General features: G+C 59.9%; 46 protein-coding genes (2 of these 46 only partly in view). 14 read left to right on the forward strand and 32 right to left on the reverse strand.

Annotated elements, in window-relative coordinates; genetic code table 11:
• The 10 genes from ACQZ6F_RS05150 to ACQZ6F_RS05195 all read right to left on the reverse strand — a co-directional run.
• Positions 1–2,622, reverse strand: the 5' portion of a protein-coding gene (locus ACQZ6F_RS05150) for an ABC transporter transmembrane domain-containing protein (protein WP_449092914.1). The gene continues 93 nt to the left of window position 1, outside the view; the window shows 2,622 of its 2,715 coding nt (coding positions 1–2,622); its start codon is at positions 2,620–2,622; its stop codon lies off the left edge, out of view.
• Between the two features lie 224 nt (positions 2,623–2,846).
• Complete coding sequence (locus ACQZ6F_RS05155; protein WP_449092915.1) at positions 2,847–4,004, reverse strand: glycosyltransferase family protein; 1,158 nt, start codon at positions 4,002–4,004, stop codon at positions 2,847–2,849.
• Positions 4,001–5,260, reverse strand: a complete 1,260-nt coding sequence (locus ACQZ6F_RS05160) for a glycosyltransferase family 4 protein (RefSeq protein ID WP_449092916.1) — start codon at positions 5,258–5,260, stop codon at positions 4,001–4,003. Before ACQZ6F_RS05160 ends, ACQZ6F_RS05155 begins: the two co-directional genes overlap by 4 nt.
• A gap of 17 nt (positions 5,261–5,277) precedes the next feature.
• Entirely contained in the window at positions 5,278–6,492 is a 1,215-nt protein-coding gene (locus ACQZ6F_RS05165; RefSeq protein ID WP_449092917.1) for a glycosyltransferase family protein, read from the reverse strand.
• A 102-nt stretch (positions 6,493–6,594) separates the two neighbouring features.
• Positions 6,595–7,737 (reverse strand): ABC transporter permease, encoded by a 1,143-nt coding sequence (locus tag ACQZ6F_RS05170; protein ID WP_174074696.1) that lies wholly within the window; start codon positions 7,735–7,737, stop codon positions 6,595–6,597.
• A gap of 29 nt (positions 7,738–7,766) precedes the next feature.
• A complete protein-coding gene (locus tag ACQZ6F_RS05175; protein ID WP_077470230.1) occupies positions 7,767–8,765 on the reverse strand; it encodes an ABC transporter permease in 999 nt (332 codons plus the stop codon).
• Positions 8,758–10,674, reverse strand: coding sequence for an ABC transporter substrate-binding protein (locus ACQZ6F_RS05180; RefSeq protein ID WP_077470229.1), 1,917 nt, complete (start codon positions 10,672–10,674; stop codon positions 8,758–8,760). The genes ACQZ6F_RS05175 and ACQZ6F_RS05180 overlap by 8 nt, the downstream gene beginning before the upstream one ends.
• Positions 10,668–12,578 (reverse strand): ABC transporter ATP-binding protein, encoded by a 1,911-nt coding sequence (locus tag ACQZ6F_RS05185; protein WP_449092918.1) that lies wholly within the window; start codon positions 12,576–12,578, stop codon positions 10,668–10,670. The genes ACQZ6F_RS05180 and ACQZ6F_RS05185 overlap by 7 nt, the downstream gene beginning before the upstream one ends.
• A 160-nt stretch (positions 12,579–12,738) precedes the next feature.
• The gene (locus tag ACQZ6F_RS05190) at positions 12,739–14,076 is read right to left on the reverse strand and encodes an adenylate/guanylate cyclase domain-containing protein (protein WP_077470227.1); all 1,338 of its coding nucleotides are present in this window, start codon (positions 14,074–14,076) and stop codon (positions 12,739–12,741) included.
• A gap of 380 nt (positions 14,077–14,456) precedes the next feature.
• Positions 14,457–15,632, reverse strand: a complete 1,176-nt coding sequence (locus ACQZ6F_RS05195; protein WP_449092919.1) for a DUF3095 domain-containing protein — start codon at positions 15,630–15,632, stop codon at positions 14,457–14,459.
• Positions 15,633–15,778: 146 nt separating this feature from the next.
• On the opposite strand from ACQZ6F_RS05195, the gene ACQZ6F_RS05200 reads away from it, so the two are divergent.
• Positions 15,779–16,258, forward strand: a complete 480-nt coding sequence (locus ACQZ6F_RS05200; RefSeq protein WP_077470225.1) for a class I SAM-dependent methyltransferase — start codon at positions 15,779–15,781, stop codon at positions 16,256–16,258.
• Positions 16,259–16,260: 2 nt separating this feature from the next.
• Here ACQZ6F_RS05200 and ACQZ6F_RS05205 read toward each other — a convergent pair whose 3' ends face one another.
• Entirely contained in the window at positions 16,261–17,139 is an 879-nt protein-coding gene (locus tag ACQZ6F_RS05205) for an FkbM family methyltransferase (protein WP_449092920.1), read from the reverse strand.
• 71 nt (positions 17,140–17,210) lie between these two features.
• Positions 17,211–18,935, reverse strand: a complete 1,725-nt coding sequence (locus ACQZ6F_RS05210) for an adenylate/guanylate cyclase domain-containing protein (protein ID WP_449093136.1) — start codon at positions 18,933–18,935, stop codon at positions 17,211–17,213.
• A gap of 200 nt (positions 18,936–19,135) precedes the next feature.
• Here ACQZ6F_RS05210 and ACQZ6F_RS05215 point away from each other — a divergent pair, with 200 nt between their 5' ends.
• Positions 19,136–20,239: a glycosyltransferase family 4 protein gene (locus ACQZ6F_RS05215; protein ID WP_449092921.1), complete on the forward strand. Its 1,104-nt coding sequence runs from the start codon at positions 19,136–19,138 to the stop codon at positions 20,237–20,239.
• Positions 20,229–20,975, forward strand: coding sequence for a polysaccharide deacetylase family protein (locus ACQZ6F_RS05220; RefSeq protein WP_449092922.1), 747 nt, complete (start codon positions 20,229–20,231; stop codon positions 20,973–20,975). The genes ACQZ6F_RS05215 and ACQZ6F_RS05220 overlap by 11 nt, the downstream gene beginning before the upstream one ends.
• A 36-nt stretch (positions 20,976–21,011) precedes the next feature.
• Here ACQZ6F_RS05220 and ACQZ6F_RS05225 read toward each other — a convergent pair whose 3' ends face one another.
• The 14 genes from ACQZ6F_RS05225 to pcaD form a co-directional block, all read right to left on the reverse strand.
• Positions 21,012–21,842: an MBL fold metallo-hydrolase gene (locus ACQZ6F_RS05225; protein WP_068395434.1), complete on the reverse strand. Its 831-nt coding sequence runs from the start codon at positions 21,840–21,842 to the stop codon at positions 21,012–21,014.
• Between the two features lie 308 nt (positions 21,843–22,150).
• The gene (locus ACQZ6F_RS05230; RefSeq protein ID WP_449092923.1) at positions 22,151–22,678 is read right to left on the reverse strand and encodes a winged helix DNA-binding protein; all 528 of its coding nucleotides are present in this window, start codon (positions 22,676–22,678) and stop codon (positions 22,151–22,153) included.
• Between the two features lie 51 nt (positions 22,679–22,729).
• Positions 22,730–26,356 carry a hydantoinase B/oxoprolinase family protein gene (locus ACQZ6F_RS05235; RefSeq protein ID WP_449092924.1) on the reverse strand — a complete coding sequence of 1,209 codons (3,627 nt, stop codon included), beginning with the start codon at positions 26,354–26,356 and terminating at the stop codon, positions 22,730–22,732.
• Positions 26,357–26,493: 137 nt separating this feature from the next.
• Positions 26,494–26,886: a GFA family protein gene (locus tag ACQZ6F_RS05240; protein WP_449092925.1), complete on the reverse strand. Its 393-nt coding sequence runs from the start codon at positions 26,884–26,886 to the stop codon at positions 26,494–26,496.
• Positions 26,887–26,973: 87 nt separating this feature from the next.
• Entirely contained in the window at positions 26,974–27,690 is a 717-nt protein-coding gene (locus ACQZ6F_RS05245; protein ID WP_449092926.1) for an ABC transporter ATP-binding protein, read from the reverse strand.
• The gene (locus ACQZ6F_RS05250; protein ID WP_449092927.1) at positions 27,671–28,435 is read right to left on the reverse strand and encodes an ABC transporter ATP-binding protein; all 765 of its coding nucleotides are present in this window, start codon (positions 28,433–28,435) and stop codon (positions 27,671–27,673) included. The genes ACQZ6F_RS05245 and ACQZ6F_RS05250 overlap by 20 nt, the downstream gene beginning before the upstream one ends.
• Positions 28,432–29,439, reverse strand: coding sequence for a branched-chain amino acid ABC transporter permease (locus ACQZ6F_RS05255; protein WP_449092928.1), 1,008 nt, complete (start codon positions 29,437–29,439; stop codon positions 28,432–28,434). Before ACQZ6F_RS05255 ends, ACQZ6F_RS05250 begins: the two co-directional genes overlap by 4 nt.
• A gap of 1 nt (position 29,440) precedes the next feature.
• Positions 29,441–30,304, reverse strand: coding sequence for a branched-chain amino acid ABC transporter permease (locus ACQZ6F_RS05260; RefSeq protein ID WP_449092929.1), 864 nt, complete (start codon positions 30,302–30,304; stop codon positions 29,441–29,443).
• Positions 30,305–30,399: 95 nt separating this feature from the next.
• Entirely contained in the window at positions 30,400–31,572 is a 1,173-nt protein-coding gene (locus ACQZ6F_RS05265; protein WP_449092930.1) for an ABC transporter substrate-binding protein, read from the reverse strand.
• 150 nt (positions 31,573–31,722) lie between these two features.
• The gene (locus ACQZ6F_RS05270; RefSeq protein WP_449092931.1) at positions 31,723–32,772 is read right to left on the reverse strand and encodes a 3-carboxy-cis,cis-muconate cycloisomerase; all 1,050 of its coding nucleotides are present in this window, start codon (positions 32,770–32,772) and stop codon (positions 31,723–31,725) included.
• Positions 32,773–32,775: 3 nt separating this feature from the next.
• Positions 32,776–33,390 carry a protocatechuate 3,4-dioxygenase subunit alpha gene (gene pcaG / locus ACQZ6F_RS05275; protein WP_449092932.1) on the reverse strand — a complete coding sequence of 205 codons (615 nt, stop codon included), beginning with the start codon at positions 33,388–33,390 and terminating at the stop codon, positions 32,776–32,778.
• Positions 33,390–34,139, reverse strand: coding sequence for a protocatechuate 3,4-dioxygenase subunit beta (gene pcaH / locus ACQZ6F_RS05280; protein WP_449092933.1), 750 nt, complete (start codon positions 34,137–34,139; stop codon positions 33,390–33,392). The genes pcaG and pcaH overlap by 1 nt, the downstream gene beginning before the upstream one ends.
• Positions 34,140–34,151: 12 nt before the next feature.
• Positions 34,152–34,556 (reverse strand): 4-carboxymuconolactone decarboxylase, encoded by a 405-nt coding sequence (pcaC, locus tag ACQZ6F_RS05285; protein ID WP_068395455.1) that lies wholly within the window; start codon positions 34,554–34,556, stop codon positions 34,152–34,154.
• On the reverse strand, positions 34,553–35,362 hold the full coding sequence (pcaD, locus tag ACQZ6F_RS05290; protein ID WP_449092934.1) for a 3-oxoadipate enol-lactonase: 810 nt from the start codon (positions 35,360–35,362) through the stop codon (positions 34,553–34,555). Before pcaD ends, pcaC begins: the two co-directional genes overlap by 4 nt.
• 94 nt (positions 35,363–35,456) lie before the next feature.
• Here pcaD and pcaQ point away from each other — a divergent pair, with 94 nt between their 5' ends.
• Positions 35,457–36,383, forward strand: coding sequence for a pca operon transcription factor PcaQ (gene pcaQ / locus ACQZ6F_RS05295; RefSeq protein ID WP_068395459.1), 927 nt, complete (start codon positions 35,457–35,459; stop codon positions 36,381–36,383).
• A 7-nt stretch (positions 36,384–36,390) separates the two neighbouring features.
• Here pcaQ and pobA read toward each other — a convergent pair whose 3' ends face one another.
• Positions 36,391–37,563, reverse strand: coding sequence for a 4-hydroxybenzoate 3-monooxygenase (gene pobA, locus ACQZ6F_RS05300; RefSeq protein ID WP_449092935.1), 1,173 nt, complete (start codon positions 37,561–37,563; stop codon positions 36,391–36,393).
• Between the two features lie 112 nt (positions 37,564–37,675).
• Between pobA and ACQZ6F_RS05305 the strand changes: the two genes are divergently transcribed.
• A complete protein-coding gene (locus ACQZ6F_RS05305) occupies positions 37,676–38,563 on the forward strand; it encodes a helix-turn-helix domain-containing protein (protein WP_068395463.1) in 888 nt (295 codons plus the stop codon).
• A gap of 208 nt (positions 38,564–38,771) precedes the next feature.
• Here the strand turns inward: ACQZ6F_RS05305 and ACQZ6F_RS05310 are convergent, their stop codons facing one another.
• A complete protein-coding gene (locus tag ACQZ6F_RS05310; RefSeq protein ID WP_449092936.1) occupies positions 38,772–39,527 on the reverse strand; it encodes an IclR family transcriptional regulator in 756 nt (251 codons plus the stop codon).
• 133 nt (positions 39,528–39,660) lie between these two features.
• Between ACQZ6F_RS05310 and ACQZ6F_RS05315 the strand changes: the two genes are divergently transcribed.
• The 5 genes from ACQZ6F_RS05315 to ACQZ6F_RS05335 all read left to right on the forward strand — a co-directional run bounded on the left by ACQZ6F_RS05315 (position 39,661) and on the right by ACQZ6F_RS05335 (position 46,315).
• Positions 39,661–40,521 carry a CoA transferase subunit A gene (locus tag ACQZ6F_RS05315; RefSeq protein WP_449092937.1) on the forward strand — a complete coding sequence of 287 codons (861 nt, stop codon included), beginning with the start codon at positions 39,661–39,663 and terminating at the stop codon, positions 40,519–40,521.
• Between the two features lie 10 nt (positions 40,522–40,531).
• Positions 40,532–41,302: a CoA-transferase subunit beta gene (locus tag ACQZ6F_RS05320; protein ID WP_267549291.1), complete on the forward strand. Its 771-nt coding sequence runs from the start codon at positions 40,532–40,534 to the stop codon at positions 41,300–41,302.
• Complete coding sequence (gene pcaF / locus ACQZ6F_RS05325) at positions 41,302–42,507, forward strand: 3-oxoadipyl-CoA thiolase (protein ID WP_449092938.1); 1,206 nt, start codon at positions 41,302–41,304, stop codon at positions 42,505–42,507. The genes ACQZ6F_RS05320 and pcaF overlap by 1 nt, the downstream gene beginning before the upstream one ends.
• 157 nt (positions 42,508–42,664) lie before the next feature.
• The gene (locus ACQZ6F_RS05330) at positions 42,665–44,992 is read left to right on the forward strand and encodes a cation:proton antiporter domain-containing protein (RefSeq protein WP_449092939.1); all 2,328 of its coding nucleotides are present in this window, start codon (positions 42,665–42,667) and stop codon (positions 44,990–44,992) included.
• A gap of 120 nt (positions 44,993–45,112) precedes the next feature.
• The gene (locus ACQZ6F_RS05335; protein WP_449092940.1) at positions 45,113–46,315 is read left to right on the forward strand and encodes an MFS transporter; all 1,203 of its coding nucleotides are present in this window, start codon (positions 45,113–45,115) and stop codon (positions 46,313–46,315) included.
• A gap of 38 nt (positions 46,316–46,353) precedes the next feature.
• Here ACQZ6F_RS05335 and ACQZ6F_RS05340 read toward each other — a convergent pair whose 3' ends face one another.
• Together ACQZ6F_RS05340 and ACQZ6F_RS05345 are read right to left on the reverse strand one after the other, a co-directional pair.
• Complete coding sequence (locus tag ACQZ6F_RS05340; RefSeq protein WP_449092941.1) at positions 46,354–46,737, reverse strand: ester cyclase; 384 nt, start codon at positions 46,735–46,737, stop codon at positions 46,354–46,356.
• Between the two features lie 43 nt (positions 46,738–46,780).
• Entirely contained in the window at positions 46,781–48,781 is a 2,001-nt protein-coding gene (locus tag ACQZ6F_RS05345) for a putative bifunctional diguanylate cyclase/phosphodiesterase (protein WP_169055501.1), read from the reverse strand.
• 196 nt (positions 48,782–48,977) lie between these two features.
• On the opposite strand from ACQZ6F_RS05345, the gene ACQZ6F_RS05350 reads away from it, so the two are divergent.
• A complete protein-coding gene (locus ACQZ6F_RS05350; protein ID WP_449092942.1) occupies positions 48,978–50,009 on the forward strand; it encodes a class I SAM-dependent methyltransferase in 1,032 nt (343 codons plus the stop codon).
• A 404-nt stretch (positions 50,010–50,413) separates the two neighbouring features.
• Here the strand turns inward: ACQZ6F_RS05350 and ACQZ6F_RS05355 are convergent, their stop codons facing one another.
• Both ACQZ6F_RS05355 and ACQZ6F_RS05360 read right to left on the reverse strand, forming a co-directional pair.
• Positions 50,414–50,656 (reverse strand): DUF1127 domain-containing protein, encoded by a 243-nt coding sequence (locus ACQZ6F_RS05355; protein ID WP_077470197.1) that lies wholly within the window; start codon positions 50,654–50,656, stop codon positions 50,414–50,416.
• 466 nt (positions 50,657–51,122) lie between these two features.
• Positions 51,123–52,682: a B12-binding domain-containing radical SAM protein gene (locus ACQZ6F_RS05360; protein WP_077470196.1), complete on the reverse strand. Its 1,560-nt coding sequence runs from the start codon at positions 52,680–52,682 to the stop codon at positions 51,123–51,125.
• A 356-nt stretch (positions 52,683–53,038) separates the two neighbouring features.
• Here ACQZ6F_RS05360 and ACQZ6F_RS05365 point away from each other — a divergent pair, with 356 nt between their 5' ends.
• The 3 genes from ACQZ6F_RS05365 to ACQZ6F_RS05375 all read left to right on the forward strand — a co-directional run.
• Positions 53,039–54,238 (forward strand): MFS transporter, encoded by a 1,200-nt coding sequence (locus ACQZ6F_RS05365; protein ID WP_449092943.1) that lies wholly within the window; start codon positions 53,039–53,041, stop codon positions 54,236–54,238.
• A 262-nt stretch (positions 54,239–54,500) separates the two neighbouring features.
• Positions 54,501–56,384, forward strand: a complete 1,884-nt coding sequence (locus tag ACQZ6F_RS05370) for an MFS transporter (RefSeq protein WP_449092944.1) — start codon at positions 54,501–54,503, stop codon at positions 56,382–56,384.
• A 187-nt stretch (positions 56,385–56,571) separates the two neighbouring features.
• Positions 56,572–57,671, forward strand: partial view of a sugar ABC transporter ATP-binding protein gene (locus tag ACQZ6F_RS05375; RefSeq protein WP_449092945.1) — the 5' portion only. Its footprint extends 382 nt past the window's final position; the window shows 1,100 of its 1,482 coding nt (coding positions 1–1,100); the start codon lies at positions 56,572–56,574; its stop codon lies beyond the right edge, outside the window.

Below are 57,671 nucleotides of genomic sequence, written 5' to 3' on the forward strand. Positions count from 1 at the left end.
ACGATCGAACAATTCGGCAAAGCCTGGGTTGGACAAGACCCAGATGATCGCCGGAGCATAACCGTCGCTGCCGAGCTCACCCAAGACAGCACGAGCAATCTGATCCTGGACCCGGTGATCGAGCGCCGGCAGCGGACGATTGCAGATAATGTAATCCGCACGTTTCAAAAGCGCGCGGCTGAGATTGAGCTTCTGGCGCTGCACATTCGTCAGGCGCTTGCCGCCGGAGCCGACATCGAAATCCAAGCCGATCGACAAGACGCTGTCATGCATGCCGAGACGCTCGAAGACCTCGTACATGATCTGATGAACGCGCTCCGGTGCATTTGCCTGTTGATGGGCAATGCGACCGAACAGAACATTGTCCATCAACGTTGCAGAAGCCGTGAAGCGCTCGGGATCGTAACGTTCGATCACGCCGGCAAGATCGGCGGGAATGTTCTCATAGAACTTCGCCCGCGCCTGGACGATCTTCTCCATGAGCATCTGCGTCAAGAGACCGAAACGATGGCGTGGCTCGATGTAGGAGAAGCTCAGGCGGATGATCGCAGAGCGTTCATCGGCTGTCGCCGCCTCATAACCCTTGCCATTCAGCTTCTGCAGTAGCGCCTCGTAGGTTGGAATGTCTTCCGCCGTCATGAAGGTGAGCTGCTGGAAGAAGGGATGGTCAGGCGGCAGGTCGGTGAAGAGTTCGACGGCGTTTTCAGCAATCTCCAGGCCCATGTCGTAAAGGTCGGAAATCAAGCCGGTCTCTTCGAACAATTGCCGGAAATACGGATGTGCAGCAAGCTTACGGTTGGTCATCTGCGGCCGCTTCAACGTGCCGAACAACAGATTTTCACCGACAGTCGCCTGCAGGTTATAGGCATCGAACTGGAAAGGTACGACGAGCTCTTCGAGCTTCTCTTCCTGAAGCCTCAGCCGCAGGGCCTGCCGAAGTTCGACGATGCGCGACGTCAGATCCAGATGCGTCGCGGTGTCGACACTCGAACGGAGCGCCATGTCGAAGATGTCCTGTGACATGGCGACGGCATCAAGTACCGGGCGGATAACTGAATAGATATCGTCCGGCCCGGTCGCACCGGCTGCGGCATAATCCACCCAATCACCATCGAGATCCAGTTCGGGATTGGCGGCGCGGCGCGCCTCATTCATCCGCCATTTGGCCTTGGTCGCTTCCTCGTCGGTATAGACCGGCGGGATGAGCGGCGCGTGCTTCAGGGCATAGAGAAGATTGCTGCGCAAAGTACCGTGAAAGAAGAAGGTCTCGGAGGACGCATAGGCAATGCGCCGCCCGGTCAAGGATTCCGGCAATTCCAGCAGATCGCGGCCGTCAATGGAGACACGACCGCTGTCCGGCCAGACCAGCCGGCCGAAAGCCTCGGCGAGATATTCGCCACCTGCGCCGCTGTCGCCGACGATCGCGACCCGCTCTCCGGGGTGAATCTCGACTGAAACATGATCGAGCACACGGGCACCGCTGTCATCGAGAACCGTCAGGTTGGTCGCAACCAGAGCATGGGTGATGCGGCCCGCAGGTGCCGGCGACAGGACCTGGATTTTCGGATCGATCAGGTTCTCGACGCTGAACTGCTCGACGACCTGATTGTACTTCACCTGAACATCTTGGCGCGACTGGTCCCAGTCGATCAATTCCTTGAGGGGGCCAGGCAGATCCTTGTAGGCATTGATGACGGCGACCAGCTGACCGATGTCCAACCGGCCCTGAAGGGCGAGAAAGCCGCCAACCAGATAGAACAGAAAGGGCGTGACCTGCGCGAGGAAGTTGTTGATGAACTTTACCATGAACTTCCACTGGTAAAGATCATAGCGGATCGAGAAGATCAGGCCGAGCCGATGCGCGATATCGGCGCGCTCCAGATTGGTCGTGTCGTTGGCATGGATGGTGCCGATACCGTCAACGATTTCGCCGACACGGCCGGAAAGTTCGCGCGCAGTCAGCTGCCGCTGGCGGCCGAGTTCCAACAGCCGCTTCCGCATGCGTGGAATGACGATCGCCTGCACCGCGACGATACCCGCGGCGATCATGCCCAGCCAGAAATTCTGCATGATGATGAAGATGAGAGCGGTCACCGCCTGGCCACCCAACAGCGCCGGCTGCACGAACGCGTCGCCGGTGAAGCCGCCCATAGGCTCCACCTCATCCTTGATCATGGTCGCGATTTCGGCAGGCTTCACCCGCTTGAAATGGGAGGGCGGGAATCGCAGCACGCGATCGATCAGCTCGAAACGGATGCGGCGCAGCATGCGCTCGCCCAGCCGGCCCTTGTAGGTGTTGATATAGAGCTTGAAGAGACCGTTGAGCACGACGAGCGCCAGGAAGACCAGGCTCAGCGCGATCAGCATCCATATGCGGGTGAGCTGCACACCCTGAAACACCTCGATGTGGCCGATCAACGGCACGTCGAAGGCGATGTGCATGAAAGTCTGCGTGTCGCCCGGATGCTCGAAACCCTTACCCTGGATCGGTCCGTTGACGATCTGCTTGGGCAGATCGAACGACAGGAAGTAAGGGATCATCGAAGCAGCAACGACCAGCAGTATCCAAATCTGCTCCAGCCGGGTATTCGACCAAATATAACGCGCTAGGCTTTTTTCCATCGCTTATAGCAGGCTTTCAAATTCAAAGGCCCAGCGCCGGCCTAATGCCGGCACTGCTGTTGCAGAAATGCGGGATTGTTTGTTGCGGATGCGTGGCCCCATTGTGAAAAGAGACGCCGCCCGGTCTTTCGTCCACGCTCCCCCCGATTCATCATTTCTTCATTTATATCACAAGATTGCAGGAATCTAGGAGCATAAAACGACAGGATAACCCGACCGTCGCGTCACGTCATCTTTCGGCAGGCTTCGCCAATGACGGCCGAAGTTCTGGCTGCACCATCAAGGTCGATATCGGGGTTGTATGGCTTGGGCCGTGACAATGCCGTCTCCACGGCGGCAACAAGCAGATCCGTCGTCAATCCCGCTTCGGGCAGGGTGAGCGCCAAGCCCAACTTTTCCAGCCGCTCGGCCCGAACCGACTGTTCCGTCTCGCCGCCGGCCGTGAAGGGCACCAGAATGGCGCGGCAGCCGGTGACGAGGAGATCGCCGACGGTGTTGTAGCCGGCTTGGGAAATCGACAGGTCCGCTCCCCTCAGCAAAGACGGAAAATCCTTGCGAAAACGGACGAGCTCGACATTCCCAGGCGCATCCTTGGCAAGATCGGCGAAATCCTGCTCCGGCAGGTTCGGCCCGGTCACCAATAGCCAGCGGCGGTCGACCGCCACGCGGCTTGCTGCCTCAAGCGAGGTGCGAATAAGGTCACGTCCGACAGCCCCGCCGCCAGCCGAAACGATAATGTCGAAGCTCTCGTCAGGCTCCGGCGGCAGGCTCGGAGCAACGAGGCCGGTGTAGACGATCTTGTCGGCAATGGCTTCGGTCAAAGGAAAGGTCTCTTCCAGCCGAACGAAATGGGGGTCTCCATGAACGAGAACGCCATCGAAATGATCGCGAAGCAGCCCGACTGTCTCTTCATCGCGCCCCGGTTTCTTCTGCTGCTGCAGAATATCGCGCACCGAGCTGTAGAGCCTTGGCTTCGGATCAGCCTTGGCGATGGCATCGAGCAGTGGCAGCAGCTCGAAGCGCATCTGTCGCCGCCCGAAGGGAAACGCTTCGATGATAACGACATCAGGCGCCGCGTGCCGAAATGCCTCTAGTAAAAGGGCAGAACGATGCGCGAGAAATGCCTCATCGACCGGGTTTCCCGATTGATCGGCAAGCCCGGAGAAGCCGGCGCTGCTGGCAACGACCGGCGGCAGCGTGATCGAGGTCACGTCATTACCGGGAAAGCCGTTCACCGGAAGGCCGCCGGTGACAACAGTCACCTGGCCGCCGTCCCTGGCAATGGCACTGGCGATACGGCTGGCTCGGGCCAGATGACCAATGCCGAGCAGATGCTGGACATAGAAGAAAACGCGCAAGGAAGGCGACTTTGCCTCTGTCATGCGGATTTCCGCCATTGATCTTCCTTCTGCCACTGCTCCTCGAACAGGCCCGTCAACTGCCGAATGCTGGCATGGTAGTCGAAATGCTCGCGCACCCGCCTTTCGGCTGCCTCTCCCAGCCTGTGGCGCAGCGCCGGATTGCGGATGGCGAGTTCCAATGCAGCGGCGAGAGCCTGCGGATCTTCCGATGGAACGACGAACCCATTCTCACCGTCTTCCAGCAATTCGGGAACACCGGAGATATTGGTGGAGACGCAGACGAGGCGCTGGCTCGATGCTTCCACAAGCACATTCGGCAGACCATCGCGATCGCCATCGGCGGCGACGCGGCATGCCAGTGCGAAGATATCCGACTGCCGATAGTGCGCAAGCACGTCTTCCTGTGCCAACGCCCCCTTCCAGGTGATGCGATCGGTAATCCCGAGCGTTTCGGCGAGTGCCTTGAGCTTGGTCAGTCCATCGCCACCGCCGATATGGGTGAAGCGCCAGTTGAGATCACCGGGCAATAGCGCCAACGCCCTCAGCAGCACGTCATAGCCCTTTTTCTCCACCGCGCGACCGACGCTGAGGATAAGTGCGGGATCGGAGATCTCCGAACCATTTCGCGCGGAATGCTCACCCGCAAAGGAGCCAAAACGATCGAGATCGAGGCCGTGATAGCTCAGATGCACGTTATCGCGCATCTCAGTCAGGTCACGCATATGATCGAAACCGGTGCGCGTGCAGGTCACTGTCCAGCGGGCTCGGTCAAGCTTTTCGGAAAGCTCCCAGTCCGGCGAAGTCCAGATATCCTTGGCGTGGGCCGAACAGGTCCATGGAATGCCCGTCATGATGCTGGCATAGGCGGTGACGGAAGCCGGCGTGTGGATGAAATGCGCATGCAGCCACTCGCCATTGTCTGGCCATTCATGTGCCAGCACCAATGCCTGACCGAAACGACGCACGCGGTTCGGCGTTAGGTCCCGTTTCAGATCGGCCCAGAATTGCTTGAACAGCGGTTTGAAGCCGGGCTTGCCGATGCCGGCAAGGAAAGCGCGCAGCACCCTCAACGGCTCATCGTGCAGATATTCCGGCAGATAGACCACGCGCGCCTTGATCTCGTCGTGAACCGGATGGCGCTTCTTGTCCGTCGGCTTGCGCATCGAAATCAAGGTCAGGTCAAAGCCGGCTTTTTCCAGCCCGAGCAATTCCTGCGCGATGAAGGTTTCCGACAGGCGGGGATAGCCCTTGAGGACCACCAGTATTTTCTTTCGCATCAATACGTTCCGATAACCTATTCGGCAACGATCGATAGCGGCGGATAGCGCTCACGATCATCAAACCACTCGCCGATCGTGTGCGAAATATGCACCAACCCTTCGAGGCGCATGTTGCTGCTGCTTGCCGAGGGTGGCGCGCGGGTTGGCAGGCGTTTCAGGGCAGCCGCAAGCTGCTTCGGATCCGCGGATTCTTCCGGCAACAGCATATCGACCAGACCCAGTTCGCTTGCCCGCTGCGCACGGATCAACTGCTCTTCGCGCGGCCGCGTACGCGGGATGATCAAGGCAGGCTTGTCGAAGGACAGGATCTCGCAATAGGTATTGTAGCCACCCATGGCGACGACGGCCTTGGCGCCGGCGATCAGCTCTTCCATCTTGTTGTCGAACTCGATCACCTGAAGACAGGCAATCTTGCCGGCGCGCTCCAGCAGCTGATTGCGCTCCCTGGCCGGCATGTAAGGCCCGAGGACAATCAGCGTCCTGTGCGTGAGCGAACTGTCCTGCTCGAAAGCGCTGATGACGTCATCGACCAGATCGGCACCATCGCCGCCACCGCCGGTCGTCACCAGAATGTAGTCCTCGTCGGGCACATGCTCCGACTTCGTTCCCAGCGAGGAAACGCTACGCTGCAGAAAGCCGACGAACTCCATCTTCCGACGGACGCCGGGTGGCACGTCGAGACCGACAAGCGGATCGTGAAAATCCGGTGGGCCGTAAACCCATACACGATCGTAGTACTGATCGATCTTCTGCAGGACGTTGTTCTTCTTCCACTCTGCCTCAAGCAGGTGCGGCGCGTCCATGACATCGCGCATGCCCAGGACCAGCGTCGTGCCGCGCGACTTCAAATAGGTCAGCGTTTCCTCGACCTCGCCCTTGAGCCCCAGGGGTTCCTTGTCGACGATGAATACGTCGGGCTGAAACGTTTCCGCCGTATGACGGATGATCGACTGCCGCATCTTCAGCGTTTCCTGAAGGGCGACATGGCTTGCCATCGACGTATATTCGCCGTCGCGCAGCTTGATGACGCTCGGCACTTTGACGAAATCAACGCGCGACCGGTAGTCGAAGGCGCCGGCGATGGTTGCGCCGGAGATAATCAGCACGTTCAGCCCGCGATAATCCTCGACAAGCGCATGCGCGATCGTGCGGCATCGCCTAAGATGGCCGAGACCGAACGTATCGTGGCTGTACATGAGGATTCGAGCATCTTCTAAGCGCCGCTTCATGGGCAAAACCTCTGGGGGATGAAAGTCATGTACGTGGTATGTCGGCACACGACATCCACGTCCGCTCCTCGAATTGCAATCCTGTCTTTGCCGTTCACCCTGCTATTTGTAGGGATCGGCGGCATCGCGCAAGCCATCTCCTAAAAAGTTGAACGCCAGAATGACCAAAATCACTGGGATCATCGGAAAAAGCAGCCATGGATAAAAGGCGATTACGCTGACGTTCTTGGCCTCGGTCAACAGAATACCCCAGCTTGTGATCGGCGGACGCAGGCCTAATCCGAGGAAACTTAGAGCTGTTTCGCCGAGAATCATGCTTGGAACCGAGATCGTTGCCGTAGCGATCAGATGCGACATGAACCCCGGCACGAGATGACGGCCGATGATGCGCCGCGTCGGCGCACCCATCAACTGTGCCGCAAGCACATAGTCTTCCTCACGCAAGGATAGAAGCTTGGAGCGCACCGCGCGCGCGAGCCCTGTCCAGTCGAGAATGCCGAGAATGATGGTGATGCCGAAATAGACGAGGATCGGGCTCCAACTCACCGGCATGATCGCCGCCAGCGCCATCCAAAGCGGCAGGCTAGGCAAGGACTGTAGCACCTCGATTACCCGCTGCACCAGAAGATCGAAGATCCCGCCGTGATAGCCGGCCAGCCCCCCGATGACGATACCGAGCACGAAGCTGATGGCGATGCCGATCAAACCGATCGTCAGGGAGATGCGCGCGCCATAGATGATGCGCGACAGCACGTCCCGACCCAGTCGGTCCGTTCCAAGCAGATACATCTGGCCGCCAACGGCGGGGCAGACGACATGAACGTTTGAATCCACCAGCCCCCAGAAACGATAGGCATCGCCGCGGCAGAAGAAGCGGATCGGCTGCACGTCGGAAGGGTTTTCCGTATAGACCCTGCGCAGCGTATCGATATCGAGCGTCATCTTGCGGCCATAAACGAACGGCCCGACGAACTCACCATTGTTGAAGAGGTGAATTGCCTGCGGTGGCGAGTGAATATAATCGACATTGCGGGTGTGCAGCCCGTAAGGCGCCAGGAATTCCGCAATCAGGATCGTGCCGTAGCACAGCAGCAGGAAAATGCCGGATGCAAGCGCCAGCCTGTGCTTCTTGAACTTCCACCACATCAGCTTCTTTTGCGAGGCCATGTAGTAGCGCGTCTGGCCGGCAGACATGGTCTCGAACTGATCCGGATCGAAATCCGCGCTCGAGACATAGTGCTCCATGGGTGCGCCGGGGCTTGGCAGGGGTACGTTCACTTTGTGCTCCTGCCTTGCAAGCGGATACGGGGATCGAGAAAGCCGAGGGCAATATCGGAGATCAGCACTCCGATAACGTTGAGGAAGGCCAGGAACATCAGGAAGGAGCCGGCAAGGTACATGTCCTGGCTCTGCAAAGCCCTGATCAGCATCGGGCCTGTCGTTTCAAGCGACAGCACGATGGCGGTGATTTCGGCGCCCGATATGATCGACGGAAGGATCGACCCGATATCGGCCACGAAAAAGTTCAGCGCCATGCGCAACGGATATTTCACCAGCGCTCTCAAGGGATGCAGCCCCTTGGCACGCGCGGTGATGACATATTGTTTCTGCATCTCATCGAGCAAATTGGCGCGAAGGCGGCGGATCATGCCGGCCGTACCCGCCGTGCCGACGATAATGACAGGGATCCAGAGATGCGAGAGGATCGAGCGCGCCTTTTCCCAACTCATCGGCTGCGACAGATATTGCTGATCCATCAGATGGCCGATGGACACGCCAAACCAGACCTGGGCGAAATACATCAGGATCAGCGCCAGCATGAAGTTCGGGATGGCGATGCCGAGCAGCCCGAGGAAGGTCAGGCTGTAGTCGCTCCAGCTATATTGATGGGTGGCGGAATAGATGCCGATCGGGAACGCGATCAGCCACGTCAAAAGGATCGTCGTCATCGACACCAGGATGGTCAGCCACAAGCGGTCACCGACCACATCCGATACCGGCAACTGATATTCGAAGGAATAGCCGAAATCGCCATGCAGCATGCCGGCGACCCACCGCACATACTGCACCGCGACGGGCTGATCGAGCCCGTATTCGTGACGAAGGTCCTGTATCTCCTGAAGGTTTGCCGTCTCACCCTGGGCGCGCAGCTCGGCAATCTGACTTTCGAAGAAATCGCCCGGCGGCAACTGGATGATGGTGAAGACCAGCATCGAGATGATGAGCAATGTCGGGATCATCACCGCAATGCGCCAGAGAATATATTTAAGCATTGGGTCGATCCTCCTTCATCCAGAAGGTATCCGGCATGTAGACGCCGAGAAAACAGGTGGGATCGAACCCATAAAGCGCCTTCTCAGGCACGTTCTGCATGCGCGCCGAATGCACGATCGGCTGGAACGTGGCATTGATCAGGCCGATGGAGAAAACCTGATCGGTATAGGTCGCCAGCATCTCATGCCAGATCTCCGCGCGCTCGAAGGAAGATGCTGCCGTTTCCCATTCGCGAAGCAATTTGACCAGTTTCGCAGCTTCCGGAACATCCGGCGCAACCCCCTGGGTCTCGCGCGAAAGATAATACATGCCCCAGAGCGGCCACTGCATCTGGTCGTCCATTGTCGGTGCGAGTTCACCGGGGTTCATATCCGCTGTCGCTACGCCGTTGTCGAGGCCATACCACAGCGACATCAAAATCCGGCCGCCCATGGCGCGGCTGCGGAAGATGTCACGCTGCGAAACACGTACGAAAAGCGCGATGCCGACCTTGCGCCAATGATCGGTGACAAGCTCCAGCACATCCGAATCCAGCGTGCTTTCACCCGGCGTCTCCACGGTAATCTCCATGCGGCGACCATCAGGCAGAAAGCGCGTGCCATCTTCGTCGCGCTTGTCGAGGCCAGCCGCATCCAGCAGCGCATTGGCCTGATCGGGGTCATGGGAGATCCAGGCCGCGGCATATTCCGGCTTGTAAAGCGGGCTGTCCGGCAAAACAGTATCCGCACTTTCCGTTCCAAGACCATAAAAGACGGCCATGTTGATCTCGTGCCGATCGATCGCCAGAGACAATGCGCGCCGCACCCGTACGTCACGCAGGACGTCCCGCCATACCGCATCGGCGCTGTTCAGGTTCGGGAAGAGCGCAACGCGCGAACCGCGCGCCGCCTTCCAGAGATTGACCTTGATGGGATAAAGCTTCTCCCGTTCCTTCAGGAAGGTGTAATCGTTGAAATCGATCCCGGTCGCCTGCAGGTCGCTTTCCCCGGCGCCGGTCTTGGCGGCGATGATCGCCGACGAGCTGATGTTCAGGATGAACCGATCGATATAAGGCAGCTGCCGCCCGTTCTCGTCGACGCGATGGAAATACGGGTTGCGCTCGAAGACGAACTGTTCGGCGGGCGGTGCGGTCGTGTTCTTCCAGGGGTCGAGCACCGGCAGGTTTGGGTTTTCCGGTCGATAGGATCGCGCCATCTTGATATGGAGATCCTGCCATTTCTTCACCCGCTTTTCCTGCATCAGCGCGGAAAGACGAATGCTATCCTGATATTTGTCGTGGAACTGCTTCAGATAATGGCTGGGCCCGAGAATGACGAGCGGTTGTGGTGCGGCGAGGCTCGGCAGGAAATCCGGGTTGGGATCATCCCAGGAATAGCGCACCGTCAGCTCATCAAGCACTTCGAAGCGCGGCAAGCTGCCGTGCGGGCGCAATTCGAGCGCGCCGCCGCCGGGTGTCAGCTTCTTGTTGAGGATGACGTCTTCCCACCAATAGCGGAAATCATTCGCCGTCAGGGAATGTCCGTCGGACCACTTATGCCCGTCACGCAGCTTGAAAGTGAAGACTGTATCATTAACCGCGGAATAGGATTCCAGGATATCCGGCTGCAACGTCAGCGTCCGATCATATCCGACGAGACGGGCATAGCCATAGACCGTCATGAAACGGAGATCGTTCTGGCTGCCGATGATGGTGCGCACCGAGCCGCCATAATGGCCCGGGGTTCGCCCCATCGCAGCGACGTTGACGATGCGTGGAAATTTCGGCAGGCGCTTGGCAAGATGCGGCATCTGGCCTGCCCTGAGCCAATCGGCCAGATAATCAGGCTCGTTATCGACATCCGCCGCGATAACAGGCGCCGGAAGTACGGTCGAGGCCAGCAGACCGAGAAAGGTTCGGCGGGTTACCATGTGCGCAGCTCCTCGATATCGGCGCCTCGGCGGGCACGAACGAAATGCCCTCCGCCCAGATCCGCATAGGCCAGGTCCGCATCCCTTCCTTCGGAAAATTGCGGTCCCCATTTTTGTCGGGCTGCCGGCCCTTCGCTGTTCACCGCAGAGAAATCCAACGGACGATCGAGATCGGGGAACGGGACGGCTGCAAGCAGCGAGCGCGTATAGGGATGGACCGGGTCGCGCAGGATGATCTCGCGCGGCGCGATTTCGACGATACGGCCACGCGCCATCACAGCAATCCGATCGGCCATGTAATCGACAACCGCCAGATTGTGGGAAATGAACAGATAGGTCAGGCCGAGCTCCTTCTGCAAATCCTTGAGAAGATTGAGGATCTGCGCCTGCACCGAAACATCGAGCGCGGAGACCGGCTCATCCAAGATCAGAAGCTTCGGCCCGAGTGCAAGGGCACGCGCGATGCCGATGCGCTGGCGCTGGCCACCGGAAAAGCTGTGCGGATAGCGGCTCAGATAATGCTTATCGAGCCCGATCGCCTGCATCAGCGCCTTGACCTTTTCCTTGCGCTCGGCGCTATCGCCATGCCCATGGATCTCCAGGGGCTCGCTCAGGATATTGCGAATCGTCATGCGAGGAGAGAGGGACGAGACGGGATCCTGGAAAACCATCTGTATCTTGGTGCGCAGATCCATCAGTTCCCCGCGCTTGACGGAGAGGACATCGATCTTGCCGCTGCCATCGTCAAAGCTCACCGAGCCGGTGTCGGCGGTGATCGCCCGCATCAGGATCTTGCTGACCGTCGTCTTGCCGCAGCCGCTTTCGCCGACCAACCCAAGACATTCGCCGCGGCGGATGTCGAAGCTGACATCGTCGACGGCGCGAAACTTCGTGCCATCCCGCCGCCCGAACAGACCGCCGGCCTTGGAGCTGAAGGTTTTCGTCAGGTTGCGCACGCTGAGCAGCACCTCGGGCGCCGTGCCGATGGTACTCGTATCGCCAACGATAAGCTTCTTCTTGCCGGAAAATGTTCCGAGATTGACCGGAACATCGCGCAGGGATTTCAACCGCTCTCCCGGCTTCATGTCGAAATGCGGCACCGCGGTCATCAGCGCCTTGAGGTAGCGATGCTGCGGTCGACGGAAGATCTCCTCGACGGGGCCCGCTTCCATGATCTCGCCGTGATAAATGACGACGACCTCATCGGCCATGTTGGCGACAACGCCGAGATCATGGGTGATCAAGAGCATCGCCATGTTGAGCGTCTTCTGGAGATTGCGCAGCAGACCCAGAATCTGCGCCTGAATGGTAACATCCAACGCTGTGGTCGGCTCGTCGGCGATCAACAGCGCCGGGTTGCAGATCAGCGCCATCGCGATCATCGCGCGCTGGCGCATCCCGCCCGAGAGCTGAAAGGGATACATGTCGAAGGTGTGGTAGGGATCCTGAAAGCCGACGAGGCTCAGCATCTCTTCGGTCTTCTCACGCTGCTCCGCCCTGCTGATGCCTGGGCTATGGATGCGGAGCGCCTCGCTGATCTGATTGCCAACCGTATGCAGCGGCGACAGCGAGGTCATCGGCTCCTGGAAAATCTTGGCCATGCGAGCGCCACGCAGCTTGCGCATTTCCGCGCCATCCCGTGGCAGTTGGAGAAGATCGGTCGTCTTGCCGTTAAGCGGATCGGTGAACAGAATGCGGCCCGACGCCTTCGCGGGAGTCGGGAGGATTCCCATGATCGACTGGCTGATGATCGACTTTCCGGAACCGGATTCGCCGACCAATGCCGTGACCTTGCCTGGAAGTACTCTCAAGCTGGCGCTCTTCACGACGTCCAGCTTGTCCCCATACAGCGAGAACGAAACGTCGAGGTTCTCAATACGCAGTAGATCAGTCCCTGACGCCATACATATTACTTCCCGCTCACATGACCTTTGTGGCCTTATACGGCACACTAACGTAGGCCATAACGGGTGTCTAGCTGGTCAAAGTGGTGGGGAGACTGTTAAAAAACTGTCGTCTTTCCAGTGATATATCGGCTTATGCTGAACCGGCGGGCAGCGAAGGTTACGAAGCGAAGTTTTCGACTTGAAGACGGCTCTCGAACTTCTTGGCATCCCTGTGCAACAGAATGACCTGTTCGGCCTCTGACAGACCGTCCGGTGCCGCTTCGTCGAAAATCGCTGCCGGACCGGCGCCAACGGAGGCGGCCTTCGGATAGACGACGGTAAAGCGCTGGCGCACACCTCTCAGCTTCTCTTCGCCGAGTGTTCCCCATTCGCAGTCGGTGTAGCCGGAAAATGCCTGACTCGCGACGACTTCCGTCGCGTATTTCTTCGTCAATGTTTGCAGCCGCTCCACCTCGTTGACGGCAGCGCCAAAGGCCGAGAACGTCAGGCGATCCTTCAATCCCACATTGCCGAACATGACGTTGCCGACATGCAGGCCGATGCCGTAGCGCACTTCGCTCAGGCTGCGCGCCTGCCGGTCCTTGTTCAACGCGATGACGCGGCGTTGAGCCTCAAAAACGGCCGAGAGGGCCGCCTCGCACGCAACCCTGGATGGGTCCTTGTGTCGGCCGCAGGGATAGACGGCGAGAAATCCGTCGCCGAGAAAGCTCATGATCTCGCCGCCATTGCGGTTGAATGGCGCGGCGATCGCGTCGAAGAATTCGTTCAGCGTATCGATATAGGCTTGCCGCCCCTCTTTTTCGGCATAGACAGTGGATTGCCGCATGTCGCCCATGACCAACGCGGCACGGATCGTCTCGCCGTCACCACGGCGGATCTGGCCGTTCAAGACGCGCTTGCCGGCATCGCCGCCCAGATAAGTCGTCAGCATGTTGTTGGCGAGCCTGCCGAGAACCGCCATCTTGGCGGCCATGGCAAGATGGTTTTGCATGCGCATCAGCGCGCCGATCATCTCTTCGCTGAAGCCTCCGATGCTGTCGGTAGACCAGGAGCCCATCATGCCCTGCACCGAGCCGGCGCCGAAGGTTTGCACGAAGGCCAGGTAATCGGTGACCTTTTCCTTGCGCAGATCGTCGAAAATCGGAAACTCCACAGCGCCGTCTACGTCTATCCGGCGACGTAGATGCTGAAGATTGTTGGACAGAAGGTAGAAATAGGGGCTCTGCACGAAGCGCTCCGGCTTCTCGTTGACATGCCGGTAGCCCTCGATCGTCAACCCGCCGGCCCGCCGCCAGGTGAAACCGAGCGCGTCGTAGAGCGGATGCAGCATCGAAAAGGTCAGGTGCACGCGCGCAACCGGAAGTCCAGACGCTGCCATGCGCTCGCAGAAGCCGCGAACGATGTTTTCGAGGTTTTCACCCGTCAACGCCGCCTGCGTGAGCCACTCTGCAACCTTATCGAGAAGAATGTCGGAAACAGTCGAATGAATAGTCATTATTCCCCGCGGCCTATCTTGCTACAATCAATGCTCCGCCCCAGCAACGCAGCCGGCGCCAATCCCCGGAATGACCGCTCGGACGCCTTCCGGCCTATCGGCTCAGGTCGGATGAAACAATGATATGAGGCGGCGGCACTCTTGTTCGGGCAACCCGATTTGTGCCGACACCAAAAAGGATTTTGCCATACTTCCCCGCGCCCGGCGCCCAGGAAGTCCAGCAGAACACAGCCGCGAAAATCGCCGACTCTCGTTTTGTTCTCTTTCAGATAAGGCGAACATACCGCTGAAATAATGGGAAAAAAGCGAGTTCAGACGATAAAATTGCCTCGACGATGAAATAGCCGGCAAAATGCCGCACCGCTCCAGCAATGAAAACATCATTCGCTGGCGGCCAGCTCGGATACGCCCTTGCCGCGCAACGCCATGGCGGCCATGGCATAACCGCCGCTTGCCCCGTCGATGAAATGCATGTGGTCGCGCATCAGCGGCGTCGGCACGAAACAGGTCATCAAAGCGCTGTCCTGCCGATGCAACCCATAGCGACAGACACCCTCCGCCTCGGCCTGACGCAGCAGCGCTTCGATATGCGAGAGCTGCACCGCATCGACATCGATGGTCATCTTCAGACCATCGTCGAATTTACGAAAATCGGAGTTCATGGCGATATCGCTCCTGTAGACCTTGGGGTCGAACGCCGCCATACGGAGCCTGAACTTATCGAGGATGCAGACGAGAGCGATCTGGGCGGCAATGGCGAGCTTGCGCCGCCAGCGATTGGCGACAGATGCCAGCGCGCGCGCCTCCATGTCGATACCGCCGAAAATCAGCGCCGTCGTTGGACCTTCAGCCGGTACAGGATGGCCATCACGGCTCTGTTCTCTGGAAATGGCGATGATATCGGCGACGAGCTGCTGGAATTTCGCGCTGTTGCCGCTCTCGCCGGGAACCGCGATGATCGAAACGATCTCGCCATTGTGTGCCTTGATCGGATTCCAGCGGCAGGATAGGCCCGTCAGATCCGGCCGTACCTCCGGCGCTGCCGCCTCGACGATGAAATTGCCGGCCTTCATTTGCTTTTCCGCCCAGCTCGTGCCGCCGCCCAGGAACATGGCATAGGAGACATATTCGCTGGGGCCGAAGCGAGCGACCATCACATCCAGACCTTCGCCGCGAACCGCCGACATGGGCACGAGCGCGGTGCGCAGATCCAGCTGCAATTCTTCCTTGACCCAGCTCCGCACCGCCGCCAGCGCCTGCCGAACCTGCGCCTCTCCTGACGGAGGAATGGCGACCAGGGCACCGTCGCCGCCGAAGACGAAGGGATAATCGCCTTTGTCCAATGCGTTGAGCACGGCGGAAATCACGCTGGCGCCGGCCATGTTCACGGATTTATAGTGACCGGAGGCAATGGCCTTTGTCGAGCTGACGATATCGGCGACAGCCAGCAGCCAGCCGTCCGGAAGAGGCCTGTAATTGTTGCTGTCGGTAACGCCCTCGAAACGCGTGAAAACCGCCAATTTATGGAAGAAATCATCGTTGGATGGCTCGACCATGACAGTTCCTCCTTTCACTAGCGCCGCGACAATCTATCCCTACAGCAAATGTGCCGAAAAACCAGCCGACGGTCGACGCGACGATGTGGCCCGTGCTAGGTCGACTGGGCAAGAGGCATCAGAACGCCAAGGATAAGACAGATACGATGAGCCGCCTGGATAGTTTCATTCGCCGCCTGAGCGCACAGCGCGACATCCTCAATGCCGTAGCCGACGATGTCCGGACGCTTGATGGCCCCGTGCTGGAACTCGGCCTCGGCAATGGCCGCACCTTCGACCATCTGCGCGAACTTTTCACCGATCGCCGCATCATAGCCTTCGATCGTGCCGTCAACGCCTATGGCCCGTCGATGCCTGCGGCTGACGACCTCGTTCTCGGTGAAATCAAGGATACGGCGAGCGAATTCATCGGTTCAGGTGCCTCGCTTGCCCATGCCGATATCGGCACCGGCTACGAAGACAAGGATGCCGTGACACTGACGTGGCTTCCACAGACCATGGCCGGCGTGCTGGCATCAGGTGGCTTTGCGGTTAGCGGCCTGCCTCTCGAACACCCCGATCTCCAGGCGTTGCCCCTACCCGATAGCGTCAAGGAAGGGCGCTATTTCATCTATCGGCGCAAATAGGTTCAGCGCAGAAACAGCACATCGAACTGCTCGCCTTCGGTCGGAAGATCCACGACCTTCATGGCCTGTTCCCGGTCCTCGAAGAAGGCAACGCATTCGCCGTAGTGGCTGGCAAGATCGCTGACGAATGCTTCGGCTTGATCCTTGCCGTAGAAGGCCGGCGTGAATTCCATGTAGAGCGGCACCCTGCGGGCCATCAGCGCCTGCATCGACCGGCATGCGACCGGCTCATAGCCCTCGATATCCATCCAGATCAGCCCGACATTGGCCGGATCTGCGCCAGCCTCGAGGAGAATGTCGGTAACGGGCCTGACCGGAACCGAGATCCTTTCGTCGCTCGCGCTCTGGCGCAAGGCGCTGCTCTTGCCGTGATTCTTGTGGTTGAGGTAGAAATCGAGCTGCCCGCCACGATCGCCGGCGGCGCAGTTGACCGCCGTGACCATCTCTTGCAGCCGATTATCGGCTATGTTCACCGACAGCAGCCGAAAATTACGAGGATCCGGTTCCACGGTAACAATGTGGCTATAGACCCCACTGAGCGCAAAATAACAGGTCTGCGTGCCGATATTGCCGCCGAGCTCCAGCAGTGTCGTGCCCTTGCGCAACAGGCCACGTTCGCGCAGCACACTCAGCAGCCGGTCGACATGATCGCGCTCGAAATGCCCTTTGCGAAAGACCTTGCGGCCAATGTAGTCGGCCGGCGAAAAGCTCAGGAGATGATCGCCGCAATCGACCGTCATGCTCTTGACCCGTGGTCCAAGCGCGCTGACGAGAATATCGCGGCCGAGGCGTGTGTCGAACAGACGGGTGGCAATCGCATCCCGCTTGTTGCGAAAGGCGCGCCGCCAATATTTTCTGGTGAGGATCTTGCGGTCGAACATGCGCCTTCCCTACACCAGCGCTCTTGCGTTGCAAACGGGTGATATCATGCGGTGCGGCCAAGCCCGCAACCTCAGGCGAAGCGGGTGCTTGCCTCTTTCGAGACGATGTAGACCCGCAGGGGCTCGCCACGACCTCGAACGGCAATCTCGCGGCTCTCGACACCGTCGACGTCGATTTCCGAAAGCCGTGCCACCGGCTCCGAAAAGACAAGGGCGGTGTTATACTCCTTGGCGACGCTTTCCAGACGGCTGGCAACATTGACGGTATCGCCTATCGCCGTCACGTTCTTGACGCTGCCGTATCCCATCGAACCGACCACGGCCAAACCGGTGTGAAGACCGATGGCGATTTCGAGAGGTGCCGCCAGTTCGTCCGCCAATTCGGCACTGAGCTTGTCGATTTCCCGCAGGATCGCCGCCGCTGCCTTCAGCGCCTGACGGTTTGCCTCTTTGGGAGTGGTGCGAAGACCGAAGAGTGCCATGGCACCGTCGCCGATGAACTTGTCCATGCGGCCGCCATTCTCTTCGATGATGCGACCGACGATCGCGAAATACCGATTGAGCAGGAAGACGATGTCGAAGGGCAGACGCTCTTCCGTCAACGCGGTGAAATGTCGAAGATCGCAGAAGAACACGACGATATCACGTTCGCGACCGGGGCTTGCGGCCTGCGTGTAAACCGGGATCGTCGCCTCGGCCATGGGCGTCAACAGCGGCACAACGCTGATATTTCCCGTCGGCCGCAGCTGGCAGGCAAGCCTGACATCCGGCGTGGCGCCAATGCGGTTCAGCGTCTTTTGCTCAAGCGGCTCGGGAGGAGGCAGGTTTTCGGCGCCCTCGATGACCTGAACGCGACAGGTGGAGCATTGGCCCTTGCCGCCGCAGACCGAATAATGCGGGATCCCGCCAAGACGGCTCGCCTCCAGCACGCTGAAGCCGCGGGGCGCTTGCACGACCTCGCCACCCGCATAGCGAATGGCGACCTGAAACTGGCGCTCGCGCACCCTGCGATGTGCGCGAAAGGCGAAGAGACCGACGATCGACAGGCTGAATGCCCCGTAAAATCCGGCACGATAGGGCCAGAGGGCATCGGCAATCTGACCGCCGGGAACGGAGCCCCTCTCGCCAAGGCTGCGCACGTCGCTGTAATAGCCGCCAGGATAGCCGCGCTCGTCCTCCTGCGCCGCCTCATGAGTGACGACCTTGCCCATAGCGGCAAAGCCGAGCAACGCTAGAATCGGCAGAACGATGGCGCAGGACAGCAATACGGGGGAGATCGCCATGTACCAGGGGCGAAAACGCAGCCAGAAGTGAACGCCGATGCAGCCGTGAACCCAGATGATAACAAGCAGAAACGCCTGGCGTACGCCGCTCGCCGGCGATGTGAGCCACAGCGTGCGGACGATCGCCTTGTAAGTATCGTGATAGCCGTAAACATCATGCACGATACGCGTGGCCACGATGTGATCGATGAGGAGAAGAGGCACGAGCAGGCCGGTGACGATCTGAAAAGCTTCGCCTGGGGGCATGACCAGTGTGCGGCGCCTGTAGAGAAGCCGCAGGACCAGCATGATATGGACGATCAGCGCGCCGTAAAGGAGAACCGTGCCGACGGGATTGCGCCACACGGCCATGAACCAATGCTGTGCACGCTCGGCCATGTTGAGGGAAATGAGGCCTAGAGAGTGATTGGCCAGATGCATGATCACAAAGCTGAAAACGATCAAGCCGGAGCCAAGGCGGAACTTCCGCACGAGACGATCGGAAATGATTGGCTTTCTTGCCTCGATGGTCATCAAACCCAATGTATATTGTCCGTTCACAACAGAAGCGAAAACGGTTATCGCCTATTCATCTAGCCGCAACGCCGCACGCTGTCGAGAATGCGGCTTTTTGAAGCAGGGACCTTATTGTCACGCAACCGGTCGAAATTCGGGCAATCCTCTCACAATCCGGGCTCCTGCCATCACTTAATTGTCAACCATGTGACAACAGCATGAAGATCGCCTTCTACGCTCCGCTCAAACCTCCCACTCATCCAGTGCCTTCCGGCGACCGGCTAATGGCGCGGCAGATCATAGCGGCGCTTGGAATGGCCGGGCACGAGGTCGAAGTCGCATCGGAGCTGCGCAGCTTTACGGCAACCCCGGACGCAGGACCTCGTGGCGAGGTCGCCCGGCAGGCAGAGGGTGAGGTGAGTCGGCTGCTCCACGGCTGGCAAAGCCAGTCATCGCCCGACCTTTGGTTCACCTACCACCCCTACTACAAGACACCGGATCTCATCGGCCCACCCATCGCCGGACAACTCGGCATACCTTATGTCACTGCCGAAGCCTCTTACTCGAGGCGCCATGACGACAATGGCTGGAGCGAAAACCAGCGGCTGATCGCCGATGCGGTGCGTCTGGCCGCCGTCAATCTCTGCTTCACCGAGCGAGACCGGATCGGCCTCATGGATACTATTCCAGACGGTCGCTACGAACGATTTCTACCTTTCATAGATACATCGCTGTTTGCACAGCCACCCTCATCCCCAGACCCGCGGCGACTGATCAGCGTCGCCATGCTGCGCAAGGGTGACAAGTTCGACAGCTATGTCATGCTGGCAAAGGCGCTCGACCTCATCCGCGATGAGGACTGGACCCTGACCGTCATCGGCGACGGGCCGATGCGCGCCGACGTAAGGGCATTGTTTTCAACTTTCGATGACGACCGGATCATCTGGCGCGGAGAGTGCACAGCTTCTGAGATTGCAACGGAGCTTGCGACCGCCGGGATCTATGTCTGGCCGGGCAATAACGAGGCCTATGGCCTTGCCTATCTTGAGGCGCAGGCTGCAGGTCTGCCCGTAGTGGCGCAGGCGACGGCAGGCGTGCCGGAAGTGGTCACGGCCGGCGTAACGGGACTGCTGACACCAGCCGGCGACGTCGAAGCCTACTCCAATGCCATCGCGCGGCTTTTGAACGACGATGCACAGCGGCGGAGCATGGCCAAGGCAGCGCACCGCTTCGTGCATGAGGAGCGCTCCCTGGGCGCGGCATCGAAGCAGCTTGAAACCATTCTTCGGAAACATCTGGGAGACACCTATTATGAGCGATAGAGCCGACTGGCAGCCCTTGCGCGATGAGTTGCGCCGTTGGACCGAGGCGGGACGCAAGGCGAAGTTCTGGTTCCGGGACGACGACGCCATCGAACCCACCTCTGCCCTCGACCGGCTGCTGTCACTATCCGATCGCTTCGATGTGCCGATGGCTTTGGCCGTCATTCCCGGACCGACCGGCGAGCCGCTGGCGGAACGCCTGGCAGGCCAAAGCCGCGTCACAGTCACCGTTCATGGCTGGATGCATCAGAACTATGCGCCGGATGAGACGAAAAAGCAGGAACTCGGCCTGCATCGGCCACAGGCTGCTGTGCTTGATGAGCTGCATCGCGGCTTCGACAAGTTGAAGGCGCTTTATCCCGCGCAGTTTCTGGCCATGCTGGTGCCGCCGTGGAACCGCATCGACGATGCATTGCTGCCTCACCTGGCGCCCTTCGGATACCGCGCCGTCTCCGTCTTCGGCTTGGCGAAGGAGGCGCAGATCACGCTGGTCAACACCCATATCGACATCATGAGGTGGCACGGCGTGCGCGGCGGCCTTCCGCATGAAGGATTGATCGCGCGGCTGGTGGAAGAACTCCAGAACCGCTTCGACGGCAATGACGAGCCGATCGGCGTGATGACGCACCATCTGGTGCATGACACCGTCGCATGGTCTTTCGTCGAGGCGTTGTTTGAGGAAACGGCCGGCCATGCCGCCATAGAATGGCGGCCGGTCGGCAATTTCGTGCGTTAGCCGCCATTTACGGATCCGGGCGTCGCACGGAAGCATTCAGAGCTGTAGCGATTGCCCGTCAAAGGCCATGAACGCGCCGGGAAAACTCTTCTGCGCGTCCCGCTGCAACTCGTCCAGTTCGGCGTCGGTGCGAGCCGGCGCATGGTGAAAGAGGGCAAGGCGCTTGACGCCGGCCTTCTTGGCAAGCTTGACGCCTTCCTGCCAGGTGGAATGTCCGAAGCCCAGATGCTTCGGCATTTCCCCTTCGGTATAGGTCGCATCATAGATGGCGAGATCGGCATCGGCCATCAGCGCAAGCGCGGTCTCATCGAGTTTGCCGGCCACATGCTCGGTATCGTAGATCATGGCGATCACCCGGCCAGACCATTCGATGCGATAGCCGATGCAACCACCGGGATGGTTCAGCCGGGCCGTATGCATGACGATGCCTGGATGCGGCTTTAGCGTGTCCTCGGCGGTGAAATCGCGAAAGTTCATCGTCGCGCGACAGATATCGGGTTCGACAGGAAACCATGGCGGCCGCATGAACTGGCCGATCATCTGCCGTGTCGTCGTCTTGCCGGCCAGATGGCCCGACCAGAGATCGACGCTGACCCTAGGATCATAGATGGCACTGAAGAACGGCAAACCGATGATATGGTCGTAGTGCGAGTGCGTGAAGAAGAGATCGATGTTGCGAACCCCTTCCTTTGCAAGCGATACGGCCGCCTCGCGCAGCCCTGTTCCGGCGTCGAATAGAATGTGCCTGCCGTCATGTCTTAACTCTATGCACGACGTATTGCCGCCGTACCGCTCAAATTCCGGTCCCGATACAGGTATGCTTCCCCGCACGCCCCAAAATTTCAGCTCAAAACTATCGTTGTTCATGGAAGTTTTTACACCATTCCCCTTTCGGTCAAAAAAAGCACACTTTTGCCACCATGCGAAGCCAGCATTTTCCAAAAGTTGTACCGTGGTAAAAACAGGATCATATCGTTTGCCCGATGCAGATCTCTGGTCGGACGCCCGACAGTGGATCGCATAAGCCTAATATAGGTACGAGATGGCGAAATAGATAAGCCCCCGTGACTTGCGTCCCGGTCAGGTCTCGCTTCAGGCCTCAGCTCATCGGGGAAAAATAAACTTTAGCAATACGTGATGAAGGTTTTCGAGGGACTTTCGTCCTTGCCATCAGCCTACAGCGTCGCAGCCGAACGCGCGGCCTGCTCGTAGTATCCCGAGAGCGCCCTCAGATGCGAGGCGATATCGGAAAGACCGTCCTGCGAAAGCCCGGAAACCTTGGTCGCCTCCACCAGCAAGCGCTCGCGAATTTCGGTGTAGCGCTTTAACGCATCCAAGCCCTTGTCGGTGACGCGGATGGTTTTTTCCTTGCCGGCCTTGCCGCTTTTGACGAGACCGGCCGCTTCCAGCTTCTTGATGGCATAGTTGGCGACGTGGGTGTCTTCGATATCGAGCACGAGGCACAGGTCGGCAAGCGTCTTCGGCCTGTCACGATGGCGGACGGAGTGGATGATCAGAATCTCGGTCGGCGAAAGACCGGGCACGCCGGCAGCGGCCATGCAACGCACCAACCACCGATTGAAAGCATGGGAAAACAGGATCGACCCGTATTCAAGCTCGGACAAGGCCGGCGAACTGCCGTCCGCAAGATGTGCGGACGAGACGATCAGTTCGCGCGGTCTACTCTTTTCCTCAGAAGTCACCCGAAAACTCCTTCGATCCGGATCAATGCATCTGCAAACGCAGCAACGCCTCTATTCGTCTCTCTTGCCATAGCCGCCACCCGTGGGAGTAACCACGGTGAAGGCTTCACCGGCATCGAGCACCGTATGGGCAGAGCCGATCAGCTCATCGATCGTGCCGTCATTGCGCCGGACATAGTTGCGCCCGGTCTGGCCCGGTTCGCCGCCCTTGACGCCGAAGGGCGCGACGCGGCGATGACCCGAAAGCACGGCGAATTCCAGCTTCTCGCGGGTGCGAATGGTGCGCTGCGTGCCGTTGCCGGCATTCCATTTGCCCTGGCCGCCCGAGTTGGGACGAATGTGGAAATCCTCGAGCACCACCGGAAAGCGGGTTTCCAGGATTTCCGGGTCGGTCAGACGCGAGTTGGTCATATGCGTATGCACGGCATCCGCACCATGGAAACCAGGGCCGGCCGGCGCGCCCGAGCAGATTGTCTCGTAGTACTGATAGGCATCATTGCCGAAGGTGAGATTGTTCATCGTGCCCTGTGCTGCCGCAAGCGTTTCGACCGCTCCGAACAGGCAGTTTGTCACGGCCTGGCTGACCTCGACATTGCCGGCAACGACGGCAGCCGGATATTTCGGCGTCAGCATGGTGCCTTCGGGGATGACGATGCGGATCGGCCTGAGGCAACCGGCATTCATCGGAATATCGGCCTCGACCAGAACACGGAAGACATAGAGCACGGCAGCGCGCGTCACCGGTTGCGGCGCGTTGAAATTGTCGGCACGCTGCGGCGAGGTGCCGGTGAAATCGACCGTTGCCTCGCGCTTGTCCTTGTCGATCGAGATCTTGACGACGATCTTGCAGCCCTGATCCATCTCATAGCTGAATTCGCCATCCGGCAGGCGGTCGAGAACGCGGCGCACGCTTTCGGCGGCATTGTCCTGAACGTGGCCCATATAGGCGTCGACAACCTCTTCGCCGAAATGGACGATCATCTTCTTGAGCTCGGCCACACCCTTCTCGTTGGCGGCGACCTGCGCTTTCAGATCGTTGACGTTCTGCGCAAGCGTGCGCACCGGATAACGCGCACCCGTCAGCAGCTTCGCCAGCTCATCCTCACAGAACCGTCCGCGATCGAGCAGCTTGAAATTGTCGATATAGACGCCTTCTTCCTCGATATGGGTCGCAAGCGGCGACATCGAACCCGGCGAAATGCCGCCGATATCGGCATGATGGCCGCGGCTGGCGACCCAGAAGCGGATGCGCTTGCCAGCATCATCGAAGACCGGCGTGCAGACCGTAAGGTCCGGCAGATGCGTGCCGCCATTATAAGGCGCGTTGATCAGGAAGACGTCACCCGGATGGATGACGGGATTTTCACGGATTGCGGTTGCGACCGACGCATCCATGGAGCCCAGATGCACGGGCATATGCGGCGCGTTGGCGACGAGATTCCCTTCCGCATCGAAGACGGCGCAGGAGAAATCCAGCCGCTCCTTGATGTTGACCGAATAGGCGGTGTTCTGCAGCGTCATGCCCATCTGCTCGGCAATCGACATGAAGAGATTGTTGAAGATCTCCAGCATGACAGGATCGGCCTTGGTGCCGATGGCGCTGCGCTCCGGCAGGGCCTTGATACGCTTGAGAACGATATGATCCCTGGCGGTCAGCTGCGCCTGCCAGCCATCCTCGATGACGATGGTCTGGTTCGGCTCGATGATGATGGCAGGGCCCGTGACGGTCTGGCCGGGTACGATTGCCTGGCGCAAAACGACCGCGGCGTCATGGCTTGCGCCACCGGAATAGAAAGAGGCACGCCGTGCTGCGTCCGCCTCGCCCTCGCCCACTTCATCGCGCTGAACGGCGATATCGGCGGCGGCACCACCGATGGTCTCGATCTCGACCGCCTCGACGACCAGCGGCTTGTCCTCGGCGACAAAACCGAAGCGCCGCTTGTGCAGCGTCTCGAACTCGCCGCGCAGGCGCGCGGGGTCATCGATCTCAGGGAATGTTGTCTCGACAGCCAGGACGGTGTCGGTACCGGCATAACGGATATGGGCGCGCTGAACTGTCTTGATTTCGTTTGCGGGAACACCCTGCGCTTCAAGCTCGGGCACGCATTCCCCGCGCAGTTCGCCACCCAGCGCAGCAACGGCAGACGGTGCGGCCTCATCAAGGGCAACGCCGAGCGCCTTCTGGCGCGTCGCTCTGATGTCGGCAAGCCCCATGCCGTAGGCCGAAAGAAGGCCGGACATCGGATGCAGCAGGATGCTCTTCATGCCGAGCGCATCGGCGACCAGGCACGCATGCTGCCCGCCGGCGCCACCGAAGCAGTTGAGGGCATAGCGCGTCACGTCATAGCCGCGCTGGACCGAGATCTTCTTGATCGCTTCAACCATATTGGCAACGGCGATGCGAATGAAGCCGTCGGCGACATCTTCCGGGCTGCGGCCATCGCCGATCCGGGCGGCGAGTTCGGCGAACTTGCCGCGCACCGTCTCGACATCGAGCGGCTGGTCCTGATTGGTGCCAAAGATCGACGGGAAGAATTCAGGCAAGAGCTTGCCGGCCATGACATTGGCGTCGGTCACCGCCAGCGGGCCGCCGTTGCGATAGCAGGCAGGCCCCGGAAAGGCGCCTGCCGAATCCGGGCCGACACGGAAACGGTCGCCATCGAAATGCAGGATGGAGCCGCCACCGGCGGCAACCGTATGGATCAGCATCATCGGCGCTCGTACGCGCACGCCGGCCACTTCCGTTTCGAAGGCGCGCTCATATTCGCCGTCGAAATGGGCCACATCCGTGGACGTGCCGCCCATGTCGAAACCGATGACATTGGTGAATCCGGCCTGTTCGCCCGTTTTCGCAAGGCCGACGACACCGCCGGCCGGGCCGGACAGGATGGCATCCTTCCCCTGGAACATGTCGGCTGCGGTCAATCCACCTGACGACATCATGAACATGACGCGCGCGCCGGTGCGCTCGACATCGAGTTCGTCGCAGACCTGGCCGATATAGCGTCCGAGCACGGGCGACAGATAGGCGTCAATGACAGCCGTATCGCCACGGCCGACAAGCTTGATCAGCGGCGACACTTCATGGCTGACGGAAACCTGCTCGAAACCGAGGGACCGGGCGATGCGGGCGACCGCCGCTTCATGGGCCGGGAACTTGTAGGCGTGCATGAAGACGATGGCGACAGAGCGGTAGCCTTTGGCGAGAAGCTCACGTAATGCGGCTTCCGCTGCCTTCTCATCTAGAGCAAGCTCGAGCGTGCCATCGGCCAGCACGCGCTCCTCGATCTCGACGACATCCTCGTAAAGCGCCTCCGGCTTGACGATCTCCGTCGCGAAAATCTTCTTGCGCTCCTGATAGCCGATGCGCAGCGCGTCGCGGAAGCCCTTGGTGGTCACCAGAGCCAGACGCTCACCCTTGCGTTCGAGCAGTGCATTGGTGGCGACCGTTGTACCCATGCGCACTTCACCGATCGTATCGGCGGGGATTGGATCGCCCTTGCCCAGGCCGAGGTGCAGGCGAATACCGTGCACTGCGGCGTCGCGATAGGCATCGGGATTTTCCGACAGGACCTTGCGGGCATGGAGGACACCAGACGGGCCCCGCCCGACGACATCGGTAAAGGTGCCGCCGCGATCGATCCAGAAATCCCAACGACCCGAAATCTTCTCCGACAAATCCGCCTCCAGCAGCACTGCGCCTATAACGATGAGAATATATCGATAAATTATCGACGTTTTGTCGTCAACATGAATTGCTGGATGCGGCTGCTATCGACGAGGCTTGTCAGGGTAGCGCCTGCTGCGAGCCCAACCTATTCCTCCGAGCGGCTCGTTGCCTCACGATCGCAATCGTATCGTCTTGTACGCGGAAACGGCGGCAACCAGGATTCGCGCCGGATAGTCCAGAGCTCATAGGTCGGCGTCAGCTGATCAGGAGCATCCAGAGACCCCAGATTGACTTCGATCTCGTCTGCGCTTCGCGAGAAGACGGACGAGCCACAATGAGGACAGAAAAACCGGCCGGCATAGTCGCGTGTTTCGCCATCGATCACCACCGCATCCTGAGGGAAGATCGCAGAAGCGTGAAAAAGCGCGCCATGATGCTTGCGGCAGTCGAGGCAATGACAAATGCCAACCCGATATGGGCGTCCTGACGCCACTATTCGAACCTTACCGCAGAGGCAACCGCCGGTGAATCGGTCCATGCCGCACCTCTCTTTAAAAGCAATCAGACGGTAAGTTTACGACAAATGGAGCGATCATCGCAATTGCGCGATCCGGAAGGGTGCGCGCTAGTGCAAACCACCCACGCCGAGCAGGCGCTCGACCACATCATGATCCTGCGCGAGCGCCGCGGGTATCCCCTTCCAGGCAACCCGCCCGCGCTCCAGAATGATAACGTCGCTCGCAAAGTCGAGCGCGCTCTGAATGCGTTGCTCCACTAGGAGAATGGTCATATCGCCTGTTTTGGCGAGCTCGGCGAAGGCCGCCATCAGTTCCTCGCAGATGACGGGCGCCAGCCCTTCCAACGGCTCATCCAGAAGCAGCACAGAGGGGCGGCCGAGGATTGTGCGGGCGGTCGACAGCATCTGCTGCTCGCCGCCGGACAGCTGGCCACCGAGATTCTTTCGCCGCTCCTTCAGGCGCGGAAACATGTCGTAGGCTTCCTGTATCGCGCTTTTGGGTCGCCCCTTCAGCCCGACAGAGAGGTTTTCCTCGACAGTCAGCGTCGGGAAGACATCGCGCGTCTGCGGCACATAGCCTAGTCCCTGATGGGCTCGTCTGGCGCTTGGCAGTCCGGCAATTTCGGCCGAACCAAGCCGGATGCGGCCGCCATAACGCCGCGTCTGGCCGGCAAGGGTCGCCAGCAGCGTGCTCTTGCCCATGCCGTTGCGGCCGAGAACGGCAAGCCGACCACCGGCAGGTACGGAGAAGGAAACGCCTTCGAGCACCCGCGTCGGGCCATAGCCGGCCGACAGATTTTCCACTTCAAGCGGCGTGGCCGGCATTGGCGTAGCTCCCAAGATAGGCTTCGCGCACACGCGCATCCTGCGTCACGTCTTTCGGCGAACCGTCGAAGATGATGGTGCCGGCGGCCAGCACGACCACGCGCTTGGCAAACCGGAAGACGAGATCCATGTCGTGCTCGATCATCAGTACGGCGAGATCGGGCGGCAGATCGGCAAGCGCCTGCTCGATGCGGCCGGTATCGCTCTGCGGCACGCCGGCCGCAGGCTCATCCAGCAGCAGCACCTTGGGCTTCAGGGCCATCGCGACGGCGATCTCGAGGAGCCGCTGCTGGCCATAGGCAATTTCGCTGACCTTGCGATGCGCCAGTCCGGCCAGACCGAGCGTGCCGAGCAGTTCTTCCGCCTCAGCCATGACGTCGGGCATGGTGAGGAAGTTGCCGAACATGCGGCCGGAGCGGCCCGTTCGCTGCAAGACCGCCATGCCGATATGTTCAGCCGGGGTCATATCCTGAAACAGCCGCGTCACCTGGAACGAGCGCACCAGCCCGCGCCGGACCCGGCCGATGGCATCAACACGGTTCACATTGTGACCGGCGATATGGACCTCACCGGCGTCGGGCCGCAGATTGCCGGTGACGAGATTGACGAAGCTGGTCTTGCCGGCGCCGTTCGGGCCGATCAGCGCCACACGATCCCCCGGTGCCATCGACAGGCTGACGTCGTTGGTCACTGTCAAGCCGCCGAACGCCTTCCTCAGATTCTTGACCTCGAAGATCGCGCTCATGACCGCGCCTCCCTGCGGCGGGCGACATAGGCGGCGGCAGTGCCGTAAATGCCCTTCGGCGCAAACAGGACGACGAGGATCAGCAGTGCGCCGACGATCGTCAGCCAGTGGAAGGGATTGGCAGCGGAGACATAGTCCTCGAACAGCATGAAGATCAGTGTGCCGACGAGCGCGCCGAACAGCGACCCGGTGCCGCCGAGCACGAGCATGACCAGCGCCTCGGCCGACTGGGTGAACGACAGGCTGTCCAGCCCGACAACCTGGGTCGAGATCGCGGTCAATGCACCGCCGACGCCGGCAACGGCACCGGAAATCACATACATCTTGATCAGCGCCACCTTCGGCGAAGCGCCCATGGCGCGGATACGCAAGGGATCCTGCCGGATGCCGCGGCAGAGCATGCCGAACGGCGAGCGCACGAGGACGCGCAGCAACACGAGCACGATGAGCAAGAGCGCGACGCCGTAGAGATAGGCCGTATGGCCGTAGAGATCGAATTCGAAACTTCCGAACAGCGGGTCCGGGGAAATGCCTGACAGCCCGTCGCTGCCGCCGGTCCAGCTCGAGGCCTTGTTGGCGAATTCATGGAAGAGATAGATCAGCGCAATCGACAGCACGAGCTGCGGCAGGCCATGAGCCCGCAGAATGACGACCGAACAGACCAGCCCCGCGATCGCACCGCCGACAATGCCGGCAAGCGTCATCAAGAGGGGATCGTTGATGCCGTAATGCGCCGAGGCGATCCCAGCTGCGTAGGCGCCGGCCCCGAAGAGCGCGGCATGTCCGAGGGTTGCCACGCCGCAATAGCCGGTGACAAGATCGAGCGACAGAACCAGCAAGGCAATGGCGATCAAACGCGTCAGAAGCGCCAGATTGTCCGGAAACAGGATATAGCCCGCGGCGGCCAAGACCACGATAACGGCGACCGCAATCCCATCCTGTCCAAGAGTACGGTGTCTCGTCACGGCCGGGATTGCCTCTCTTTGCAGGGTCGTCAGCGCCATATTACTTCAACCTCCCGGCAAAGCCGCGCGGGAAAACGCAGATGATGGCAATGACGGCGAGATAGAAGAAGAACTCGCCATATTCGGGCATGAGGTAACGGCCTGTTGTATCGATGCAGCCGAGGATCAGGCAGGCGAAGAGCGCGCCGGAAATGGAGCCTGCGCCACCGACCGAGACGACGACGAGGAAAGTCACCATGTAACGCAGGGCATAGTAGGGTTCGACCGGCAGCAGTTCGGCACCCACGACGCCGCCGAAGGCGGCAAGCCCGACGGCAACCGCGAAGCTGACGGCGTAGACGATCTCTGTGCGCACGCCGAGGGCGGCCGCCATCGAGGCATTGTCGACAGAGGCGCGCAGCTTGACGCCGAACGAGGTCTTCTCGATCGTGTACCAAAGCGCCAGTGCGACGATGAGACCACAGACGATCGCGAAGATGCGATGTATGCCGATGGTGCGGAAGCCGAGGTCGACGGACCCTTGCAGGTTGCCCGGCAGGGGTATGGTCTTCAAGGTCGGGCCGAAGACATAGTTTGCAATGCCGATGATGCAGAAGGTGATGCCGATGGTCATCAGCACCTGCGTCAGTTCCGGGGCGCCGTAGATGCGCCTGTAGAGCAGCCGCTCGATCGGGATAGAAATGATGACGGTGCCGACTACGGCCAGCAACACCGCCACACCATAGCCAAGCCCGAGATCCCGCGTCGCATAGGAGGCGATATAGCCGCCGATCATGGCGAAGGCGCCGTGGGCGAGATTGACGACGCGCATCAACCCCATCGTCACTGAAAGGCCGATGGAAATCACGAACAGCACCATGCCGTAAGCGAGGGCATCGACTGCTATGCTGAGCACGGTTTGCATTGATATGACTGGTCCGGTTGTTGTGGCGCCGACCTTCGGGCTCCATCTGAGCAGAAGCAAATTCCGCTCAGATGGGAGCTAGCGGTGAGAGCGTCCTACTTCGCTGCCGCAAGGCCGGGATCGCCCTGCTTTTCGAAGGTCTGGATCTCCTTGTTGTAGTATTTGCCGTCATCGCCCTTGGCGACTTCGCGCAGATAGATGTTCTGCGTGATATGGCGGCTTTCGGCGTCGATGGTGACCGGACCGCGCGGGCTGACCCAGGAGAGGCCCTTCACGGCATCGACGGCCTTCTGCGCATCCTGCTTGCCACCGGTCGCCTCGATCATCTTGTAGATGACGTGCATGCCATCAAAAGCACCGACCGCCGGGAATGTCAGCTCGGCCGGATTTCCGATCGCCTTGTCGGCGGCAGCAACGAAAGCCTTGTTTTCAGGCGAGTCGTGCGAAATCGCATAGTGGAACGTGGTCTGCATGCCGGGGGCCGCGTCACCTAGCGCCGGCAGGTCGGATTCCTGCGTCAGATCGCCGGGCGCAAACAGCTTGATGCCGCCAGCTTTCAGGCCGTTTTCATTATAGGCCTTGACGAAGCCAAGCGTCGTCGGGCCGGACGGCAGGAAGGCGAAGACGCCCTGCGCGCCGGAATCCTTGATGCGCTGCATGATCGGGCTGAAGTCATTGGTCGACAGCGGCATGCGGATCGCCTGCACCACTTCGCCGCCCTGCTTCTCGAAACCGGCCTTGAAGGCATTTTCGGCATCGACGCCCGGACCGTAGTCGCTGACGACCGAGATGACTTTCTTCACACCGCCGTCATAGGCGACCTTGGCGATCGGGGTCGAGGTCTGCCAGGTCGTGAAGGAGGTGCGGACGACCAGCGGGCTCTTAGTGACGATTGCCGAGGTCGCGGCATTGAAGATCACCATCGGCACATTGGCCTGCTTGAGGATCGGCGTTACCGCCATCGCATCCGGCGTGAAGTAGAAACCAGCAAGATACTGAACCTTCTCCTTGACCACCAGTTCCTGCGCCAGTGCCTTCGACTGTGCGGGGTCAGCCTGCGGCACGTCGCGGTAGATCACCTCCACCTCGTCATTGCCGACCTTCTTGCCGTTGACAGCCATATAGGCATCGATGCCGGCCTTGAAATTCTTTCCCTGCAGGGCAAACGGCCCCGAGAAAGGTCCGATGACGCCGACCTTGATGGTGTCAGCATAGGCAGCGCCGCCAAGGGCAACGGCCGCGATAGCGGCCAAGATAAATCGCTTCATTCTTTTCTCCTCCCGGCAGCGCGGATTCCCGGCCGCATCCAATCTTCAAACCTCGACCATCGCCAATTTCTCATACGAAATGGTGATGTAAAATGAAATAAATGCTTCAATCCATAATTTAGAGGTTATGATTTCAGTCTAAGACGTCATTCAGGATGCCGTCCCCAAGCGTTTGATCGTCCCGAGCATCTGCAGCGCCTGACGCAACGATGCGGCTGTCGCCACCACCATCTGCGGCAATAGAAGCCATTCCAGCGTCCAGGCAGCCCCCGAACGTTCCTGCTCGTGAACGAGCGACTGATGGATGCCGGAGAGTTGGACGGCGTTGAAGCGCGCCAGCGTCACCAATATCTCCGCCGCAACCGGATTCTGCTTGTGCGGCATGGCGGAAGAACCGCCGCCGCCGGCAAGCTCGATTTCATCCCCGGCCTGTGCCAGAAGCGCTACGTCCTGACCGATTTTGCCGAGACTGCCCGAGATCATCGACAGCAGTCCCACAAATTCGGCGATCCGCCCGCGCTGGCTCTGCCATTGCGGCTCATCGGTCAAGCCGAGCGCCTGCGCCAGCGCGGCACGAATGTCTTCCGCCTTCGGCCCGAACTTTTCGAGCGTACCGGCGGCACCGCCGAACTGCAGGGGAAAACTCTCCTGCGTCAGCCGATCCCGATATTGCTCGAGCGGATGCCGCCAGGCGCGCAGCCGGTCGGACACGGTAATCGGGATTGCGGCCTGCATGCGGGTTCGACCCATGAGCCTGTTCGGGCCAAACTGATCGTCGAGCTTTTGAAGTCCCGCCGAGACGGCAAAAAGACGACCGCTCAACAGGAAAGCCACCGCCTTCAGTCTCATCATCAGGCTGGTGTCGATGACATCCTGACTGGTGGCGCCGAAATGGACATGGCTGCCGGCATCGTCGCCAACAACCTTGCGCAGTTGCCTGACGAGATCCGGAATGACGACCCCGTCCGTTGCCGTTCCCGCCTTCAGGCTCGAGAGATCGGGTTCGAAACTGGCGCAGACCTCGCCAATGCGCTGCGCGGCGGCCTGTGGGATCACCCCATGCTGCGCCTCGACCTTGGCGAGAGCCGCCTCGAAGTCGAGCATGGCGCGGATCTCGGCTTTCACCGAAAAATAGCCCGAGACCTCCGCGTCACCGAGGAGGCCGGACAGAAAAGGGTGATCGAAAGGGGAAATGCTCATGGCCTATATATCGAGGAAAACAGTTTCCCTGTCTCCCTGCAAATGCACATCGAAGGTATAGGCGGAGCCTTCCTTCGTGGCGATCAGCGTTGCCAGACGGTCCTTATGCTCGATGCGGGCAAGCAATGGATCTTCGGCATTGGCGCTCGTCTCCTCGGGAAAGTACATGCGCGTATGCAGCCCAATATTGATGCCGCGCGCCACGATCCAAAGAGTGATATGCGGCGCCATCTTGCGGCCGTCCTTGAAGGGAACGCGGCCGGGCTTGATCGTTTCGAAGCGAAAGGTCCCGTCTTCCGAACTTGTCGGGCAACGACCCCAGCCGGTGAAATTGGGATCGGCCGTGCCGCGCAGCTCCGAGGGACTGTTGTAAAGCCCGGCGCTGTCGGCCTGCCAGATCTCGATGACCGCATCCCTGACCAGCCCGCCAGCGCCATCGAGGATGCGTCCAACAACGGTGATGCGCTCGCCATGCGTCTTCTCATTGACCATGGAGGTGCCGAGATCCGCGTCATAGACGCCGCCGATTTCGCTGTAGTTGGGGGTAAGGCCGATATGAACGTAAGGACCTGCCGTTTGCGACGGCGTTTCCTTCAGATAGCCGAGTTGCTGTACCATCAGTTGCCCTCCAGCCGGTTTTCGAACAGGGTCGAGCGACGACCGCGCAGCACGATATCGAATTTATAGGCGCGCGCATCCATCGGGATCGTATTGCCCCAGTCAAGCGGCGCGATCAGCTGCTCGATGGCCTGCTTGTCGGGAATGGTCCCGACGATCGGACATTTCCAGATCATCGGATCGCCCTCGAAATACATCTGCGTGATCAGCCGCTGCGCAAAGCCATGGCCGAAGACGGAGAAATGGATGTGTGCCGGGCGCCAGTCATTGACGCCATTCGGCCAGGGATAGGCCCCGGGACGGACCGTGCGAAAGGCGTAGTGGCCGTCATCATCGGTAATCGCGCGGCCGCAGCCTCCGAAATTTGGGTCGATCGCTGCGAGATAGCTTTCCTTCTTGTGGCGATAGCGCCCGCCGGCATTGGCCTGCCAGAATTCGAGCAGCACGCCGGGTACCGGCCGGCCACGCTCGTCGAGCACGCGGCCATGCACGATGATGCGTTCGCCGATGGCGCTTTCGCCGGGTCTGGCAAAATTATGGATCAGATCGTTGTCGAGCTCGTTCAATATGGAATGGCCGAAGACCGGTCCGGTGATTTCGGAAATGGTGCCGTCGAGCGACAGCAATGCGCGCTGCGGCGAACGCAAGACCGAGGTCTTGTATCCCGGCGCAAAGGCCGGCGGATGCCAGGCACGGTCCCGGGCAAAGAAGGCGCCCGTTTCGGGCTTGCTGTTGGTTCTGTCGGACATGTCTGCCTCGCTTCAAGCCGCCCTTTCGGCGTCCATCTGTTCAAAAACCTGCTTGGCGATCTTGATCGCATGGTTTGCCGCCGGCACGCCGGCATAAATCGCCACATGCAGAAGCGCCTCGCAAATGTCATCGCGTGTCGCACCGGTGTTGCGCGTGGCGCGCACATGCATGGCCACCTCATCGTCCTGACCAAGCGCGGCCAAAAGCGCTATTGTCACGATGGAACGCTCACGCCGGCTCAGCGTCGGGCGCGACCAGACATGCCCCCAGGCTGCTTCGGTGATCAGCTCCTGAAAGGGCTGGTCGAACTCCGTTACTCCCTGCTGCGCACGATCGACATGGTCGTCGCCGAGCACGGCCCGTCTGGTCGCCATGCCTTGCTGATAGCGCTGGGATGGCGTGGTGGGGTCATTCATGGGGCTTGTTCTCCACGCAGGACGACGTCGATGAAGGCACGGATGACTTCGGTCAACGCCTCGGGTTGCTCGACGCAGGGAATGTGACCGGCGTCCTTGATCACTTCATAGCGCGCATTCGGAATGAGCCTGGCCATCGACAGCACGAGATCAGGCGGCGTCGAGCCATCCTGATCGCCGACGATGCAGATCGTCGGTACGGCAATCTTGCTGGCCGCCTCCGTCAGATCGGCGTCGCGAAGCGCAGCACAGGTCGCGGCATAGCCCGCTGCCGGCTGGCGGATCAGCATGTTGCAATAGCCGGCAAAGGCGATGTTTTCCGGACGACGGAACGCCGGCGTGAACCAGCGCTCCATGACGGCATCGACAATCGACTCGATGCCTGCGGCCTCGACCTGCGCGATGCGGGCGTTCCAGCTGTCGGCCGTGCCGATCTTGTGGGCTGTGTCGCAGAGCACGAGCGCCCGCACCAGATCCGTGCGCCGCTGATAGAGCGACTGGGCGATCAGCCCGCCGACGGAGAGGCCGCAAATCACGGCATCCTTGACCGAGAGGAAATCGAGCAGACCGGCAAGATCGGTGGCATGGTCCTCGATCGAATAGGGCATCTGGCCGAGATCGGAGAGACCATGGCCGCGCTTGTCGTACAGCACGATGGGAAAATCACCGGCCAGGCGCACGATCACATCACGCCAGATCCGGAAATCGGTGCCGAGCGAATTGGCAAAAACAAGAACAGGCTTGTCGGCGGGGCCACCGATGATCTGATAGTGGATCGTGACGTCATTGATGCGGGCAAACTGCACTGGAAATCTCCTCGGCGGCGAGATTGGATGTATAATCTGGTTAGGTAAAATGATATTTCTTCGCTCTACGATAACTCCAAGGTTATGAATGAGCATGCTCGACGCGCGCATTAAATTCCGCCATCTGCAGACCTTTGTCGAGGTTGCGCGCCAGAAAAGCGTGATCAAGGCGGCCGGCCTGCTCAATATCAGCCAGCCAGCGGTAACAAAAACGATCCGCGAGTTGGAGGAAGCGCTTGGTGTCGCCGTTTTCGAGCGCGACGGGCGCGGCATCCGCATCACCCGCTATGGCGAAGTGTTTCTTCGCCACGCCGGCGCGGCACTCTCGGCCCTCAGACAGGGGCTGGATTCCGTATCGCAGGAGCGGTCCGGCGAGGCGCCGCCAATCCGCATCGGCGCGCTGCCGACGGTTTCGACGCGCATCATGCCGCGAGCGATGGAATTGTTTCTCCGCGAGGAGACCTGGAGCCGCATCAAGATCGTCACTGGCGAAAACGCCGTGCTTTTGGAGCAACTGCGTATCGGCGATCTCGATCTCGTGGTCGGCCGCCTGGCAAGCCCGGACAACATGACCGGCTTCTCCTTCGAACATCTCTACTCCGAGCAGGTGGTCTTTGCCGTTCGGGCCGGTCATCCCCTGCTTTCGGCAAAGCAATCGCTGTTTTCCGATCTCAGCCTTTATACGCTCCTGATGCCGACGCGCGGCTCGATCATCCGTCCCTTCGTCGAGAGTTTTCTGATCGCCAACGGCGCCGGCGGACTGCCCAATCAGATCGAAACCGTGTCCGACTCCTTCGGCCGCGCCTTCGTTCGCGCCAGCGACGCCATCTGGATCATCTCAGCCGGCGTCGTGGCCGGCGATGTCGATGACGGCCTGCTGGCCCTGCTGCCGATCGACACCAGCGAGACGAAAGGACCGGTCGGGTTGACAGTGCGCACCGACGCAATCCCCACCCTGCCAATGTCGATCCTGATGCAGACGATCCGCGAGGCGGCAAGTGAAGTCGCCAAGAAGCTCTAGAATCGACTCAGAACGGTAGGCCGACATAGTTTTCGGCAAGCGCCGTCGATGCGGCGCGGGAATGGGTGAGGTAATCGAGCTCCGCTTCCTGGATCTTCTGATCGAAATCGCTGGTGTCGGGAAAACGATGCAGCATCGTCGTCATCCACCAGGAAAAGCGCACGGCTTTCCAGACCCGGGCGAGCGCGCGGGCGGAATAGGCCTCAAGCCCGGCATTCGAACGATCCTGATAATGCTCGGCAAGCCCCGAAAACAGATAGTGCACGTCGCTTGCCGCCAGATTGAGCCCCTTGGCGCCGGTCGGCGGGACGATATGGGCGGCATCGCCGACGAGGAAAAGCCGGCCGAAGCGCATGGGTTCCGCCACGAAGGAGCGCAGGGGCGCGATCGACTTCTCGAAGGATGGCGCGGTGATCAGGGCCTCGGCGTGATGGGCCGGCAGGCGTCGGCGTAATTCGTCCCAGAAGCGGTCATCGGTCCAATCCTCGATCTTCTCGTCGAGCGGACACTGAATGTAATAGCGGCTGCGGGTCATCGAGCGCATCGAACACAAAGCAAAGCCACTGGGATGATTGGCATAGATCAATTCGTGATTGACAGGCGCCACTTCAGCCAGCACGCCGAGCCAGCCGAAGGGATAGACCTTTTCGAAATTGCGGATCGATTTTTCCGGAACGGACTTGCGGCTGACACCGTGAAACCCGTCACAGCCGGCGATGAAATCGCAATCGATGCGATGGGAGATGCCATCCTTGTCATAGGTCAGATAGGGCTTGTCGCCATCGAAACCGTGTGGCTGGACATTGGCGGCATTGTAGATGGTTTGCGCGCCGCTTTCCTCGCGATGGGCCATCAGATCGCGGGTCATCTCCGTCTGGCCGTAGATGAGAACCCGCTTGCCGCCTGTGAGACCATGAAGATCGATGCGATGATCCCGGCCATCGAAGGCGAGCGAGAAGCCGTCATGCGGCAGGCCCTCGGCATGCAGGCGCGCGCTGGATTTCGCCTTGTCCATCAGCGAAACGGTGCCTTCCTCCAGAACGCCGGCGCGGACGCGACCGAGGATATAATCCTTGCCGACACGGTCGAGAACGACGTTATCGATGCCGGCTTCCGTCAATAGTTGGCCGAGCAGCAGCCCGGACGGACCTGAACCGATAATGGCGACTTGGGTGCGCATCGTTTCCTCCCATGCGTGTCTTTCACCTAAGTCTGTCCGGCGCACGACACGCCCGCAATGGACAATTCGTTCAGGAAATTGCACAAACCGAACATGGCGGAGGAGAAGAGCCATGACGAGGAACGTGCCGACCTATGAGCTCTATGGTGAAAATACCGGCCGAAAGCCGGATTTCTGGCTGCATTGCGAGACTATACCGTCGCGCAGCAGTCTTCATCACTGGGAGATCCGCCCGCACCGGCACGAGAGCTTCTTTCAGATCTTGTACATAGATGCCGGATCGGGCGACGCGGTCTTCGATGGCGTCAGCCACATGATTTCGCCGCCCGCCGTCATCACCGTGCCACCTCATCTCAATCACGGCTTCCGATTTTCCAGGGACATCGACGGCTTCGTCATCACGGTGCTGATCTCGCATTTGAAGACCTCCCCGGGTGACCGGAGCCGACTGGGCACATGGCTCGCCGATCCGCATCTGACCTTGCTCGATACAAGCGATGCCGATGCCGCCTACGTCGCAAGCACCCTGCGGCGGCTGGGCGAAGAATTTGCCAGCCATCGCAACGGCCGCAACGATCTGCTCGAAGCCTATCTGACGTCTGCATTGCTGCTGACGGCGCGCATTGCCCAAAGGGCCGACGAGGGATCAAATGCCGGCGACGAGAGCGAGCGGCGGATGGAGATGCTGCAAGGCCTCATCCAGCATCATTTCCGCTCGCACAAACCAGCCGCCTTCTATGCGGAGGCGCTCGGCATTTCGCCCGCCCATCTCAGCCGTATAGTCCGCAGCAAGACCGGGCATGGCGCCCACGAGCTGATCACCCGCAAGCTGCTGGATGAGGCCAAACGCGAACTGGTCTTCACCTTCGCGACCGTCCAGGAAATCAGCTTTCGCCTCGGCTTCGCCGACCCAGCCTATTTTTCCCGGTTCTTCGTCAAGCAAACCGGCGAAACGCCGCGCGCCTGGCGTATCGAGGAGCGGGAAAAGCTGGGGATGTGAGCTGGGTGATCGCCTATAGCAATGGGCGGAAAATAGAGGCCAACATCCGCCCTCGCCCTTCGAGACGGCCCTTTGGGCCTCCTCAGGGTGAGGGCTAATCCTCCGGTGTGGCTGCCAGGTAACCACAAGCCGTCATCAAAGGCGCTGCTCGCTCCATCCTCATCCTGAGCCTGTCGAAGGACAAGGATGGCCCCGTCGGCCCTAAAGATTACGGCAGCACCAGCCGCAGCGCCTTCTGCGTTTCCTGCAGCAGCGGCAGAAAGCGCTCCACCATCTCGGCCGCCGCCACATAGGCAGCCGGCGCGCCGATATTGATCGCCGCGACGATCTTGCCGTGGTCGTTTTCGATCGGAACGGCGATAGAGCAAAGGCCGATTTCCAGCTCCTGGTCGATGAGAGCATAGCCCTGCGCCCTCACCCGCTGGAATTCCGCCATCAGTTCATCCGGATCCGTCTTGGTTTTCGGCGTATTCGCCTTGAGATCAGTCTGCGCAAGGACGGCGCGTGCTTCACTCTCCGGCAGGGACGCAAGCAGGACGCGCCCCATCGAGGCGCAGAAGGCTGGAAGGCGGCTACCCGGCGTCAGATTGATCGACATCACCCGGCGTTGCGAAGCGCGTGCGATATAGACAACCTCGGTTCCATCGAGCACCGATGCGGAAGCATTCTGGCCAGCCCGTTCGGAAAGCAGATCGAGATGGGGCTGGATGATGATCGGCAGCGGTGTCGCCGCCAGATAGGCATGACCGAGCCGCAAGACCTTCGGCGTCAGGGTGAAGAATTTTCCATCATAGACCGCATAGCCAAGCTCGGAGAGCGTCAGCAAAGAGCGGCGCACGGTGGCGCGGTCAAGCCCCGTCAGCTTCGACGCCTCAGCGATCGTCAGGCGCTGCCGCGTCTCGCCGAAGGCTTCGATGACTTTCAGACCCTTGGCAAAGCCGCTGACGAAATCCGTTTCACGCATCTCGCATCTCCCATTCTGCAAGTCACTTTGTGCGATATATGAACAAAAGTCAAATATCGCACAAATTAATTGACGATCACCGTCCAAAGGCGCTTATTGGCGGCAACAGAACAGCATTTGTTGAGGAGGCCTTATGGCGAAGATCCTATCGCTTTCGCAGGCGGTGGCGGAGAATGTGCATGATGGCGACACGGTCGCCATGGAGGGGTTCACCCATCTCATTCCCTATGCCGCGGGCCACGAAGTCATCCGCCAGGGTAAGAAGGACCTCTACCTGATCCGCATGACGCCGGACATTCTCTACGATCAGCTCATCGGCGTCGGCGCGGCTCGGGGCATGAAATTCTCCTGGGGCGGCAATCCCGGCGTCGGTTCGCTCCATCGCTTCCGCGATGCCGTTGAGAACCAGTGGCCGCGACCGCTTGAGATCGAAGAGCATTCGCATGCCGCCATGGCCAACGCCTACGAGGCCGGTGCGGCGAACCTGCCCTTCGCCATGCTGCGCGGCTATATCGGCGCCGATCTGCCCAAGGTAAACCCGAACATCAAGAGCGTTACCTGCCCCTTTACCGGCGAGGTGCTGGCTGCCGTTCCGGCGATCCGCCCCGACGTTTCCATCATTCATGCGCTGCGGGCCGACAGGAAGGGCAACGTGCTGCTCGAAGGCATCGTCGGCGTGCAGAAGGAGGCGGTGCTTGCCGCCAAGCGCTCGATCGTCACGGTCGAGGAAATCGTCGACGAGCTGAAACCGGCCTCGCCCAATTCCGTCGTGTTGCCGACCTGGGCTGTCACGGCAGTCGCGGAGGTACCGGGCGGCGCATTCCCGTCCTATGCGCAGGGCTACTACAAGCGTTCCAACGCCTTCTATATCGCCTGGGACGAAATCGCCCGCGACCGCGACAGTTTTCTTGCCTGGATCGACGAGCATGTGATGAAGGCCAGCCCCGAAGACTTTGCCAAATATGCCGGCAACGCGCCGGCCAAGTCGGCGTAAGGAGGTCAAGATGAGTGATTTTACGCCTACGGAAATGATGACCATTGCCGCCGCCCGCGCGCTGACCAACGACGATGTCTGCTTCGTCGGCATCGGCGCGCCATCGGCCGCCTGCAACGTCGCGCGGCTGACGCACGCCCCCGACATCACCCTAATCTATGAGAGCGGCACTGTCGGCACCAAGCCGGATGTGCTGCCTCTGTCGATCGGCGATGGCGAGCTTTGCGATACCGCGCTCTTCACCGTCGCGGTGCCTGAGATGTTCCGCTATTGGCTGCAGGGCGGCCACATCACGACAGGCTTTCTCGGCGGGGCGCAGATCGACAAGTTCGCCAATCTGAACACCACGGTCGTCGGCCCTTACGACCATCCGAAGGTCCGCCTGCCGGGCGGCGGCGGCGCACCGGAAATCGCCAGCAATTGCGGCCAGATCTTCATCACCATGGCACTATCCAATCGCGGCTTCGTTGAAAAGCTGCCCTTCATCACCTCGATGGGTCATGGCGAAGGCGGCAATCACCGTGAGCGCCTGGGCATGAAGACGAAAGGCCCGACGCGCGTTATCACCGATCTCTGCATTCTCGAGCCTGATCCGGTGACCAAGGAATTGACCGTGGTGTCGATCCACAAGGGTGTTACCCGAGAGAAGATATCCGAGAATTGCGGCTGGGCGATCAAGTTTGCTAATGAGGTGATCGAGACACCGCCGCCAACCGAGACCGAACTTTCCGTCCTGCGCGACATCAACGCGCGAACCAAGAAAGCCCATGAGGCCGCCTGATGACCGAAGCTTTTATTTGCGACTATATCCGCACCCCGATCGGCCGCTTTGGCGGATCACTTTCCTCCGTTCGCGCCGATGACCTCGGCGCCGTGCCGCTAAAGGCGTTGGCCGAGCGCAACAGCTCTGTCGATTGGGAAGCCGTCGACGACGTGATCTTCGGCTGCGCCAATCAGGCCGGCGCAGACAATCGCAACGTCGCGCGCATGGTGACGCTACTTGCCGGCCTGCCGATTGCGGCCCCAGGCACGACGATCAACCGCCTTTGCGGCTCGGGCATGGATGCCGTCATTGCAGCCGCCCGCGCCATCCGCGCCGGCGAGGCGGAACTGATGATCGCCGGCGGCGTCGAGAGCATGTCGCGCGCGCCCTTCGTCATTCCGAAGGCCGAAAGCGCCTTTTCGCGCAACGCCGAGATCTATGACACCACCATCGGCTGGCGCTTCATCAACCCGCTGATGAAGAAGCAATATGGCGTCGATTCCATGCCGGAAACCGGCGAGAACGTCGCCGAGGACTATAAGGTCAGCCGCGAAGACCAGGACGCCTTTGCCGTTCGCTCGCAGGCAAAGGCCGCCGCAGCCCAGGAAAATGGCCGTCTCGCCAAGGAGATCACACCGGTCACGATCCCACAGCGCAAGGGCGATCCGATCGTCGTCGGCAAGGACGAGCATCCGCGCGCCACGACGGTAGAAACGCTTGCCAAGCTCGGCACGCCCTTCAAGAAGGAAGGCGGCACGGTGACGGCCGGTAACGCCTCCGGCGTCAACGATGGTGCTGCCACACTCATCATTGCTTCCGAAGCGGCCGCAAGGAAATATGGCCTGACGCCGATCGCCCGTATCCTCGGGGGTGCTGCCGCCGGCGTTCCCCCACGCATCATGGGTATCGGCCCGGTTCCAGCTTCGCGCAAGCTGATGGCGCGGCTCGGCATGCGGCAGGAACAGTTCGACGTCATCGAACTCAACGAGGCCTTCGCCTCGCAGGGACTTGCCGTGCTGCGCGAACTCGGCATCGCCGATGACGACGCCCGCGTCAATCGCAATGGTGGCGCCATCGCCCTTGGCCATCCCCTCGGCATGTCCGGCGCACGCATCACCGGCACCGCCGCTCTTGAGCTGAAAGAAACCGGCGGCCGCTATTCGCTGTCGACCATGTGCATCGGCGTCGGCCAAGGCATTGCCATCGCGCTGGAACGCGTCTGATTGTTCCGGTGAGCTTTGGTCCGTCGCAACAGATGCTTGGCGGACCATGCTTGCGGCGCGCACCGAACGCCGTGCAAATGAAAGGCGGCAATTACCGACCTCATCGGGAACGGCAACAGCTTTGGCGCGTTTTCCTGCTACTCAGTGGGACCAGTCCATGCCGGCACGCCAGAATTTCCTGAAATCATTTCCGTCAAACGCCCTTATCATTCTCATTGTCACCATCCTGTCGCTGTCGATCGCGCAGTCGGCCTTTGCGGCCGAGGGCCAAAAGGCCAGCCACCCCTCTGAAGGGTTGTTTCTGGTTCAGATCGTCATCCTGGTGGTCTTCGGCCGATTGCTCGGCGAATTGATGGTGCGCATCGGCCAGCCGTCGATCATGGGCCAGATCATCGCGGGCATTATTCTCGGCCCTTCTCTCCTTGGCTTGGCCTTTCCGCATCTGCAGGCGAGCCTCTTTCCCACCGATGGCGCCCAGAAGAGCATGGCCGATGCCGTCGGGCAGCTCGGCATCCTGTTTCTGCTGTTGCTCGCCGGCATGGAGACCGACCTTGGCCTGGCAAAGCGCCTGCGCAGATCCGCAGCCGGCGTCTCGCTGACCGGGATCGTCATCCCCTTTGCAGCCGGTTTCGCACTCGGCGAATTCATTCCGGACGCCCTACTTCCCGATCCTGAGAAACGGCTCGTCACGTCGCTCTTCCTTGGAACCGCGCTTTCCATCTCCTCGGTGAAAATCGTCGCCACCGTCGTTCGAGAGATGGATTTCATGCGCCGTAACATCGGCCAGCTCATCGTCGCCTCCGCCATCATCGATGACACTATCGGCTGGATGATCATCGCGGTGACCTTCGGCATAGCGGAAAAGGGCACGGTCGATCTCACGACGCTGGCGACCAGCATTATCGGCACGCTGGCATTCATGGCCGTCAGCTTCACCATCGGCAGGCGGATCGTTTTCGAAATCATCCGCTGGACGAACGACAATTTTCGCAGCGACCTGCCCGTGCTCAGCGCCATCATCGCGATTATGGGCGGGATGGCCATCATCACCAATCTCATCGGCGTTCATACGGTGCTCGGCGCTTTTGTCGCCGGCATTCTTGTCGGCGAATCCCCGATCCTTACACGCCAGATCGATGTGCAGCTTCGTGGATTGACGACGGCGCTGTTCATGCCGGTCTTCTTCGGATTGACGGGTCTGCAGACCGATCTCACCGTGCTCGCCGATCCCTCCATCCTGCTGCTGACCGCCGCCGTGGTGGTGATTGCCAGCATCGGCAAATTCGGCGGGGCGTTCGCCGCCGCCAAAATTGGCGGCTATTCGGCGTCCGAAGCCCTGGCGCTCGGCTGTGGCATGAATGCCCGCGGATCGACGGAAGTGATCGTCGCGACCATCGGCCTCTCGGTCGGCGTGCTGGATGAAAAGCTCTTCTCCGTCATCGTCGCCATGGCCGTCATCACCACCATGGCCATGCCGCCGACGCTGCGTTGGGCGCTCGCGCGTTTACCCTTGCGTGAGGAGGAGCGCGACCGGCTTGAACGCGAGCAATTCGAAAGCGAAAGCTTCCTCGGCAATTTCGAACGTATCCTGCTTGCTGTCGATGGCTCACAAAGTGGTCGTCTGGCAACATGGCTCGCTGCCTTCTTCGCGGTGACACGCAAGATGCCGGTCACCGTTCTCGATGTGCGCGCAGCGGATGAAACCCGGGACGGCAATGAGACTAAGGCCGACGCCGCAAAAACCTCGCAGGCGAAGTCGTTTGCAGAAGATCTGCGCCAATGCGCCATCGATCTCATTTCTTCGGGGCCTGCAGACAAGGATGCAGCATCCGCCGGCGATATTCACATCACCGTCCGGGAGAAGGATGGCGAACTTGAGACCGTGCTCGGTGACACCTCGGATACAGGCCACGATCTTCTCTTCACCGGCATTGAGCCATCCACGGGCGAGGACGGCCGCTTCAATGATGCGCTGCAAGTCATGGCTTCGGCCTTCAGGGGAACACCCGCCATCGTCACGGCGCGCGGGACGCTTCCCGAACGGCCCCAAGACCTGCGAATCCTGCTGCCGGTCAGCGGGACGGAGCGCTCCATCAGGGCGGCCGAATTCGGACTTGCGATCGCCAAGGCGGCAAACGCCCATTGTGCCATTCTGCTGATCGTGGAGCCACGGCAAGCCCGCGCGATTCCACGCATCAGCGATCGTGGCGATGACCAGCGAGACGTGCTGAAGAAGGTCGGCGCGATTGCCAACTACTATGGCATTGATGTCGAGACGGTTGTTCAGGAGGGACCTTCGCCCGAATTGTCGATCCTGCGCCATGCGCGCAGCGGCAAATATAATCTAATCGTGCTTGGCGTCAGCAAGCGGGCAAGCGGCGGCCTCTCCTACGGAAGCGTCGCCGACACGCTGCTGCAGACGGCGGACCGCTCATGCATCTTCATCGAAACGGATATGGCTTCCTCACAGACAATTCGCGAATAGGCAGGTCTCACGACACGCGGATAGATCAACGAAATCAATGAACAGCATCAACGCTATTCATTTTTCCGGCACAGTGTCGTGCGCCATACTGAGCCGCAGCCAATTTTACCGAGCTCGATGATGTCCGAACTTGCCGTCTTGTGTGACCATGATGAGGCCGATACCCGGGATGGATGGAAGGTCGTTGCTGCCACGCATGTCTTGACCGCCGTGACGTTCGGGGCAGCCTACTCCTTCTCCGCCGTCTTCCCGGGGCTAGCGGCCGAATTCAATGCCTCTCGCGGCGAGACCGCCCTTGTCTTTTCGATATCGGCTTTCCTGTTCTATTCGCTGGGAGCGATAGCCGGGCCGCTTGCCGACAGGTGGTCACCGCGCGGACTTGTCCTGTTGGGGTTGGTGGCAATGATCTTTGGCTACATCGGTGCCAGCTGTGCCGGATCTCTTTTGTCGCTCTATATTTGGTATGGCTTTGGCGTCGGGTTTGGGATCGGGCTATCCTACGTCCCAGCCCTTGGCGCTGTGCAATCCTGGTTCGTCCGCAAGCGAAGCCAGGCCTCGGGCATCGCAACCGCCGGGATCGGCCTCGGCACTCTGATCCTGCCCTTTGCCATTGCTCTGGCTCTTCCATCGATCGGCTGGCGGGGATGCTTCATCGCGCTTGCATGCCTCTTTGCCGCTTGTGGACTGCCGGCCGCAATGGTCATCCGCAGGAGACGGGACAATGCAAACCCATCCCCGCCCCTCGGCAGCACCTACGCAAATGCTCCGGTAATATGGCGAGACAGCCGGTTCTACCTATTCTATCTCGTGCTTGTTCTGTCGTCGTTTTGCACCTTCATCCCCTATGTCCATATCGTCGCAGCGGCCCAGGACATGGGTCTTTCCATTCAAGACGGCACCACTCTTGTTGGTCTTATCGGCGTCGGCAACATCGTTGGGCGCTTTTTCCTGGCGGGTCTGGGCGATCGCCTCGGGCGCCGCCAGCTTCTCGCAGCACTGACATTCGCAGTCGCCGCCTCCTTCGCCTTGTGGGCATCGGCATCAGGCATGATCCAGCTGGCGCTGTTTGCAGTAACTTTCGGCATGAGCTATGGCGGCTGTGTCGGGCTTTATCCCGCTGTCGCGGCCGATCTGTTCGGCACCCGCAATATCGGCGCCGTCATCGGATATCTCTATACGGCGGTGGGGATCGCGGCCTTGATCGGCCCCACTGCTGCAGGCTTCATTTTCGATCACACCGGCAGCTATTTCGGCCCCATCGTCGCAAGCGGCATCGCCGCCTTCCTCGCGGGTTTCATGGCTCTTCGCCTTGAGCGGAGGTAATTCGTTGCCGCTTGCCTATGTCGAAACTGGCCTTTGGCCTAAAGCTGGGCAGCGATAGCGGCCTTATCGATGATAGACCAGACGTTCCGAATGCGCCCGTCGAGAAACTCGTAGAAGACGTTTTCCGAAAACTGAACTCTGCGGCCGTTGACCGACAAGCCGAACAGCATCCCTTTCGGCGTGCAATCAAAATGCAGTCGGCTGGCGACGCATGGCGGCTCGCAAACCAGCTGGAGGATTTCGAAACGAAGGTCGGGAATGGCACTGAAATCGCCCACGAGCATTTCGCGATAGCCCGACAGCCCGATGCGCGTGCCGTTATAGTGCACTTCGCCATGGACGAAGTTCCCCAAATTCGGCCAATCCTGCTGGTTCAGGCAGGCGATATAACCTCGATAGATCTCGGAGAGGTCGATGCTCATCGTGCGCGTTACCCTTTCGGTCGCCCCGGCACGAACCAGACGTTCAAGCCGATGCCTGCAAGCGCCGGCGCTCAGTCTGCCTTACGGCCATCGGATGCTTGAGCGGCGGCGCGGGTCGGCCGATATGGTAACCCTGAACGGCATCGATCCCAAAGGATTTGACGAGATCGAGCTGTTCTTCGTTCTCGACCCCTTCGACGAGGATACGATGGCCGCGATTGCGCACGAGGCCGATAATGTCTTCGAGAAGAATTTTGGCGCCCGGGCTGTTGGCAGCATCGTGCAGGAATGATTTGTCGATCTTGACCGTTTCGAATTCCATCAGGCGAAGCCAGGACAGCCCTGCAAAACCTGTCCCGAAATCATCCAGCCAGAATTTGATGCCGAGCTTCTTGAGATCCTGAATGCTGTCGAGAACGTCGGAGCGTATTTCCAGGTCGACACCTTCGGTAATCTCGAATGCAACCCTGTGCCCGGAAACACCGGTCTCCGCGAGAATGCCGGCCACTTGCGCAGCAAAGCCTGGAGCCCGCAACTGGATCGGAGAGACATTGATGCTCACCGTATCGACGATGTCGCGGGTCAACAGCTCGCAGCACGCCCTTCTGATCGCCCAGTAGCCAAGGTCTATGATGGCGCCGGTGCGCTCGGCTATCGGAATGAAGATCGCGGGAGACGAGCTCGACCCATCAAGCAATTGCAGACGCATCAATGATTCATAGGCGCCGATCTCTCCGGTCTCCAGAGAAAGGATCGGCTGGTATACCAGCGAGACGAGGTTCTGCTGGATGGCGATCTTCAATATCGCCGCAATATTTTCGCTCGCATCGCCACCCGGCAGTTCGTTCGGGTCGAAGACCCTCGCGCAGTTTCTGCCGCTCGCCTTTGCCGAATAAAGCGCCCGGTCGGCTTCGTTGATGACATTCTCGAGCTTTGCTCCGGCCAGATCCCGCGTAACGGTCGCCCCGACGCTGACGGTCACATGCCTGAAGCCGTCGAGCCGCTGAGCATGAACTATATCAAGCGCCTCAATCCCCCGGCATATCGCTTCCGCGAGGCCCAGCGCCTCGGCGCTGCGTTCCACATCGAGAATGACGATGAATTCCTCACCGCCGTATCGCCCGACCGTTGCTCCCAGTGGTGCGACGATATCCGCCAAGGCATTGGCAACCGTGACAAGGCAATGGTCACCTTCCTGGTGACCGTAATAATCATTGTATTTTTTGAAGAAATCGACGTCGACAAGGAGAACGGCAAAAGCGGCGCCATCCTGGCGCCAACGCTCCCAAAACTGCTTCAGACGGATATCGGCAGCCCTTCGATTTTCCATGCCCGTCAGCGAATCCGTGATCGACAGACGCAAAAGAGCTTCGCCGCGCTCAGTCGCCTGGCGCTGCTGCAGTTCCGCCTCCCTGGCATTCAGGAAGACGTTGAAGCGCTCTTTGTTCAGCTTCCAGTTCACATAGGAGGTGAAAACAAAGCAGCAGAGATAGAAGGTCGTGAAGGCCAGACTGTAGGCCGGGCTATAATGAAATTCGACAAGCGACAGCAAAAAAGTGACGCAGATCAGCCCCGATGACGCGATCGCCAGCCCGAATTCGAGACTGAAGAACAGATTGACGCCCATCATGAAGATGGCGCCGAAGGCGGCATAATAGGAAAAGGCCTCGGCATTGGCGGTCTGCAATGTCGGAACGAGCCACACCACATATCCAAGCACCACGGCGGCCGCACATGTGGCCTCAAGCTCTCCGGCGCGACGCTGCCGCGCGAACTGAATTTCCAGAATGAGAAGCGCAGTCCCGCCAATGAAAAAACGCGCCGGGATCGTCACATGTGCGACGTCGGGAGTGAAGATCAGGTCGGTTATCAGAAAAAGAACATAAACAGGCACCGCGAGCCACAGGCCGCTGCGAGCCAGGCTGCGGCGCGCCTCGTTGCTATAGTCTTTGTAAAGGGTGCGAAGTCCGGCCGGACCGCTCGTCGGGCGTGTCTTTCCCCGGCCAAGATCGCTTCCTCCCGACAATAGACGCATGTTCCCCATAATCCGAGTTAGCTGAGACTTCATGTCCACCGCGGCAAGCCCTGCGTCGTTCCACCGAACAAATCGCGCGCTTTACCGGGCAGCTAATTTGGTCCGTTTGATAGCGACAGCGTTGCAGCAGTCCCATTAACAAAACCATAGCGCTCACATTTTTAGTGCGATATGGTTTGTATAGTATTCACGGGATTATTTAAAATTGACACAATTTCAAACAGCTCTCGATGGTTATAGCCTTGTGACGGCGCAATCGATCTCCGAACACACGAGATCGAAGGTTAATAATTTTACAACCGAACAGATGAAGGAGGGCGAGGCCGAACTTGCCCTTATTCTTTCTTTGGCACAGCAGGCATTCGAGGCGAATGCGCCCGTTCAGGGTACCATGAAGGCCCTGGTCGAACGCCTGCAGACGTTGAAGACCAGATCGACGCCCCTGATCTGGGATCACCTTGCATCCCTGGCCCAGGCGCATCCCGTCTCGTCGTTTCTGCTTCAGGATCCCTTAACCAGATGGTCCTTCGAGAAGCCCCGCGGCTATAGCGGTGACGCGCAGTTGCTGGACTTCATTTACGAGCATCCGGCCGTCGCCGCCCAGGTGACAGAGGCTTCGCCTCTCGGTACGGAAGTTTACAATTTCACCCGAATGGCGCCATCCGCAGTCGCGGTGCGCGAGCGGCGTGAGCTTCTTGCCGCGCATGTCGATGCCGTGGCCGGCGAAAAGGAGAATGCGGAAATCCTGGCGATTGCCGCCGGACATCTTCGCGAGGCAGAACTTTCCAATGCCCTGAAGGGTGACAGGCTCAAGCGCTGGGTTGCGCTCGACCAGGATCCCATCAGCGTCGGAACCGTGACCTCGACCTACCATGGAAGCTGCATCGAAGCGGTCAACGGGTCTGTTCGCACCATTCTCGGGCGCGCGCAAAAGCTCGGGACATTCGATTTCATCTATGCAGCCGGCCTCTATGACTATCTCGCCGAAAACGTCGCCGTGAAGCTGACGGAACGCTGCCTGCAGATGCTGAAGCCCGGCGGCAAGTTCCTTCTCGCGAACTTCGCACAGGACATCGGCGTCGAAGGCTATATGGAAACCTTCATGAACTGGCCGCTGATCTGGCGGACAGACAGAGAAGTCCAATCGATCATCGACAAAGTCCGGCACCCGATTGCCGACAGCGTCATCATGCGCGGCGAAAACAGAGGCGTTATTTACGCGATCCTGACCGTATAGTGGTTGGATCTTCGCTATAGGCTGAGCCGCTTGGCGGCTCGGCCAGCAACAATGCTATAATAGACCGTATATGCTGTGCGCCTTGAGGGCGAGGCGCGTGTTCGCGCAGAAACCAATATCTCTTCGGCCCACATCACAGCCACGAAGACGGCAATCCGATTGTGATCAGGCCTGCCGATGTCAGCAAAGTTCATTGCAGCAAAAGGCAAGGGAGAGCATCGATTGCCCTCCCCTGCCTTTTGCGACAGCAATGGTTCATTGGTAATCCACGGCGCACGGGATCTATCGATCCGGCGACGCAAATCATAAAGTTCCACGCCTTCGAACCTTCGAGCCCGAGACTATTTCCAGCTCTCCGGTCAGACGTTGAATGCAGGGAAACAAGCCGCGCCATCCGCCCGAACTCAAGCAAAATGGCGTAGATGCAGCGGCAGGAACTTGGGCTGGCCCAGAGTATCCTCCCGCTCGGGAAGACCGATATCACGAAGCTGGTAGTTCGATAGCTCGGATACGCATTTGCGCGTCTGGTGCTGCCTCCAGATGACAAGCAGCAGGGCGCGCGCGGTCTTCCACGCACCGAATTCCTGGCATAGTTCATCGACCGTTGCCGTTAAGTTGTCGGCAACTAAAAATTGTGAATGAGTCATCGTCTTTTCCTGGCGCAATCACGCAACCAGGTCCTCTTGAAGCGCGACTGGCTTCAGGAGCTGATACGTCGACGACGCACCAAATCATTCCCTGAGCAAGTCATATAGGTTTAACGGGAAAACGCCTAAGCGGCGGCAGATAAAGCTTTTTAAGCTTTAGATGAAAGCTCGTCGTGCAGCTGGCATGACACATACCAGAGCAGTCGAGATCATTCCGCCAGAGACGTATGTAAACATTTGGGTAGAATGCATGTCACGCCTCCTTGTTTGATTTGCGGATGAGCGTATCATACGCAAGATCTTAAAATCGGCAACCCCCACAATTTCGAATTGCAGATATATCGGCCAATGTGTTGCACTGGCGCAACAATAAAACCGCAGTCGCCGTCCGGCAAACAGCAGCTCATGTCACCGCCTCAAGGCAAGTCGCCTCTGCCAACAAGACCCGCTCAATCGCAAAGCATCGCTAGAACGAATTGACGATGCCGCCGCCCGAGCGCATCTGCTGGACCATGATATGAGCGTGATAATGCATGGCGCATTTGATCGCGTAGATCTGCATGACCACGGGCGAGCGGCGGCGAAGCAGTAGTTTGAGAAAGCGTCGACGGTAGACGGCTCGCAGTTCGGCCTCCTTCACCCGGCGCATCAATCGAACAAAGATGCCGAGCGCTTCCAGCGCCCATGTCGCGTTAAGAGCGATCAGCCGCAGCGGATGGCGACGCAGGTATCGTAAGCGCGTACTTTCGGGTTCGATGCGGGCGTCGATATAAAGCGCATCCAGACGGTCGAAATAGGCCGAGGGCTGATGCAGGTCGCTGAGGACGGAGAGATATCCATCCCGCAGCGTTTCGCGGGAAAGATTAAGGGGAATGACGTTCGTGCCGAAGGCTGGCGGATCATCGTGGTCGAGCCGGCCTTCCTTCGCAAGGCGGGTATAGAGCGGCGTCTTCGGAATGGCGGCGAGCATGCCGATCATCGCGTTGACGATGCGTGCATCTTTGATGAAGACGCGCTGCGCATCGAAAATCGTCGCATCGTCGCTGTCGAAGCCAAGGATCATGCCGCACCAGACCTCCATGCCGGTCTGCTGGATCGTGTGGATCTTCTCCAGCATCGTTCCACCCTTGCGCAGGTTTTGAAGCTTCTTGGTTTCGCGCAGCGCCTCCTCGTTCGGGGTCTCGATGCCGACGAAAACGACGCGGATATTGGCATCGACCATCAGCTGCATCAGCTCGGCGTCGTCAGCCAGGTCGATCGACGCTTCGGTCAGAAACGTCATCGGGTAATGATGCTTCTCCTGCCAGGCAACAACCTCTCGCAACACCTCCTTGATTGCCTTCTTGTTGCCGATCAAATTGTCGTCGACGATAAAGGCCGTGTCCATGCCAGAGGCCAGCAAGGCCTCCATCTCGGCGATGACCTGCGCGCTTTCCTTGATGCGGGGCTTGCGTCCGAAAACGACGATGATATCGCAGAAATCGCAGGTGAAGGGACAGCCCCGCGAGAACTGGACGCTGCCGACTGCATACTCATCCATCTTCAACAGGTCGAAGCGCGGCACAGGCACCTTGCTCATATCCGTCTTGTCGGATTGCTCGTAGCGCCGTGCGTGCTGACCTTGCTCCCATTCATCCAGGAATCTCGGCCAAGTCTCCTCCGCCTCACCGATGAAGCAGACATCGACGAGATTGCCGAAATAATCTTCCTTGACGGTCACCCAAGGTCCGCCGACGACTGTGAAGCAATTGCGTCGTTTGAGTTCGGTCAGGATTTCGGTCATCCGGAAACGCTGGACGATCATCCCCGTCAGCGCGACGATGTCGGCCTTCTCACATAGGCCGAAGTCGATTGCCTCGACATTCTCGTCCACCAGGGTGACGGTATGATCCGCAGGTGTCAGAGCCGCCAACAGCGGCAGACAGGCCACGGGAAGGTTTGCCTTCGCATCGAAGAGCGGCAGAGCGTGTTCCATGCCCCAATAGGAGGTTTCGAAACGCGGATTGATGATGACGATATGAGCCATTGAATATTCCGCTCCACGACTTTGAAGATCTGGTTCGGTATTGCAGTAGGGCTGTGTCATTCGCATCTGCCACTGGCCGCTTTGGCACAGGAACAGGTTCTTTCGGCATTGCTGCGGCACTCTTAGCAGCCCTATATGAGCTCAAGATTAAATTCTTCGCTCGATACATCGTCTGCCTTGACCGGAGGTCTCGCCGCAACTGCACAAATATTGCTCTGCAGATCGACCGGAAAATTTCCGAAGCAACAATGTCGAAATCGACCGATCTCAGTCGTCTTTATTCCAGAGATGAGGCAAGGCATGATCGCGAGATCCTTCAGGTCGCAGGTCGAGCCGGTTGAAAGGGAGTGCGAGAGATGAGTTCCTCCTATCGTTGGGTGATCGTCGGCGCCGGAGCATTGATGACCTGCGTTGCGCTCGGCGCGATGTTTTCCTTGGCGATCTTCCAGGTACCGATCGCCGCCGATACCGGTTGGTCGCGTGCCGGCATTGCCGCGGCAATGACGCTGAACTTTCTCGTCATGGGCTTGGGCGCCTTCGCCTGGGGTGCAGCAAGCGATCGTTTTGGCGTGCGTGTCGTCGTAATCGCCGGTGCGCTGCTGCTTGGGCTTGCGCTGGTATTGGCGAGCAGAGCCGGCTCCCTTCTTCAATTCCAACTGACCTACGGCATTCTGGTCGGTCTTGCTGCCAGCGCCTTTTTCGCGCCGATGATCGCGGCAACGACTGCTTGGTTCGAGAAGGGCAGAAGCCTTGCCGTGTCTCTGGTGTCGGCCGGCATGGGGGTCGCGCCCATGACGATATCGCCCTTCGCCCGCTACCTTATTTCCGCCTATGACTGGCGCTTCGCCATGCTGGTGATCGGCATCATGGCCTGGCTTCTGCTCATACCGGCAGCACTCCTGGTACGGCGGGCACCGGTTGCCGACGAAGCCTCGAAAGTCGACGGGCAGATGGAAGAAAAGAGCGCGCCTCTCGGCCAGATCTTCCGCTCGCCGCAATTCCTTGTTCTTGGCGCCACCTTCTTTGCCTGCTGCGCGGCCCACTCCGGTCCGATCTTTCACATGGTGAGCTATGCCACCATCTGCGGCGTAGGCCCGATGGCCGCCGTTAGCATCTATAGTGTCGAAGGCCTGGCGGGTCTCGGCGGCCGTCTTCTTTACGGCACGCTTGCCGATCGGCTCGGCGTCAAACCGGTGCTGATAGCCGGTCTTCTGGTGCAGGCGGCGGCACTCGCCACCTATCTTCTGGTGAGCGAACTCGACCAGTTCTATGCACTGGCCGTGGTCTTCGGCAGCGCCTATGGCGGCGTCATGCCGCTTTATGCCGTGCTGGCGCGCGAATATTTCGGGCCGCGTGTCATTGGCACGGTTTTCGGCGCCGTCTCGATGCTGTCGAGCATCGGCATGGCAGCCGGCCCCCTCATCGGCGGCTGGATATTCGATACCTTTGCCAACTATTCCTGGCTCTTCATCGGATCGTCGATGGTGGGTCTGGGCGCAGCGGCGATCGCCGTGGCCTTTCCGCCCATGCGCCGCCTGCAACTGCAGCCGGCGTGAGGCGGAATATATTCGTATTTCTTGATAGTTTACGCACAGTTTTCCATAAGCGACGGAAGTTGCAGGCATTGCAATTTTCAATTTTTAGCCAACACTCACAAATGCATCAGGTGCGTGATCTCCTGGGGGAGGAAATCCGGAGAGCACCCACTGGCGCGACCTTCTGCGGCAAGTCCGCGGACAGGTCCTGCGTAATGTCATCATGGGGGACATGAGACGGGTCTTTTGACGATGTCCCTGGTGCAATTGGGAGGATCTAGTAATGGCAACCACGTCCGTGGCCGAGACGACGAGTCGAGGCATGACCAGGGAAGAGAAGAAGGTCATCTTCGCCTCTTCGCTCGGTACAGTGTTCGAATGGTACGACTTCTATCTCTACGGGTCCCTGGCCGCATTCATCGGCGCAGCCTTCTTCAGTGACTACCCGGAGGCAACCCGCAACATCTTTGCCTTGCTTGCATTTGCCGCAGGCTTCCTCGTCCGGCCCTTCGGCGCGCTGGTCTTCGGACGGATCGGCGATCTCGTCGGCCGCAAATACACCTTCCTGGTCACGATCCTGATCATGGGTCTGTCGACCTTCCTGGTTGGTATCCTGCCCGGCTCGGCGAGCTGGGGCTTCGCGGCCCCGGTCATCCTGATCGTACTGCGCATGCTACAGGGCCTGGCGCTCGGCGGCGAATATGGCGGCGCGGCAACCTATGTTGCCGAACATGCGCCGAATGACCGACGCGGTTTCTACACGTCGTGGATCCAGACCACGGCAACGCTCGGGCTGTTCCTGTCGCTCATCGTGATCCTCGTGGTGCAGAATTGGCTCGGCAAGGACGCCTTTGCCGCCTGGGGATGGCGCATCCCATTCATTCTGTCCTTCGTTCTTCTCGGCATTTCCGTCTGGATCCGGCTGTCTCTGAGTGAATCACCGGCTTTCAAGAAGATGAAGGAAGAGGGCAAGGGCTCCAAGGCGCCGCTGTCTGAAGCCTTCGGACAATGGAAGAACGCTCGGATCGCACTGCTCGCCCTTCTCGGCCTCACCGCCGGCCAGGCCGTCGTCTGGTATGCGGGCCAGTTTTATTCGTTGTTCTTCCTGCAGAACGTCCTGAAGGTCGATGGCCAGTCGGTCAACATCATGATCGCGATCGCGCTCCTGATCGGCAGCGGCTTCTTCGTGTTCTTCGGCTGGCTGTCCGACAAGATCGGCCGCAAGCCAATCATCATGGCAGGCCTTGCCCTGGCGATCCTTACCTATTTCCCGCTGTTCAAGGCATTGACCGGCGCGGCAAATCCGGCCCTTGCCCAGGCGGAACAAACCGTCCGCGCCACGGTAACGGCGGCACCGGGCGATTGCACCTTCCAGTTCAATCCCGTGGGAACGGCGAAATTCAACAATTCCTGCGATATTGCGACATCATTCCTCTCCAAGAGTTCGGTTCCATACACGGTGGTTGACGGCCCGGCTGGGCAGCCAGCAACCGTCAAGGTGGGCGACGCAACCATAGCTTCCTACGACGCCGTCGCCGCAGGAGCCGCCGCTGCGGCCAAGAGCGCAGCCTTCACGCATGACATGAACCTCGCCCTGCAGAAGGCCGGCTTCCCGCTGGCGCGCGATCCCGCCAAGGTGCCGGATGCCAAGCTTGATGGCTTCATTGCCGCAAACCCGGAACTCGGGCTCAACGCGGCAACGGTTCGAGCCGGGGACAAGACCGTCACGCCGGTCGCCGACCTCGTCAAGGCGAAGCTCTTGACAGCGGACCAGGCCGGCGGCGCAACCGACATGCCGGTCTATACGATAGCCAATGGCGGCGCCTTCAAGATGGTCGCCGATCCCTCGGCGATCAATTGGCCGCTGACGATCGCCATCCTCACCATCCTCGTCATCTACGTGACCATGGTCTATGGCCCGATCGCGGCAATCCTGGTGGAGATGTTCCCGACCCGCATCCGCTATACCGGCATGTCCTTGCCCTATCATATCGGCAATGGCTGGTTCGGCGGCCTGCTTCCGGCAACCGTGTTTGCGATGAGCGCGGCCAAGGGCGATATCTATTACGGGCTATGGTATCCGATTGCAGTCGCGGCGATGACGCTGGTCATCGGCCTCATCTTCATTCGCGAGACCAAGGGCATCGATCTCAACACCATCAAGTAACGCAACGAGGAAGCCCGGCGCGCATACCGCGCCGGGCGCCCCTTCATGCCTCTCTCCATGCGCCGGCAGGCTACGTCCGCGCAAAAAGAAATTTTTTCTATAGAATGAGTGATGAAAGCAAGGCCGCTTCTTGTGATCGAGGAGCAGAAGCCTACTGCTGTCGCGGATCATCAACGACACTGCCTTCATGACCTTGCTGACTATCCAAAACCTGTCCCTTGCCTTTGGCTCGACCCAAGCCCTTGCGGACGCATCCCTGACCCTTGACCGCGGCGAAGTCGTTGCCCTGATGGGAGCCAATGGTGCCGGCAAGTCGACGCTGGTGAAGATCCTCTCCGGCCTTCATCAGGCAGATTCGGGTACCATTCTATGGAACGGCGAACCCTATCGTGCCGATAATCCCGCCGATGCGGCGGCTCAAGGCATCATCACCGTGCACCAGTCGACCGATGTTGTGGGTGTCGCAGGCCTATCGGTTGCCGATGCCCTTCTGCTCAATCAGTTCGTTGACGGACGCCAACCATTCTTCCTGTCAAAGCGCTCCGTGCGGCGAAAGGCAGCGGCCATTCTCGAAGAGGCCGGTTTCGACCTGCCGCTTGACCGGGATTTCGGCGATCTTGGCACCGCAGATCGGCAGATGGTCGCGATCGCCCGCGCTTTGTCGAACAAGGCGCAACTGCTTATTTTGGACGAGCCGACAGCAAGCCTCTCCGCGCGAGAAACGGCGCGGCTCTATGATATCATCCGCCAATTGAAAGCCCGCGGATTGGGCATTCTCTATATCTCCCACCGCACCGCCGACCTTGATGCCCTTGCCGATCGGATCGTGGTGCTGCGTGGCGGCCGTAATGTCGGTGCCTTTGCAAGGCCGATCGATTTCGACGTTGCCATCGAGACCATGATCGGTCGATCCATGAAAACGGCCCGCCCGCATCGCCGCGAACAGTTCGACCGCATAGCGCTGGAACTTCGGGGCGTACGGCTTCTTGCCGACAGCACTCCCTTCGATCTCAAGCTGCATGCAGGCGAAGTCGTCGCCATTACCGGCGTTCTGGGGGCGGGCAAGAGCCGGCTTCTCTCGACGCTTTTCGGCTTAGAGCGCTTCGCAGCGGGCGCCGCACTCCTCGATGGGGCGCCGTATGGACCGACATCGCCCACCGAGGCGATTGCCCGTGGCGTCGTCATGGCGGCGGAAGATCGTCATCGCTCCTCGCTGATGCCCGCCGACTGGCCGGGAGAAAGCATCGCCGCCACGATCAGCCTGCCGCATCTGAGCCAATGGTACCG

This window comes from Rhizobium sp. A22-96, from assembly GCF_053521805.1.

Coding starts and splice junctions, on each gene's coding strand:
- ACQZ6F_RS05305 (WP_068395463.1), top strand. CDS start 37,676: ATGACGAGGAACGTGCCGACCTATGAGCTCTATGGTGAAAATACCGGC.
- ACQZ6F_RS05160 (WP_449092916.1), bottom strand. CDS start 5,260: ATGCGAAAGAAAATACTGGTGGTCCTCAAGGGCTATCCCCGCCTGTCG.
- ACQZ6F_RS05345 (WP_169055501.1), bottom strand. CDS start 48,781: ATGGGGAACATGCGTCTATTGTCGGGAGGAAGCGATCTTGGCCGGGGA.
- pcaQ (WP_068395459.1), top strand. CDS start 35,457: ATGCTCGACGCGCGCATTAAATTCCGCCATCTGCAGACCTTTGTCGAG.
- ACQZ6F_RS05180 (WP_077470229.1), bottom strand. CDS start 10,674: ATGGTAACCCGCCGAACCTTTCTCGGTCTGCTGGCCTCGACCGTACTT.
- ACQZ6F_RS05315 (WP_449092937.1), top strand. CDS start 39,661: ATGGCGAAGATCCTATCGCTTTCGCAGGCGGTGGCGGAGAATGTGCAT.
- ACQZ6F_RS05170 (WP_174074696.1), bottom strand. CDS start 7,737: ATGGAGCACTATGTCTCGAGCGCGGATTTCGATCCGGATCAGTTCGAG.
- ACQZ6F_RS05165 (WP_449092917.1), bottom strand. CDS start 6,492: ATGAAGCGGCGCTTAGAAGATGCTCGAATCCTCATGTACAGCCACGAT.
- ACQZ6F_RS05270 (WP_449092931.1), bottom strand. CDS start 32,772: ATGAGCATTTCCCCTTTCGATCACCCTTTTCTGTCCGGCCTCCTCGGT.
- ACQZ6F_RS05210 (WP_449093136.1), bottom strand. CDS start 18,935: ATGACCATCGAGGCAAGAAAGCCAATCATTTCCGATCGTCTCGTGCGG.
- ACQZ6F_RS05370 (WP_449092944.1), top strand. CDS start 54,501: ATGGCAACCACGTCCGTGGCCGAGACGACGAGTCGAGGCATGACCAGG.
- pobA (WP_449092935.1), bottom strand. CDS start 37,563: ATGCGCACCCAAGTCGCCATTATCGGTTCAGGTCCGTCCGGGCTGCTG.
- pcaH (WP_449092933.1), bottom strand. CDS start 34,139: ATGTCCGACAGAACCAACAGCAAGCCCGAAACGGGCGCCTTCTTTGCC.
- ACQZ6F_RS05250 (WP_449092927.1), bottom strand. CDS start 28,435: ATGAGCGCGATCTTCGAGGTCAAGAATCTGAGGAAGGCGTTCGGCGGC.
- ACQZ6F_RS05260 (WP_449092929.1), bottom strand. CDS start 30,304: ATGCAAACCGTGCTCAGCATAGCAGTCGATGCCCTCGCTTACGGCATG.
- ACQZ6F_RS05330 (WP_449092939.1), top strand. CDS start 42,665: ATGCCGGCACGCCAGAATTTCCTGAAATCATTTCCGTCAAACGCCCTT.
- pcaC (WP_068395455.1), bottom strand. CDS start 34,556: ATGAATGACCCCACCACGCCATCCCAGCGCTATCAGCAAGGCATGGCG.
- ACQZ6F_RS05225 (WP_068395434.1), bottom strand. CDS start 21,842: ATGAACAACGATAGTTTTGAGCTGAAATTTTGGGGCGTGCGGGGAAGC.
- ACQZ6F_RS05335 (WP_449092940.1), top strand. CDS start 45,113: ATGTCCGAACTTGCCGTCTTGTGTGACCATGATGAGGCCGATACCCGG.
- ACQZ6F_RS05310 (WP_449092936.1), bottom strand. CDS start 39,527: ATGCGTGAAACGGATTTCGTCAGCGGCTTTGCCAAGGGTCTGAAAGTC.
- ACQZ6F_RS05245 (WP_449092926.1), bottom strand. CDS start 27,690: ATGCCGGCCACGCCGCTTGAAGTGGAAAATCTGTCGGCCGGCTATGGC.
- ACQZ6F_RS05365 (WP_449092943.1), top strand. CDS start 53,039: ATGAGTTCCTCCTATCGTTGGGTGATCGTCGGCGCCGGAGCATTGATG.
- ACQZ6F_RS05320 (WP_267549291.1), top strand. CDS start 40,532: ATGAGTGATTTTACGCCTACGGAAATGATGACCATTGCCGCCGCCCGC.
- ACQZ6F_RS05340 (WP_449092941.1), bottom strand. CDS start 46,737: ATGAGCATCGACCTCTCCGAGATCTATCGAGGTTATATCGCCTGCCTG.
- pcaF (WP_449092938.1), top strand. CDS start 41,302: ATGACCGAAGCTTTTATTTGCGACTATATCCGCACCCCGATCGGCCGC.
- ACQZ6F_RS05215 (WP_449092921.1), top strand. CDS start 19,136: ATGAAGATCGCCTTCTACGCTCCGCTCAAACCTCCCACTCATCCAGTG.
- ACQZ6F_RS05185 (WP_449092918.1), bottom strand. CDS start 12,578: ATGGCGTCAGGGACTGATCTACTGCGTATTGAGAACCTCGACGTTTCG.
- ACQZ6F_RS05255 (WP_449092928.1), bottom strand. CDS start 29,439: ATGGCGCTGACGACCCTGCAAAGAGAGGCAATCCCGGCCGTGACGAGA.
- ACQZ6F_RS05195 (WP_449092919.1), bottom strand. CDS start 15,632: ATGGTCGAGCCATCCAACGATGATTTCTTCCATAAATTGGCGGTTTTC.
- ACQZ6F_RS05265 (WP_449092930.1), bottom strand. CDS start 31,572: ATGAAGCGATTTATCTTGGCCGCTATCGCGGCCGTTGCCCTTGGCGGC.
- ACQZ6F_RS05360 (WP_077470196.1), bottom strand. CDS start 52,682: ATGGCTCATATCGTCATCATCAATCCGCGTTTCGAAACCTCCTATTGG.
- ACQZ6F_RS05355 (WP_077470197.1), bottom strand. CDS start 50,656: ATGACTCATTCACAATTTTTAGTTGCCGACAACTTAACGGCAACGGTC.
- ACQZ6F_RS05200 (WP_077470225.1), top strand. CDS start 15,779: ATGAGCCGCCTGGATAGTTTCATTCGCCGCCTGAGCGCACAGCGCGAC.
- pcaG (WP_449092932.1), bottom strand. CDS start 33,390: ATGGTACAGCAACTCGGCTATCTGAAGGAAACGCCGTCGCAAACGGCA.
- ACQZ6F_RS05155 (WP_449092915.1), bottom strand. CDS start 4,004: ATGACAGAGGCAAAGTCGCCTTCCTTGCGCGTTTTCTTCTATGTCCAG.
- ACQZ6F_RS05220 (WP_449092922.1), top strand. CDS start 20,229: ATGAGCGATAGAGCCGACTGGCAGCCCTTGCGCGATGAGTTGCGCCGT.
- ACQZ6F_RS05205 (WP_449092920.1), bottom strand. CDS start 17,139: ATGTTCGACCGCAAGATCCTCACCAGAAAATATTGGCGGCGCGCCTTT.
- ACQZ6F_RS05175 (WP_077470230.1), bottom strand. CDS start 8,765: ATGCTTAAATATATTCTCTGGCGCATTGCGGTGATGATCCCGACATTG.
- ACQZ6F_RS05240 (WP_449092925.1), bottom strand. CDS start 26,886: ATGGACCGATTCACCGGCGGTTGCCTCTGCGGTAAGGTTCGAATAGTG.
- ACQZ6F_RS05190 (WP_077470227.1), bottom strand. CDS start 14,076: ATGACTATTCATTCGACTGTTTCCGACATTCTTCTCGATAAGGTTGCA.